Source organism: Variovorax sp. IB41 (genome assembly GCF_016405905.1).
Classification (GTDB): domain Bacteria; phylum Pseudomonadota; class Gammaproteobacteria; order Burkholderiales; family Burkholderiaceae_C; genus Variovorax.
Genome location: NZ_JAEFCB010000004.1, coordinates 165916 through 220943, shown reverse-complemented (window position 1 = coordinate 220943; position 55028 = coordinate 165916). Strand labels below are relative to the sequence as shown.

The following is a 55028-nucleotide window of genomic DNA, read 5'->3' as shown; positions in this document are numbered from 1 at the left end:
CGCTGCCCGAGACGCCGGGCCTTGGCTTCGCGCCGAATGCGGATCGCGTGCGCGAACTCGCGAAGTTGCCGACCTCGCACGGCAAGGGCAAGGCCTGAGCTGGCAGCGATTCAAAGAACAACGGAGACACGATGAACACCAGACAAGCGATCCGCCCCGCGCGCCGGCATGCGCTGCGCGCGGCAATGGCCCTGGCCCTGGCCCTGGGCCTTGCGGGCGCGCTCGCCGTGCCCGCGGCCTGGGCGCAGAAATACCCCGACAAACCCATCCGCCTGATCGTTGGCTATTCGGCCGGCGGCGGCGTCGATGCCGTCGCGCGCCTGCTGGGCACGCGCCTGTCCACGGTGCTGGGCCAGCAGGTGCTGGTGGAGAACCGCACGGGCGCCACCAGCCTCATCGCCGCCGACCTCGTTGCCAAGGCCGCGCCAGACGGCTACACGCTGATGATGGGCGACAGCGCGTTGCTCATCGCCAAGCTGCTGCAACCCAAGATCGCGCTCGATCCGCTCACCAGCTTCAAGCCCGTCGCGGGCGCGTTCATCTCGCCGTTGATGATCGTCACGGGCAACGACTTTCCCGCGAAGACGCCGGCCGAGTTGGTCGCGCAGCTCAAGGCGAACCCGGGGCGTTTCTCCTTCGCCACCTCGGGCGTGGGCACGGTGCAGCACCTGGGCTTCGAGATGCTCAAGCAATCCACCGGGACCTTCGTGGTGCATGTGCCGTACCGGGGCGCCGCGCAGATCGTGCCCGACGTGATCGGCGGGCAGGTGCCCATCGGCGTGGTCAGCGCGACGGCCGCGATGGCGCAGGCCAAGGCCGGCAAGCTGCGCGCGGTGGCGTTGATGAACAACGCGAAGCTCGAAGGCGCGGAGAGCGTCGCGCCGTTGGCCGATGCGCTGCCGGGCTTCGATGTGGCGCCGCGCATCTTCGTGCTCGCGCCGGCGGGCACGCCGAACGACATCGTCGACAAGCTCTCGGCCGCGGTGAAGACGGTGCTCGATACGCCGGAGGCTGGCGCCGCGGCGGCTGCGCAGGGCACGCTGCGGGCCTATTCGACGCCAGCGCAGCTGGGCAAGGACATGGCCGATGAAACGGTGCGGTGGAAACGCATCATCACCGAGCAGCGCATCGTTGCGGAGGGGAGTTAGTCGTGGCGTCGCTGCGTTCAGGGCACGATCCCGCCGACGGGGTACCTTGCTCCGCGAATGTCCCCCGGCCTGCGGCCTCCTCCTTGATTTCGCTGCGCAAGGCACCCCATCGGCGTGCTCGTCATGAACAGCGGTCGTTGATCGGCCGCACACCAACAGCGTGCCCCTGTGCGCAGGGCATCGGGTGCTCCCCGCAGCGAAATCAAGGAGGAGGCGAAGCCGGGGGACATTCGCGGAGGGGAGTACCCGGTGGCCTGTGCACTCGCCCTGAACACAACGCCAAAGTGGAGGCACTGAATTGACGCAACCGCATCTCGGCCTGATCGTCCCGCCCGCAGCCGGCGCAGTACCCGTTGACGGCCCGCTTCTATACGGCAACCGCATCCGCTTCAGCGCAAGAGGCCTTGGCCTCGGCGAAATCTCCACGCGCGGCTACACCGAGGTCATCGATTCAGTGATCGGAAAGGCGCTCGAACTCAAGGCCGATGGCGTGAGCGCCGTGTCGCTCATGGGCACGTCGCTGAGCTTCTTTCGCGGCGTCGCATTCAACCGGCAACTCGAAGTGGAGATGGCGCGCGCCACGGGACTTCCCTGCACCACCATGAGCAACGCGATCGTCGCCGGGCTGCGCAGCCTGAACGTTCGGCGCGTGGCGGTGGCCACGGCGTACATCGACGAGGTCAATGTGCATTTGCGGCGCTACCTGGAGCAGAACGACTTCGAGCCGCTGGCCCTCGAAGGCCTGTCGATCTCCGATGTGCAGGAGGTCGGCACCGTGCCGACCCAAGTGCTGGTGGACCTGAGCCGGAAGGTGTTCGAGGCGCAGCCCGGCGCGGACGGCGTCCTGATTTCCTGCGGCGGCCTCGTCACGCTCGATGCGGTGCGGGAGGTCGAGACGCTGCTGAAGGTGCCCGTGGTCTCCAGCTCGCCCGCGGGCTTCTGGGACCTCGTGCGCAAGGCCGGGCTCGATGCGCGCTCGCCCGGCCACGGGCGCCTGTTCGCCTGAACCCGTTCAGCCGAGCAGGCGGCCGACCTTCGGCGCATCGGCCAGCTGCCAGATGCGCTGGCACATCGCCTTGGCCTCGTCGGCCGTGGCGCCTTCGCCGTAGTGCGCGAGGCGCTGCATCTTGTCCTCGATTTCCGCGCGGCTCAGGCTGTTGCCCGGATCGCCCTTGGGCTCGTCCACGCGGCCCTGCAGCGTGCGGCCATCGGCGGTTTCCACGCTGACCTTGCCGATCCAGCGCGCGGGGTAGGCGGTGTCGACTTCGGTGTCCAGTTGCATCGCCACCTTGTCGCGAAAGCCCGCGACTTCGGGCGCGAGAAAGTCGCGGTCGAATTCGCCCAGGCCAGCGCGGCCGTGAACCGCGATCAGGCCGAGCACGGTGCCCATCGAGAACTTGCCTTGGTGCACTGTCGCGGGCACGGTCACGCGGCCCAGCACGTCGATGGCGCCCTGGTGCACATGCGTGGTCACGCGCGCCACGTCGCCGTGCTTGAGCTTGTTCTGCGTCATGACCTGCAGCAGCGCATCGGCGGCGGGGTGCGTGTGGCGGCAGGAAGCGTGGTACTTGAACGAGGTCTCGGCGAGCGCCCAGCGGGTGCCGAGACCGTCCGTGAGCTTCGCGGGATCGGCATCGCTCGACATGCCGACGCCCAGGCCCTGCGCGCCTTCGAGGATCTTCGCGGCGCCGGTGAAGCCATCCTGCGCAAGGTACGCCGACATCAAGCCGCTCGCCGCCGCATGCGCGCAATGCAGTTGCTTGGAATCGGCCGCGTCGCGCAGAAATTCCCAGACGCCACCCGATTGCGTTCCGGCCGAGCCGAAGGCATGCAGCATCTGCTGCGGCGTGAGGTCGAGCAGGCGACCCACTGCCGCGGCGGCGGCGATGGTGCCGGCCGTCGCCGTGGTGTGGAAGATCTTGTAGTGCGAGCGCCCGAGAAATTCGCCGACGCGGATGCCGACTTCGTAGCCCGCGACGACGGCAGTCAGCAGTTGCGCACCGCTCGCGCCGATGCTCTGCGCCACCGCGAGCGCGGGCGCGATGACCACGGCCGCGGGGTGGAACACCGAGCCGTTGTGCACGTCGTCCTGCTCCACGAAGTGCGAAGCCGCGGCGTTGACGAGCGCGGCGAACACCGGCGAGCTGGTGCGGCGCGACGTCAGTATTTCGCTCGGTCCATCGGCGGGCCCCATCGTCTGCGCGAAGCGCTCGATGCTGCGTATCGGCCGCGCGGTGCGCGCCGCGAGCACGGAGCCGAGCCAGTCGAGCATCAGGTCTTCGGTACGGCGCAACACGGGCGCGGGAATGTCCGCGAACTTCAGTTCGGCGGCGAAGGTGGCGAGCACCTTGCTGGGGTGGGTTGAATCGGTCATGGGTGCGGTCCCTTCAGAACGAGCGGGGCAGGCCGAGCATGTGTTCGGCGACGTAGCTCAGGATGAGGTTGGTCGAGATCGGCGCCACCTGGTACAGCCGCGTCTCGCGGAACTTGCGTTCGATGTCGTATTCGCACGCGAAGCCGAAGCCGCCGTGGAATTGCAGGCACGCGTTGGCCGCTTCCCAGCTCGCCTTGGCCGCGAGGTACTTCGCCATGTTGGCCTGCGCGCCGCAGGGCTCGTGCGCATCGAACAGGCGGCATGCTTCGTAGCGCATGAGGTTCGCCGCTTCGATCTCGATGAACGCCTCGGCAATCGGAAACTGCACGCCCTGGTTCTGGCCGATGGGGCGGCCGAAGACGACGCGCTCGTTCGTGTACGCCGTCACCTTGTCGATGAACCAGTAGCCGTCGCCGATGCATTCGGCCGCGATCAGCGTGCGCTCGGCGTTGAGGCCGTCCAGGATGTACTTGAAGCCCTGGCCTTCCACGCCGATGAGGTTCTCAGCCGGGATCTCCAGGTTCTCGAAGAACAGCTCGTTGGTCTCGTGGTTGACCATGTTGAGGATCGGCCGCACCGTCATGCCCTTGGCCGTAGCTTCGCGCAGGTCGACGATGAAGATCGACATGCCCTCGGATTTCTTCTTCACGTCCGCGAGCGGCGTGGTGCGCGCCAGAAGGATCATCAGGTCCGAGTGCTGGATGCGCGAGATCCACACCTTCTGCCCGTTGATGACGTAGCGGTCGCCCTTCTTCACCGCGGTGGTCTTGATCTTGGTGGTGTCGGTGCCGGTACTGGGCTCGGTCACGCCCATCGACTGCAGGCGCAGTTCGCCCGTCGCGATGCGCGGCAGGTACTCGCGCTTCTGCGCCTCGCTGCCATGGCGCAGCAGCGTGCCCATGTTGTACATCTGGCCGTGGCAGGCGCCGGAGTTGCCGCCGCAGCGGTTGATTTCTTCCATGATCACCGAGGCTTCGGTGAGGCCGAGGCCCGAGCCGCCGTATTCCTGCGGAATCAGCGCGGCCATCCAGCCGGCCTGGGTGAGCGCATCGACGAATTCGGCGGGGTAGCCGCGGGCTTCGTCGATCTTGCGGAAGTATTCGTTCGGGAACTGCGCGCACAGGTCGCGCACCGCGTCGCGGATGTCGGGGTAGTTCTTGTCGTTGGCGTTGTTCATCGGTCGTTGCTTTTTCAGTCCTGGCGGGGGCCGCCGGCTTCCTTCTCCACGCGCTGCCAGATCTCGATGGCCATCGGGTCGTCGATCTCCTCCAGGATGTGGCCCACGAGACCAATGGCGCGCGCCATCACGCCGAGGCCGCGAATGATCTTCCAGGGGAATCCGAACTCCGCCGCGATCGCGCCGACGGCACCCGTGGCATTGATCGGCAGCGACTTGCCCGAGACGCGTTCGGCCTCTTCCTGCACCGCCTGCATCAGCGCGACGTAGTGGGTCGAGAGACCGTTCTCCGTCGCGATCTGGAACAGCCGTGGCGTGCGCGGGTCGATGGGCTTGTGCAGCGGATGGCCCAGGCCCGGCACGATCTGCTTGCGTGCGCGGAAATCGGCCACGATGTCTTTCGCCATGTCGGCCAGCGGGCGGGTCGGCTTCTCGCCGAAGGGGATGGCTTCGTACAGCATCTTCGCGGCGCCTTCGGTGCTGCCGACGAACACGCTGCCGAGGCCGCAGAGCCCCGCGGCGACCGCGGCCTGCAGCGCTTCGGGGGCGCCCGCATAAGTGAGGCGCGCGGCCAGCGCGCTCGGCGTCACGCCGTGCTCGACCAGCGTGACGACGATGGCGTTGAAGGTGACGGACTCCTGCGGCGTCGGAATGCGCCCCGTGAGCTCCAGGAAGGCCATGTCGCCCAGGTTCAGGTGGCCGAGGATTTCCGAGGGCAGGTCGCGCCCGCGCACGGTGATCCTGTCGGGGGTGCTGTGGCCCAGCTCGGTGTGCAGGGATTTCTTGATCTTGGTGGTCATGCGCCGAATCTAGTCCCGTCTCGCGCGAGGCGGCTCCGTGATTGCGAAACCCTCCCTTCGGCAAATGCAAATGCCCTCCGAGGGCCTCTTCTGCCACGCTGCGGCCATGGACTTCGAATCACTCTCGGCAATGCGCGAAGCGGCGCTCGACTACTTCGTGCGCAGCCGTGCCACGCAAAGACGGCGCGCGCTGATGGCGCAGCCCGACGCCGGCGAAGCGCAGGGCTGGAGCGCGATCGCGGCGCTGGGCTGGACGGGCATGCTCGCGTCCGAGTCCGCGGGCGGCCTGGGGCTGGAACTCGACGGCGCCGCAGAAATCCTGCGCGCCGCCGGCGAGCACGCGGCGCCCGAGCCGCTGCTGGCGGTGGCCGGCCTCAGCGCGCTGCTGCTCGCGCGGCTGGACACACCCGCCGCCCGTGCATTGCTCCGCGACTTGATTGCGGGCCGCAGCCTGCCCGCGCTGGCATGGCAGGAGAGCGCGGGCGACCTGAGCGCGGTGCCCCTCGCCTGCGGTTGCGAGCGGCGCGCCGGCAGCGTGCTGCTGCAGGGCGAAAAGCTCATGGTGCTGCCCGGCGCCGCCGCCAGCGGCTGGCTCGTGTCGGCGCGCGGCGACGACGATGCGGTCATCCTCTGGGTGCCACGCGGCACCGAAGGCGTGAGCGAAACCGTGGTGCCGCTGGTCGATGGCGGGCAGGCGTCAAGCTTGCGCTTCGAGCAGGTCGCGCTGCCGTCCGATGCGGTGCTGGCCGAAGGCCCCGCCGCGCAGGAGGCACTGCGCCACGCGCTCGTGGCCGGCCAGATCCTGCAGGCGGCCGAGCTTCTCGGCGCGGGGCGGGCGATGCTCGCGCAGACGCTCGCCTACCTGCGCACGCGCTCGCAGTTCGGCAAGCCCATCGGCAGCTTCCAGGCCCTGCAGCACCGCTGCGTCGACATGTTCATCCACCTCGAAGTGGCGCAGGCCACGCTGAACGAGGTGCTGGCGCTGGCGAACACCGGGCTGCCGGTGGACCGGCTCGAAGCCGAGGCGAGCCGCGCCAACGCGCGCTGCACTGCCGCCGCGCTGCAGGCTTCGCGCACGTCGGTGCAGTTGCATGGCGCCATCGGCTACACGCAGGAGTGCGACCTGAGCCTGTTCTACAAGCGCGTGCTGTGCCTCTCGGCGTGGCTGGGCAATGTCACCGCGCACCAGCATCGGCATGGCCTGCTCGCAGGCGAGAGCGAAGCAACGACAGCCACCATCGCATGGACCGGCGAGTTCCCCCGCACCGCCGACTGGGCCGCGATGCCCGAGGCCGAATTCCGCCGCATGGTGCGCGGCTTCTTGCAGCAGCGCTATCCGCGGCAGCTGCGCTATCTCTCGCACCGCGCGCGATGGAGCGAGATGCGCGAGTGGTACCTCACGCTCTCCGCGCAGGGCTGGATTGCCCCGGCGTGGCCCGAGGCGCACGGCGGCATGGGCCTGCCGGCCGACAAGCTCATCGCGTGGATCGAGGAGCTGGAGCAATACGGCGTGGCGCGCGCGCCCGACCAGGGCATCGTGATGATCGGGCCGCTGCTCATCCAGCACGGCACGCCCGCGCAGCAGCAGCGCTTCCTGCCGCGCATCCTGAGCGGCGAGCACGTCTGGTGCCAGGGCTATTCGGAGCCCAATGCGGGCTCCGACCTCGCGGGCCTGCGCACCGAGGCGATCGCGGGCCGCGATGGAGAGGGCGAGCATTTCATCGTCAACGGCCAGAAGATCTGGACCACGCTGGCGCAGGACGCCAACCACATCTTCATGCTCGTGCGCACCGACAAGGCGGCCAGGAAGCAAGAGGGCATCAGCTTTCTCCTGTGCGACCTGCGCACGCCGGGCATCACGGTGCGGCCGATCCACACGCTGGCGGGCGAGCCGGAGTTCTGCGAGGTGTTCTTCGACAACGTGCGCGTGCCGGCGGAGAACCTCGTGGGCCAACTGCATGGCGGCTGGACGATCGCGAAGGCGCTGCTGGGTTTCGAGCGCATCTTTCTCGGCAGCCCCAAGCAGTCGCAGTACGCGCTCGGCCAGCTCGCGCGGCTCGCAGAGGCGCGGCGGCTCTTCGCGGACCCGGTGTTCGCGCAGCGTTTCGCGGCGCTGCGGCTCGACGTGGCCGACCTCACGGCCGCCTACACGAGCTTTGCGAACATCGTGCGCGCGGGCAAGCCGCTGCCCGCGTCGGTGTCGCTCCTGAAGATCTGGGCGAGCGAGACCTACCACCGCATCGGCGCCTTGCTGGTCGAGGCCGGCGAAGAGCAGGGCGCGGTCGCCGGGGACCAGGTGCTCGACGGGCAGACCTTCAACGTGCTCTCGCCGCTCATCGGCGCGACCGCCGCAATGATCTACGGCGGCACCAACGAGATCCAGCGCAACATCCTCGCGCGGCAGGTCCTGGACCTGCCGGCCTGAGCGGTGCGAGCGCCGAAGAAGTAAACAACAGGAGACAACGCTCATGGAATCCCTCGACCTCTCCCGGCGCCACGCCGTGGCCGCGCTGGCGGGCAGCGCATTGCTGTCCATGCTGCCCGCGCGCGTCTTTGCGCAACAACAACAGCAGCCGCTGCCATCGCTCATCAAGCTCGTCGTCGGCTACTCCGCGGGCGGGCCGGTCGATGGCGCCGCGCGCCTGCTCGCACCGGCGCTGGGCCAGGAGCTCGGCACGCAGGTGATCGTGGACAACCGCCCTGGCGCCGCCGGCTCGCTCGGCGGCAACGCGGTCGCCAAGGCGCCGCCCGATGGCGCCATGCTGTTCTTCGGCGCGAGCCCGACCATCACCATCAACCCGAACGTGCAGCGCAGCATGCCGTTCGACCCGATGAAAGACCTCGCGCCCATCGCGCCGCTGGTGGACTACACCAACGTGCTCGTGGTCAACAAGGACCTGCCGGTGCGCAACGTGGCCGAGCTGCTGGCCTATGCGAAGGCCAAGCCCGGCAAGCTCTTCTACGGCTCGGCGGGCGTGGGCGCTTCCAACCACCTGAGCGGCGCGCTGCTGGAGAAGATGGCCGGCGTGCAGCTCACGCACGTGCCCTACAAGGGCAGCGCGCCCGCGCTCGCCGACGTGATGGCGGGCACGGTGCCGATGATGTTCGACATCATCGCGACCTCGCGGCCCTTCATCCAGTCGGGGCGGCTGCGCGCGCTGGCCGTCACCTCGCGCCAGCGCAACCGCATGCTGCCGGACGTGCCGACGATGATCGAGTCGGGCGTGGCCGACTACGACGTGGGCGGCTGGTTCGGCCTCTACGGGCCGGCGCGCATGGACCCTGCGCTGGTCGCGCGCATCAACGCCGCCGCGCACAGGATGCTCGCGCGCGAAGACATCGCGAACCGGCTGCGGGAGCAAGGCTACGACGTGTGGTCGGGCGGCGCCGAGGTGCTCGCGACCAAGGGGCAGTCGGACCGCAAGCTCTGGGCGACCGCGTCCAAGGGCATCGAGGCGGAGTAGCCGATGCAGCACCGCATTCACGACCTGCTGCATGAGCGCGCCGTCCGCACGCCGGAAGCCGTCTTCCTTTTCGAGCCTGGCGGCACCACCACCTATGCGGCGCTGCAAGCCATGGCCGACACGGCCACGCAAGACCTGCTGGACGCCGGCGTGCGCCCGACCGACCGCGTGGTGCTGGTCGCCGAGAACTGCGCCGCGCACATCGCGCTGCTGATGGCGTGCAGCCGCGTCGGCGCGTGGTCGTGCGGCGTGAATGCGCGCATGTCGCCGGGCGAGATCGCGGCCGTCGTCGAGCGTGCGGATGCGCGCCTGTGCTGCTTCACGACCGGCGCGTCGGTGGCCGCGCGGCTGCACGCGGAGCGCGCAACATCGGTCACGTCAGCAACGGCCAGGCTGCCGGGCGTCATGTACTCCGCCGTGCGCGCAGAAGCGCGACCCGAGCCCGATGCGGCACTCGCCGATACGGCCGCGATCATCTTCACGTCGGGCACTTCGGGCACGCCCAAGGGCGTGATGGTGTCGCACCGCGGCCTGCTGCATTTCGGGCGCGTGTCGGCGGCCGTGCGTTCGCTCGACGCGCGCGACCGGGTCTACGCGTTCTTGCCGATGACGCACATCTTCGGCATCGGCACGGTGCTGATGGCCGCGCTCACCGGTGGCGCGTCGCTGGTGCTGCGCGGCAGCTTCTCGCCGGCAGACATGCTGCAGGCGTTGGCGCACGAGGAGGTGTCGAACCTGCTCGGGCCGCCGACGATGTATGCGCGGCTGCTCGCGCACATCGAGGCCGAGCGCGCGGTGCCGCGCTTTCCGAGGCTGCGCTATGTGTACACCGGCTCCGCACCGCTCGACCTCGGGCTCAAGCAGCGCGTGGAGCGCCTGTTCGGCCAGCCGCTGCACTACGGCTACGGCCTCTCGGAGTACGCGGGCTCGGTGTTTCTCACGCGCACCGAGGCGCCGCGCGACGACACCGCTGCAGGTCATGCGGTCGAGGGCGGCGAAGCGCGCATCGTGGGCATCGACGGCCAGGATGTGCCGGCGGGTGACACCGGCGAAATCTGGCTGCGTGGCCCCGGCCTGATGCTCGGCTACTTCCGCGACGCGGCCGCCACCGCGCAGGTGCTGCGCCCCGGCGGCTGGTATGCCACCGGCGACCTCGGGCGCTTCGGCGACGACGGCGCGCTGTTCGTGGTCGGGCGGCTGAAGGAAATGATCATCCGCTCGGGCTTCAACGTGTACCCGGCGGAAATCGAGGCGGTGATCGGCCGCTTCGAGGGCGTGCACCTATGCGCGGTGGTCGGCGTGCCGGAGGCCGATGGCAATGAGCAGGTCGTCGCCTTTGCCGAGCTGAAACCTGGCGCATCGCTCGACGAGGCCGCGCTGCGCGCGCACCTGGCCGAGCACCTCTCGCCCTACAAGCGACCGGCGCGCATCGAGGTGATCGACGCGATGCCCATCACCGCCAACGGCAAGCTGCTCAAGCGGGAACTGCAGGCGCGGGCCCGGGCGTCCTCGTCCTGAATCCGCGGGGCATCGCCAGCCCAACCTCTAACCCGTTCCTCGGACTTATCCTGCACGCGGGTGCGCTGCCGTCCGCCAGCGCATCGCCCGCGCACGCCGCATCGTGGTGGCCTTCAACAAGGAATCCACACCATGGCCGATGACCTGAGCAAGCGCGGACCGCAGGATGCAGCCCGCATCAACGTCAATGAATCCCACGAAGTGCGCTACTGGACGCAGACGCTGGGTGTGACCGAGGCGCAGTTGCGCTCGGCCGTCGCCGCCGCCGGCGTCGAGGTGAAGGACATCCGCACCTACCTCGGGAAACCCTGAGCCCCCGGGCCTTGGGTTCCTGGACGGAGGCATCGAGGGCGTAGGCACGCTCCTACACCTGGCCGGTGAGGCGGGCACGATACTTGTTGCCCTCTCCCCGTTTCAGGAAATTTCCCGTGACCGTGTCCCCCGCCGCCCCCCGCCGCACGGGCCGCACCCCGACCTGGGCTGCAGCGCAATGAAATCGTCGCCCGGAGCGCGCAGCTGGATCGCTGCCGGCGTGCGCCACGAACTGCTCACCCGCGCCTTGCCCGCCCTGCGCCACGACATGGCGGCGCCCGTCTCGGTGGTGCGCATGGCGCTCCTGATGCTCAAGCGCCAGGTGGCCGCCACCCCCATCGATGCCGCCGCCTGCGAAGAGCGCGTGGCCCTCATCGACAACCAGGTGTCGGAACTGGTGCAAGCCATCCGGTCGTTGCGCGACTGGGAACTGGCCACCACCGACGACGGCATCACCCGCAGTGCGCTGGTGGCGCAGTGCGTGAACCTGATGCGCTCGGCCTTCGACCTGCATGGCGTGATGCTCGATGCCGACCCTTCGCTCGATGTGCCGCTCGATGCGCAAGAGGGCGAGCCGCGCCGGCCCGCAGGGGCCGCGTTGCGCTACCTCTTCCTGGGCGTCCTGGGCTATCTGCACGACGGCGCGGCCGAGGCCGGCGCGATCCGGGTCGAGGCCGACGGCCCCGACGGGCTACGCTTCATCGCCTTGCCACGCGAAGCCGGCGCGGTGAACCCCGTGCTCGATGCGCACCGCGCGCCGCGCGCGCTGGCCATCGACGCGATCGCGCTGCAGAACCTCGCCGAGGACATGGGCTACGCCATCGCGGTGGACGGCGACAGCGTGCGTTTCTCGCTCGCGACCGGCTGAGGCTTGCGCCGCCCGCCGGCGCCAGGTTTGCCGGCGCGCCGTTCACGCACCTGCGCCTGCCGGTGCGTCCGCAAGAACGCCAGCAGCCGCCGCTCCGCCGCATACAGCCCGCGCGAAGGCCTGGCCGTGTCGCGCCCGGCGATCTTCTCGAACAACGCGGTGGCCGCGTCCTCGTCGTCGTTCGCGAGCGCGCTGCCCAGCGCCAGCACGGCCGGGTGCACATAGGCCTTCTTGCAGACCGCAGGCGTGTTGCCCAGTTGCTTGGCCACCGCCGCGAGGATGTCCTTGGCGCTGTAGCGGCTGCCGTCCGCGGCGACGCGGCCCGGCTCGCAGGCCAGGCGCGTGAGCTCCAGCGCCTGCACCGTGCCGTGCCAGGTGCGGAAGTCCTTGGCGGTGAAGCGGTCGCCCTGCGAGGCTTCGGCAATTCCTGCGGCCTCGGCGATGTAGTCGTTGACGTCGGTGGACGAGACGCCGCGCAGCTCGCCGTCTTCGTCCGCGTACTGGAAGAGTGCCTGCCCCGGCAACTGCTGGCACTGGCGCACCACCTTCGCCACGCGCGGGTCTTCGAGCTTCGCCTCGTGCATCACGCCGCTCTTGCCCTTGAAGTGCAGCCGCAGCGCCGTGCCCTGCACGGCCGCATGGCGGTCGCGCAGCGTGGTGAGTCCGAAGGAGCCGTTGGTGCTCGCGTACTCCTCGTTGCCCACGCGCAGCAGCGTGGTGTCCAGGAGGCGCACGAGCGCGGCGAGCACCTGGCTGCGCCCGGGCACCTTCTGGCCTTTCACCGGCTGCAGGTCGCGCGCGACGCGGGCGCGGATGCGCGGCAGCGCGAGCGCGAAGGCTTCGAGCCGCTCGAACTTGGTCTCGTCCTTCATCACGCGCCAGTCGGCGTGGTAGCGGTATTGCTTGCGGCCGCGCGCGTCGATGCCGGTGGCCTGCAGGTGGCCGTTGGGCAGGGGGCAGATCCACACCTGCGTGTAGGCCGGCGGAATGGCCAGCATGCGGATGCGGGAGATCTCGTCCACGTCGCGCAGCCACCGGCCCTTGGCGTCGCGGTAGCGGAAGCGCTCGCCGTGCTTCAGGCGCTGGATGCCGGGCATGTCGGGAGTGACGTAGACCAGGCCGTTCGCGATGGGCGTGGGCTTGGAGGGCGCCTTGGCAGGCGGTTTGACGATCGGCTTGGAGGTGGGCGAGGTGGAGGCCGGCATGAGGTTTGCGTCTGGAGATGCATCCGCTTGTGCCAGCACCGACAATCGCCCGGTGTAGGACGCCGCAAGCTGTTGGTGCCTCTCTTCCACTTATCTCCGCCCGCAAAAATCATGCTTCCTCGTTGGACCTCCCTCTGCGCCCGCTGGTCGGCGCTGTGTGCCGCGGCGCTGCTCGCCACGGCCTGTGCCTCCACCTCGCCTGCGCCAAATGCACCGGCTGCATCGGCCGCGCCCGTCAAGGTCAAGGTGTTCGTCGCCGCCATGTTCGAGATCGGGCAGAACACCGGCGACCGCGCCGGCGAGTTCCAGCATTGGTACGAGCGCTACTGGAAGGGCGCCAGGCCCATGGCCGTGCCCGGCGCGCTGCAGCCCGTGTACTGCAACGCCGACGGCGTCTGCGGCGCGGTGCTCGGCATGGGCAAGGTCAACTCGTCGTCGTCGATGCAGGCGATCCTGCTGAATCCGCAGTTCGATTTCTCCGAGGCCTACTACGTGATCTCGGGCGTGGCCGGCACGCCCCCTTCGCGCGGCACCATCGGCGAGGTGAGCTGGGCCACCTGGCTCGTGGACTACGACCTCGGCCACCGCTGGGCACCCGAGGAAAACAAGGCGGGCGAGCCCACCTTCATGCCGCGCAAGGGCTACGAGGACTACCGCCGCTTCAAGCTCAACCCCGACCTCGTCGGCTGGGCCATGAAGCTCTCGGCCGACACGCCGCTGAAGGATTCGGACGCCGCCCGCACATACCGCCTGCGCTACCCCGACGCCGCGGCGCGGCGCGCGCCCTTCGTCGGCACCGGCACCCACATGACCGGCGACACCTTCTTCCACGGCCCGGGCATGTCGAAGCAGGCGCAGTACATCGCCAAGCTCTACGGCGCCGACGACTACGTGATCACCGAAATGGAGGCCGCCGCCATCACCCTCGTGATCAAGCGCACCCACGGCACCGACCGTGTGATGAGCCTGCGGGGCGCGGTCAACTTCGACCAGGGCAACCCGAAGGAAAGCACGCTGCAGCACCTGGACCCGGCGCCGGGCGAGACGGCCGGCGGCTTTGCCGAGACGGTGGAGAACATCGCGCTGGTCGGCACGCGCGTGGTGGATCACATCGTGAAGAACTGGCCGCAGTGGCAGGCGGGCGTGCCGAAGCCTTGAGCGGCCTCAGGGTTGCGTGGGCTGAAGGTGCCAGGTCACGTTGAAGTCGAAGGGCGTCCAGCGGCTCACTGTGACGCCCGCGCTGCGCAGGCCGCGGCCGGTCCAGGTGTTGCAGGTCTCGAAGAGGTTGTAGCCGCCTTCGGCTTCGTAGAAGGCGTCCTGGTTGTCGTAGTGCGCGCCCGCGATCGGCGTCGCGCGACCTGACGGCAGCGCGGCGCGCACGTAGTCCACGAGCTGCGCGTACTGCGCTTGCGAGAGCGGCAGCTTGTAGGCGCCGCGCCGCATCTGGCCCCGCTGCAGGTACGTCACATGCATCAACGCCCGGTTGCCGCCCGCGAGCGCGCCGAACGCGCGCGAGGCCGTCAGGTCGGCCCAGGTGGGCGTGTGCAGATAGAACTCGCGATCGCCCCAGCCGATGGCGATGAACTCGGCATCGGGCGGCACGGCCCTGAAGTCGGCGAGCGGAAAGAGCTGGTGCCAGTCGATGGCGGCCGAGCGGGCCGGGAACACCAGATCGGTGTGCACGCCGTTGCTCAGCACCCAGGCTTCCAAGGCCGGGGCTTCGGCGGGCAGCTTCGGCTTCGCATGGGCCGGCCAGAGCACCAGCGCGCAGGCCACGAGCACATAGAGCCCCACCGCCAGCACGAACCCCAGCAGCGTGAAGGCGAGGCGCAGGAGCCAGCGTTTGATGATCATCATGGTTTCAGAAGAGCGATGCCGTGGTCGAGGCGGGTTCCGCCGAGGCGCGCGACGTGCCCGCAGCGGCCGGTGCCAGCGCCTCGGGGCTGCCGGCCTTCGCCAGCGCCCCCACGCGCACGCCCAGGAGGCGCAGCGGCCGCTCCAGCGGCACGCGCTTCAGGCACTGCCCGCCGACCTGCCGGATGGTCTTGCCGTCGGCGGTGAAGCGGTCGATGGTCTGGTCGCGCGTGGCGATCTTGAAATCGTCGTAGCGCAGCTTGATGCCGATGGTCTTGCCCACATAGCCCTTGCGCTGCAGGTCTTCGGCGACCTTCTCGCACAGGTGCGTGAAGATCGCGCCCAGCTCGGCGCGGTCGCGCACCGCGTGCAGGTCGCGGTCGAACGTGGTCTCGCGGCTCATCGAGACGGGCTCGCTCTCGGTCACCACCGGCCGGTCGTCGCGGCCCCAGGCCACCTCGTGCATCCATGCGCCGGTGGCCTTGCCGAAGTTCTGCACGAGCCAGTCGCGCTCGCGCGCCGCGAGCTGGCCGACGGTCTCGATGCCGAAGCGCTTCAGCTTCTCGTCGGCCTTGGGCCCGATGCCGTTCACCTTGCGGCAGGGCAGGGGCCAGATGCGGCTCTCCAGGTCACCTTCGTAGACCACCGAGATGCCGTTGGGCTTGTTGAATTCGCTCGCCATCTTGGCGATGAGCTTGTTGGGCGCCACGCCGATCGAGCAGGTCAGGCCCGTGGCGTCGAGGATCGATTTCTGGATCAGCCGCGCCAGAGAGCGCCCGCCGTCGCGCTGGCCGCCGGGCACGTCGGTGAAGTCGATGTACACCTCGTCCACGCCGCGGTCTTCCATGAGCGGCGCGATGTCCAGGATCACCTGCTTGAAGGCGCGCGAGAAGCGACGGTATTCGTCGAAATCGACCGGCAGGATCAGCGCCTGCGGGCACAGCTTGGCCGCCTTCATGAGTCCCATGGCCGAGCCGATGCCGAACTGCCGCGCGGGGTAGGTGGCGGTGGTGATGACGCCGCGGCCCGCGTAGTCCTTCAGCCGCGGAAAGGCCTCCACCGGAATGTCGGCCAGCGTGCCGCCCGCGGGCAGGTTGCGGATCGCCTCGTCGACGTTGCGCCGCCCGCCGCCGATCACCATGGGCAGGCCCTTGAGCTGCGGATAGCGCAACAGCTCGACCGACGCGTAGAAGGCGTCCATGTCGAGGTGGGCGATGCGGCGGATCGGGCCTGTCGGGAGGGGCGAGGGGGGCGGGGAACTCACGGAAACGATTGTCTCGCGGCTGGAGGAGTTTCGCCCGCCGAGGGCCGCGGAGGTCAGCGTGTTTCGACGGTCACGAGCAACGGCGAATCGAACATTGCCACGGGTGAGATCACTGGTTCGTCCATCGGCACCCTGTCGCCGTAGCGCTCGCGCATCTTGGCGCGCACGGCCGGGTCGGCGAGGTTGAATTCGCGGATCTTCTGCAGCTCGCCGATGCGCACGCCCAGCGCGCGCTGGTAGAGCTTCCACACGAGTTCGGAGCAGTAGATGCGCCCGTCCGACCACTCGAAGGTCAGGTCGTAGGGCCGGCCTGCGAAGTCCGACGTGCGCGCGTGCAGGCGGGCCACGGCGCCGGGTGTCAGCAGCGTGTCGGCATCGCGCAGGCGCTTGGCCACGTAGTGCCCGCCGTTGCCGCGCGCGGTCCATTGCGCGAGCGGCGTGTAGCGCACGGTCGAGACGGCCTCGAACACGAAGGGCTTGCCGTCCCGCAGCAGCACGATGCCCATGTGGCTGTAGCGCGAGCCCGTGGCACGCTGCACCGCCACGCTCTGGGCCGAGCGCGAGGTGTGGAAGACGATGTCGCCGTCTTTCAGCGCGGCTGCATGCGCGGCGCCGCCTGCCAGCAGGGAGAGGAGAGGGGCGAGCAGCGCCGTGAAAAGGGCCTTCATCATGCGGGGCATTTTGCGCGATGGCGCTTGCGCCCTGCAGCATGCCGGTGCCATCATCCGCGCCATGCAAACCGTCGCCTCCATTCTCTGGCGCAAGCTCGATGCCCCGGGCCACGACGCCTGCCGGCTCGAGCGCAATGCCTCGGCCTGGCAGCTCGACGGCGCCGCGGTGTTCCGCCAGGAGGACGGCCGCATCGCCCAGCTGCACTACCGCGTGCGCTGCGACCTGCACTGGCACACGCAGTGGGGCATGGTGCGCGGCTGGCTCGGCGACGCGGCCGTGGAGCTGTCGATCGCGCGCGATGCGCATGGCCACTGGAAGCTCAACGACGAGGCCGTGCCCGACCTGTCGCATTGCGTGGACCTCGATTTGGGGTTCACGCCCGCCACCAACCTGCTGCAACTGCGGCGGCTCAATCTCTCGGTGGGAGAGTCGGCCGATGCGCCGGCCGCGTGGGTCGATCTCGATGGCGGCGGCGTGCTCAGCGAGCTGATGCAAAGCTACGAGCGGCGCGGCGAGAGCGAGTACGCGTATGTGGCGAAACGCTTCGACTACGAGGCGGTGCTCGGTGTGACCGGGGACGGCTTCGTGAGTGACTATCCGCGGCTTTGGGGCGCTGAAACCTAGTCCCTAGTCGAACTGCGCCCGATCCCCCGCCACCAACGCCCGATTGCGCCGCCGATCCACGGCGATCTCATGCGCGAAGTCCTCGATGCTTCCCCCGGCCGGCAGGTTGTACGCCCCCCGCAGCCGCGCCCTCACCGCATCGCTGCGCAGCACGCGATTGATCTCCGCATTCAGCCGCTGCACCACCGCCGCAGGCGTGCGCGCCGGCGCGAAGATGCCGAAGAGCGAATCGCGGTTCGCGCGCTCGTACCCCAGCTCCGCGAGCGTCGGCACCGCGGGCAGCGCCTCGATGCGCGCGGGCGCGCCCACCGCCAGCGCCTGGAACCGTCCGCCCTCGATGTACTGCAGCTGCTGCGCGGCGACGTTGGTCGAGAGCACCTCGAATTGCCCGCTCAGCGCATCGTTGAGCTGCGGGCCGCCGCCCGCGTAGGGGATGTGCGTGATGTCGGTGCGGCTTTGCATGCGTACCTGCGCGAGCACCAGGTGCCCGATGGTGGCCACGCCCGAGGTGGCCCAGCGCACCGCGCCGGGCTGGCTGCGTGCGCGCGCAATCAGGTCGGCGAAGCCGTGGCCCGTGAAGGCCGGCGTGCCGACCACCAGCACCGGCGTGCGCATCACGCTGGCCACCGGCGCGAAGGCGCGCAGCGGGTCGTAGGGAACGCGCGCGATCAGCGGGTGCAGCGTGAGCGGGCTGATGGCCGAGAAGGCGAGGGTGCAGCCGTCGGGCGTGGCGCGCGCGAGCGCATCCATGCCGATGCTGCCGCCCGCGCCCGCGCGGTTCTCGATGAGCACCGGCACGCCCAGCGCCTGCGAGAGCGGATCGGCCAGCACGCGCGCCATGCCGTCGCTCACGCCGCCCGGCGGATAGACCACGATCAGGCGCACGGGGCGGTTCGGCCAGGGCGATGACGTCGTGGCGGCGCGCAGCCATTGCGGCATGCCGCACGCAGCAGCCAGCAGGGCGCCGGTGCTGCGCACGAAATGGCGACGGCGCAGCCAGACGTTGCTCATGACCCCGGGTTCTCGCTCGCGTGCCTGCGCAGCAGCGCGGCGAAGTGCTGCGCGGGCAGGTTGTCTTCTTCCAGGCGCGACACCAGCGTGAGCGGTGCGTCGAGCTGGCCGCCGTCGGCCAGGCGCGCGTAGGCGATGGCATGCGCGTGCACACCGGTCATCGAGGCCGGCACCACCGACAGCCCCACGCCCGCGGCCACGAGATTCAGGTTGGTCATCATGCGGTCCACCTCGGCCACCACGCGCGGGCGCAGGCCCTTGGCGTGGCACAGCGCCAGCAGCTCGGCATAGAGGCCCGGCGCGCCCGGACGGCGCACGAGGATGATGCCTTCCTCGCACAGCCGCGCGAGCGGCAGCGGGCGCGAGGCCTTTTCCATGTTCTTTCGCGCGAGGGCAAAGGGGTGGTCGCTCGGCATCGCGACCAGCACCGGCTCGCGCAGCAGCGTCTCGAACAGCAGGCCCTCGGGCCGCGCGACCGGCACGCGCAGCAAGCCGCAGTGCAGGCGGCCGGCGGCCAGCGCCTCGGTCAGCTCGGCCGCGTTGTTCTCGCGCAGTTGCAGCTCCACGCCGGGGTGCTCGCGGCGAAAGGCGCGCAGCGCCTCGGGCACGAAGCGGTGCGCCGCGGCCGAGCTGGTGAAGCCGACCGCCAGCGTGCCGACCTCGCCGTTGGCCACGCGCGCCATGCGCTGCTTCATGGCCTCCATGTCCTGCAGCATGCGCAGCGCTTCGACCTGGAACAGGCGCCCCGCATCGGTGAGCGCCACGCCGCGCGGATGGCGGCGAAACAGCAGCACGCCCAGCTCGCGTTCGAGCGCCTTGATCGTCTGGCTCAGCGGCGGCTGCTGGATGCCCAGCTGCTCGGCGGCGCGCGTCATGTGGCCGGTCTCGGCGACGGCCACGAAGTACCGCAGCGGTCTTATCTCCACGCTAGCTCCACGTTGACTCCATATTTTTTTCGTATCGGATGTGTACTTTTATTTTATTTGACCCAAGGTCACTCGTACACCTATCGTCCGGCCGCCCATTCAAAAAAGAGCGGCCCACCGAGGCCGCATGCCGGAGACAAGACCATGCGCCCACCGCGCCCCCGCCCGATTCTTTCGATGATCGACGCCGCCCGTCGCGCCCGCCGTTCGCTCGGCCCCGCGCTCGGCCCCGCGATCGGCATTTCGCTGGTTTCCCTGGTCCTGGCCGCCTGCGGAGGCGGCGGGGGAGGCGGCGGCGGTGCCGGCTTCTTCCCCATCGTGCCGAACAACCCGCCCTCGAGCGGCGGACAGCCCGACACCGATCCGCCCGGCAACCCGCCCGAGAATCCGCCGCCGGTGGTGCCCGTGGTCGCCTGCGCGGACCTCGCGGGCAAGAGCCTGCCCGCTTCGCTCATCAGCCTGCCCACGGGCGGCGCGACCGTCGTCAGCGCCACGCCCGTGGCCGCGACCGACGCGGGCAACCAGCTGGGCGACTACTGCCGCGTGCGCGGCACCATCCAGCCGGTGGACCCGGCGTCGCAGCTCATCAACTTCGCGGTCAACCTGCCCGAGAAGTGGAACCAGAAGACGATCCACTTCGGCGGCGGCGGCTTCGACGGCGTCTTGATCGACGGCACCGAGGTCATCCGCTTCGGCCCCGCCGGCAAGCCCGCGCCGCTCGCGCTCGGCTATGCCACCTACGGCGACGACTCGGGCCACCAGTCGAGCAGCATCACCGACGGCAAGTTCGCGGCCAACGACGAGCAGCTGGCCAACTACGGCGGCCTGTCGCTCAAGAAGACGCGCGACGTGGCGCAGGCGCTGGTGCTCGCGCGCTATGCCGTCAAGCCCAAACACGCCTACTTCCTCGGCACCTCGACCGGGGGGCGCGACGCGCTCAGCTACATCCAGCGCTGGCCGCTGGACTACGACGGTGTGATCGCCAACGAGCCGGCGCTCAACTACACCGGTACGCGGTTGTCGAACGTGGCGGTGGGGCGTGCGCTCTACAACAACGGCGGCGCGGGCTGGATGAACGTGGCCAAGACGCTGCTGGTGCAGAAGGCCGCGATGCAGGCCTGCGACAAGCTGGACGGCGCGGCCGACAACATCGTGAGCAACGTGGAAAGCTGCCGGCTGCTGAACACGCAGATCCTCGCCTCGCTGCGCTGCTCCGGCGGCGCGGACACGGGCAACACGTGCCTCTCGGACGCGCAGCTGGCCACCGTGCGCACCATCGAATCGCCGCTCGACTTCACGACCTACTCGCTCGGCAATGGCGTCAAGCGCGCGGGCGGCTACAACATCCTGGAAGGCGCGCTCGTCGCCGGCCCGTACACCACGCGCGACCTCGGCACGCGTCCGGTGCCGGCCAACCCGGCCACCTCGGCCGACGCCAACATGTACGTCACCGGCGACCAGTGGGTGAAGTTCTTCGTCACGCGCATCGCGGGCTTCGACTCGCTGACCTTCGACCCGCTGGACCCGGGCAGCTATGCCGCGCGGGTGACCGAGGTCTCCAACCTCACCGATGCGACCAACCCGAACCTTGCGCCCTTCTTCGCGCACGGCGGCCGGCTCATCATGCTGCACGGCCTGGCCGACGAGGTGATCAGCCCGAACTCGACCATCGACTACTACAAGCAACTCATCGCCACGGTCGGCCAGGCAACGGTCGACCAGAACGTGCGCTTCTACACCGTGCCCGGCATGGGTCACGGCACCGGCAGCTTCATTCCCAACTGGGACTCGCTCGCCGCGCTCGAAGGCTGGGTCGAGGGCGGCCTCGCGCCCGCCACCGGCGTGGCGGTGGATGCGGTGGCTGGCAGCTACGGCCGCACGCGTCCGCTGTGCCTGTTCCCGTCGTGGCCCAAGTACCGCGGCGCCGGCAGCCTGGACGCGGCCGTCAACTACAGCTGCGTGACCGAGGTCGGCGACCCGCTGGCTTGCCCCAACCTGCCCGCAACCGCCACCACCTACAAGGGCGGCAACAGCTTCGGCGAAGAACTGCGCGTGCAGATCGATCCGGCCACCATGGCCTACACGGTGACCATCGATGCCAGCCTGCAGCGCACCGCCGGCACGGTGCGCACCGGCTCGCTGGTGGCGCAGGGCAGTTGCAGCTACACGAGCAACGAGAGCGGCGCGGTCTTCAGCTTCGCGCCCGGCGGCGTGCTGCTGGGCGGCGTGAACCCGCCGAGCGGCGGCGGCTTCTCGCCCCTGGTGGCGTTCCAGAACACCTTCGAGAACACGGCCTCGCCCGCAGTCTTCAATCCGGTGGCGAACATCTTCAACACGGTGGGCGTGCAGCAGGGCACCGGCACCGCCTCGGCCTACGCCGGCGCGGTGCGCCTTCGCAACGCGGGCACCTTCCAGTACTGCCGCAGCGCGGCGGGCAGCGCCGGCAGCTTCATGATCTACGACGCCAACTGCACCGAGACCGAGAAGGGCTACATCACCTACAACACCACGCATGGCGCCTTCGACGTGCGCACCACCGCGCCGACCGGCGGCGCCGTCACCACCGGCGGCACGCTCAGCGGCTCGATGGTGATCGGGCTGGTCAATGGCACCGCGGTGCCGCTGCACCTGGTGCGCGATGCGGCCGCCACCGCGGGCCTGCGCATCTTCGGCCTGCAGCAAAGCCTGATGGCGGGCGCGGCCGACGGCAGCTACGCCATGGCCAGCGTGAAGGGCGAGAGCCGCGAGGCGACGGTCGCGGGCAGCAACTTCAACCTCGGCGGCGCTGCGGCATCATTGGGCTACGACACGCCGGTGCCCGGCGTGGTGCAGGCCGACGCGGGCCGGCCGGGCAATTTCATCTTCAACAGCGGCGTCCTGGGCTTCGTCACCACCGATGGAACGAACGCGGCGCTGGAACTCGGAGTACGCCATTGAAAAAACAACTGTCGCAACTTGCCGCCTTCGCACTGCTCGGCACGGCCCCGCTGCTGTCCGCGCACGCGGCCCCGGCAACTGCACCCAAGCCCGCCACCTGCCCGTCCCCCGTCCCCGAAGCCGCGCGCTGCTACACCGGTGAAGACGGCACCGGCGCGCTCTACTGGATCGCCATCCCGAAGGACTGGACGAAGGACGCGAACCGCGTGCTCGTGATGCACGCCCACGGCGGCCCCGAGACCGGCCCGCCCAAGCTCGAGCGCAGCGAGGAAGACTTGAAGCGCTGGGCCGTCACCGTGAAGGCCGGCTACGCCTGGGCCGGCTCCACCTACCGGCGCGGCGGCTACGGCGTGACGATGGCGGCCGAAGACACCGAGCGCCTGCGCCAGATCTTCGTGCGCCACTTCGGCCAGCCCAAGCGCACGCTGCTGCACGGGCAGAGCTACGGCGCGGGCGTGGCGGCGAAGGCGGCCGAACTCTATGCGCCGCTGGGTGACGCAGCAATGGCGAAGAGTCCTTACGACGGCCTGCTGCTCACGAGCGGCGTGCTCGGCGGCGGCAACAGCGCCTACGACTTCCGGCTCGACCTGCGCGTGGTCTACCAGTACGTCTGCCGCAACCATCCGCGTCCCGACGAGCCGCAGTACCCGCTGTGGATGGGCCTGCCGATCGCGTCGAAACTCACCCGCGCCGAACTCGCCGCGCGCGTGAAGGAATGCACCGGCGTCGGCATGCCCGCCGCGCAGCGCACGCCCGAGCAGGCGGCGCGCCTGAAGACCATCCTCTCTGTCGTGAAGATCCAGGAGCGCTCGCTCGTCGGCCACCTGAACTGGGCGACGTGGCTCTTCCAGGACCTGGTGCAGAAGCGCCTGAACGGCCGCAACCCCTTCGGCAACATCGGCGTGGTCTACAGCGGCTCGGCCGACGACGCGGCGCTCAACGCGGGCGTTGTGCGCTATGCCGCCGACCCGCAGGCCAAGGGCGCGCTCGCGGCCGACAGCCAGCCGACGGGCCGCACCTCGCTGCCCACGGTGGGGCTGCATGCCATCGACGATCCGACCGCGTTCGTGGAGCTCGAGAACGCCTACCGCCGCATCCGCGACGCAGCCGGCACCGGCGGCAACCTGGTGCAGAGCTTCAGCGCCGAGCGCGAGCACAGTTATCTCAGCGATTCGGAATACCCCGCGCTCTTCGGCGCGCTGATGGACTGGATCGACAAGGGCGAGAAGCCCACGCCCCAGAGCCTGGCGCAACGCTGCGCATCGCTCGCGCCGCGCTACGACACCGACGGCAAGAACGGCTGCCACATCAAGCCCGAGTGGCAACCGCCCACGCTGGAGAGCCGCGTGCCTTCGCGCGCACCCTGATTTTTCTTTTTGACCTTGACGGAGACTTCCATGAAAAAAATGTTCGCCCTCGCGGCGGTTGCGCTGGCCACCCTGGGCCTGACCATTGGCGCCCACGCGCAGGACTTCCCCGCGGGCAAGCCCGTGACCATCGTCGTGCCCTTCGCCGCGGGCGGCCCGACCGACCGCGTGGCGCGCGACCTGGCCGAAGCGCTGCGCAAGCCCCTGGGCGGCGCGAGCGTCATCATAGACAACGTGCCCGGCGCGGGCAGCTCGATCGGCGCGGCCAAGGTGGCGCGCGCCAACCCCGATGGCTACACGCTGCTCTTGAACCACATCGCGATGGCGACCGTGCCGACGCTGGTGCGCAACGTGCCGTTCAAGGTCGAGAGCGATTTCGAGTACCTGGGCATCGTCAACGACGTGCCGATGACGCTGATCTCCAAGCCGAGCCTTCCGGCCAACAACTACAAGGAACTGACGGCCTGGATCGCGGCCAACAAGGGCAAGATCAACATCGGCAACGCGGGCGTGGGCTCGGCCTCGCACCTGTGCGGTCTCCTGTTCCAGAGCGCGACCAAGACCGAGATGACGCCCGTGCCCTACAAGGGCACGGCACCGGCCATCACCGACCTGATCGGCGGCCAGATCGACTTGCTGTGCGACCAGAGCACCAACACCTCGCCGCAGATCGAGGCCAAGAAGGTCAAGGCCTATGCCGTGACCACGCCCCACCGCCTGACCACGCCGCTCCTGAAGGACCTGCCCACGCTCGACGAAGCGGGCCTGAAGAATTTCGAGGTCACGATCTGGCACGGCCTGTATGCGCCCAAGGGCACGCCCGCGCCGGTGCTCAAGAAGCTCAACGATGCGCTGAAGGTGGCGTTGAAAGACCCGGACTTCATCAAGCGCGAAGAGCTGCTGGGCGCCGTGGTCGCGACCGATGGCCGCATCGAGCCCGCGGGCCACAAGAAGTTCGTGATCGGCGAGATCGCGAAGTGGACGCCCGTCATCAAGGCGGCCGGCGTCTACGCCGATTGAGCGGCGTTCGCCAACAGCGACAGATCGCGCGCAGCCTGCAGCATCAGCTCGCGCGCGCGGTCCAGCGACGGAATCGCGTGGCGGTCGATGCGCCGGATGTACGGCGTGGTGAGCACCGCCAGCGCATGGCCGTACGGCCCGAGGATCGGGCACGAGATGTCGATCACGCCGAAGTACTGCAGGCTCTCGCGCTGCCGATAGCCTGTGGCGCGCACGGCCTCGAGCATGTGCTCGAGTTCGTCGGGCGGTATCAGCACCTCGCCGTCGAGCGCGACGTGTTCGGCCAGCATCTGCTTGCGCCGCGCGTCCGACTCGCAGGCCAGCAGCACCTGGCCTGAGCCGGTGTCCAGCAGGTTCACGCGCGTGCCCGGCCGCACCGTCATGCTGATGGCCGAGGGATTGTTGACCTGCGCCACGATCTGCACGTTGCCCCGGTCGTACACGCCCAGGTGGCAGGCCTGCTCGGCCTCCTTCGCATAGCGGTCCATCACCGGCAGCGCCTGCGCCACCAGCCGGTGCGTGGGCGGGTAGCGGTGGGCCAGGTCGAACATCTTCAGGCTCATGCTGTAGCGGTCGCCCGCGGGCGAGCGCAGCACGTAGCGCCGCGCCACCAGCCGCTCGAGCATGCGGTAGATCTCGCTCGGGCCGCGGTCCAGCGCCTTGACGATCTCGCCGCGCGTCAGGCCGTCGGGCTGGTCGGCCAGCAGTTCGAGGATGTCCAGTCCCTTGTCCAGGGCGGGGGCGCGATAGCGTTCGGGGTCGTCGGTGGGCTTGTCCAAGATGGCGGACTTCAGGGGTTTGTTCACAGATGAATTTCACCAGCAGCATTGGCCTTTGGCAAGTTTTCGTCTTACGGGTAAGCCCCGACCCTGAGCTCTTGACGATGAAAGTTCGTATGTAAATACTCTGTTCGTATATGGACTGAAGGGGCAAGGCGTCCGCGCAGCACCGCGGCCGGCGTCAAGTCATGACACAGCGCATCGACTCGCATCAGCATTTCTGGCGACCCGCGCGCGGCGACTATGCGTGGCTGCGCGCCGATGTGTCGGCGCTGGCGCCGCTCATGCGCAACTTTCTTCCCGAGCATCTCGCGCCTCTGCTGCAAGCGCACGGCGTGGCGCGGACGGTGCTGGTGCAGGCCGCCGGGTCGGAGGCCGAGACCGACTTCATGCTCGAGCTGGCCAGCGCGCACAAGGCGATCGGCGGCGTGGTCGGCTGGGTCGACCTGAGCCGCCGCGATGCCGCGGCCTCGCTGGAGCGCATGGCACGCCACCCCAAGTTCAAGGGCGTGCGGCCGATGCTGCAGGACTTGCCCGACGACGACTGGATCGCGCACGCGCCGCACCCCGATGCGATCCGCGCGATGGTGCGCCTGGGCCTGCGCTTCGACGCGCTGGTGAAGCCGCGCCAGCTGCCCGCGCTGCTGCGCTTCGTCAAGGCGTGGCCGCAACTGCCCGTGGTGATCGACCATGCAGCGAAGCCCGCGGTGGGCGACGCGGAAGACGGCGAGGCCTTCGCCGCATGGCGCCGCCACATGACCGAGCTGGCCGCGCTGCCGCAGGTCTGCTGCAAGTTCTCGGGCCTCTGGACCGAAGCGCCGCCCGCGATGCACGGCGATGTCGATGCACTGGTGCGCGCCATCCGCCCGGTCTGGGGCGTGCTGCTGCGCTGCTTCGGCCCCGGCCGCCTGATGTGGGGCAGCGACTGGCCCGTGCTCACGCTGGCCGGCGACTACGCGGGCTGGATCGCGGCGAGCGAGGCGCTCATCGGCAGCCTGCCGCCGCACGGGCAGGCGCAGGTCTGGCGCCGCACCGCGCAGCACTTCTACGGCATCTCGTCCACGGACTGAAGAACGAACGCACGAACGCACGAACGCACGAACTCATGCAACCCATCGTCACCATCCGCGACCTCTGCAAATCCTTTGCCGGCGTGCGTGCCCTCGACAAGGCGCAGTTCGACCTGCTGCCCGGCGAGGTGCATGCGCTCATGGGCGAGAACGGCGCGGGCAAGTCCACGCTCATGAAGGTGCTGGCCGGCGTCTACGGCAAGGATTCGGGCGAGGTGCGCATCGACGGCCAGCCCGTGGACATCGCGAGCCCGCGCGCCGCGCAGGCGCTGGGCATCGGCATCATCCATCAGGAGCTCAACCTGATGAACCACCTGAGCGCCGCGCAGAACATCTTCATCGGCCGCGAGCCGCGCGGGCGCCTGGGTCTTTTCATCGACGAGGAGGCGATGCGCGTGGAGGCCGAGCGCATCTTCGCGCGCATGAACCTCAGGCTCGATCCGCACACGCCGGTGGGCGAACTCACGGTGGCCAGGCAGCAGATGGTGGAGATCGCCAAGGCGCTCTCGTTCGACTCGCGCGTGCTCATCATGGACGAGCCCACCGCCGCGCTCAACAACGAGGAGGTGGCCGACCTGTTCCGCATCATCGGTCAGCTCAAGTCGCAGGGCGTGGCCATCGTCTACATCTCGCACAAGATGGACGAGTTGAAGCGCATTGCCGACCGCGTGACCGTGATGCGCGACGGCCAGTACATCGCCACGGTGCCGATGGCCGAGACGCCGATGGACACGCTCATCGCCATGATGGTCGGGCGCCAGCTCACCGAGGTGGCGAACGATTTCCCCGACACCTCGGGCAACGAGATCGTGCTGGAGGCCCGCGGCATCACGCGCGGCGCGATGGTGCGCGATGCGAGCTTCGTCTTGCGCCGGGGCGAGATCCTGGGCTTCGCGGGGCTCATGGGCGCGGGCCGCACCGAACTCGCGCGCGCGGTGTTCGGCGCCGACCGCGTCGATGCGGGCGAGGTCTTCGTGCGCGGCAGGAAGGTGTCGATCCGGTCGCCCGAGGACGCGGTGTCGCACGGCATCGGCTACCTCTCCGAAGACCGCAAGCACTTCGGCCTGGCGACCGGCATGGACGTGGAAACCAACATCGCGCTGCCGAGCATGAAGAAGTTCCTGTCGATGGGCATCTTCATCGACCAGGCGGCCATCGAGGCGGCGGGCGAGCGCTATGTGAAGCAGCTCAACATCAAGACGCCCTCGGTGCGCCAGCAGGTGCGGCTGCTCTCGGGCGGCAACCAGCAGAAGATCGTGATCGCCAAGTGGCTGCTGCGCGACTGCAGCGTGCTCTTCTTCGACGAGCCCACGCGCGGCATCGACGTGGGCGCCAAGGCCGAGATCTACCGCCTCCTGAACGAGCTGGCCTCCGAGGGCAAGGCCATCGTGATCATCTCTTCGGAGCTGCCCGAGATATTGCGCGTGAGCCACCGCGTGCTGGTGATGTGCGAAGGCCGCATCACCGGTGAGCTCGCGGGGCGCGACGCCTCGCAGGAAAAGATCATGCAGCTCGCCACCCGGCGCGAAGCTGCAGCCACCGCATGACGACTGGAGACAACCCCTTGACCATCCCCGCCGCTACCACCGCTACCACCGCCGCGACCACTGCAGATACGCCCGGCTTCTCGCTGAAGGCGCGGCTCTTTCGCCCCGCCACGCGGCAAAAGCTCCTGGCCTTCGCGAGCCTCATCGCGCTGATGGTGTTCTTCAGCTTCGCCTCGCCGCAGTTCCTGCAGACCGACAACCTCGTGAGCATCCTGCAATCGACCGCGGTGAACGGCGTGCTGGCCATCGCCTGCACCTTCGTCATCATCACCGCGGGCATCGATCTTTCGGTGGGCACGCTCATGACCTTCTGCGCCGTCATGGCCGGCGTGGTGCTCACCTACATGGGCATGCCGCTCGCGCTGGGCATCGCGGCGGCGATCTTCTTCGGCGCGCTGGCCGGGTTCGTCTCGGGCGTGCTGATCGCCAAGCTCAAGATCCCGCCCTTCATCGCGACGCTGGGGATGATGATGCTGCTCAAAGGCCTGTCGCTGGTGATCTCGGGCACCAAGCCGATCTACTTCAACGACACGCCGGACTTTCCGGCGATCTCGCAGGACTCGCTGATCGGCTACTTCATTCCGTCGCTGCCGATTCCGAACGCGGTGCTGATCCTGTTCGTGGTCGCCGTCGTCGCGAGCATCCTGCTCAACAAGACCATCTTCGGCCGCTACACCTTCGCGCTCGGCAGCAACGAGGAGGCGGTGCGCCTGTCGGGCGTGAACACCGATTTCTGGAAGGTCCTGGTCTACACGGTGAGCGGCGGCATCTGCGGAATCGCGGGCCTCCTGATCGCCTCGCGCCTGAACTCCGCGCAGCCGGCGCTGGGGCAGGGCTACGAGCTCGATGCGATCGCGGCGGTGGTCATCGGCGGCACGTCGCTCAGCGGCGGCACCGGCACCATCGTCGGCACGATCATCGGCGCCTTCATCATGAGCGTGCTGACAAACGGGCTGCGCATCCTGTCGGTCGCGCAGGAGTGGCAGACGGTGATCACGGGCGTGATCATCATCCTGGCCGTGTATGCGGACATCCTGCGCCGGCGCGGCAGCAACAAGCACTGACCCGATTTTTCGATTTGCGATTTCCAATTTCTACAACCACAGGAGACCTTTGCATGATTCAACGAAGAGCAGTCACCACCGCGCTGGGCGCGGCCCTCATCGGCCTGGCGGGCTTCGCGCACGCGCAGCAGGCGCAAGAGATCTACATCCCGCTCGTCTCCAAGGGCTTCCAGCACCAGTTCTGGCAGGCCGTGAAATCGGGTGCCGAGCAGGCCGCGAAAGACCTGAAGGTCAAGGTCACCTTCGAGGGCCCCGAGACCGAGGCGATGGTCGACAAGCAGATCGACATGCTCTCGGCCGCGCTCGCCAAGAAGCCGCAGGCCATCGGCTTCGCCGCGCTCGACAGCCAGGCCGCCATTCCGCTCTTGAAGAAGGCGCAGGCCGCGAAGATTCCGGTGGTCGCGTTCGACTCGGGCGTGGACAGCGACATTCCCGTGACCACCACCACGACCGACAACAAGGCCGCCGCCGCGCTGGCCGCCGACAAGATGGCCGAGATGATCGGCAAGTCGGGCGAGGTCGCACTCGTGGTGCACGACCAGACCAGCCGCACCGGCGTGGACCGGCGCGACGGGTTCGTCAACCGCATCAAGTCGACCTACCCGAACATCAAGATCGTGAGCGTGCAGTACGGCGGCGGCGACCAGCTGAAATCGACCGAGATCACCAAGTCGATCCTGCAGGCCTCGCCGAACCTGAAGGGCATCTTCGGCGCCAACGAGGGCTCGGCCATCGGCGTGGTCAACGGCGTCAAGGAGATGAAGCGCAACGGCAAGGTCGTGGTCATCGGCTACGACTCCGGCAAGCAGCAGAAGAACGCGATCATCGACGGCAGCATGGCCGGCGCGATCACGCAGAACCCCGTGGGCATGGGCTACAAGACCGTGGAGATGGCGGTGAAGGCGATCAAGGGCGAGAAGCTGCCCAAGGTTGTGGACACGGGCTTCTTCTGGTACGACAAGACGAACATCGCGGACCCCAAGATCGCGGCCGTTCTGTACGACTGATCCCTCTCTCTCCGTCTCTCTCCGAAGACCCCGTTCATGACCATCGTTCGATCCATGCGCGTACTGGACGTGCGCTTTCCCACTTCGCAGCAACTCGACGGCTCCGACGCGATGAACCCCGACCCGGACTACTCCGCGGCGTACGTCGTGCTGGAGACCGACCGGCCGGGGCTCGAAGGCCATGGCCTGACCTTCACCATCGGCCGCGGCAACGAGATCTGCTGCGCGGCCATCGAGGCGATGCGTCACCTGGTCGTCGGGCTCGACCTGCAGTGGGTAGCCCAGGACATGGGCCGCTTCTGGCGGCACATCACCTCCGACAGCCAGCTGCGCTGGATCGGCCCCGACAAGGGCGCGATCCACCTGGCGACCGGCGCGGTGGTCAATGCGATATGGGACTTGTGGGCCAAGTCCGAAGGCAAGCCGGTGTGGCAACTCGTGGCGGACATGCGCCCCGAGGACCTGGTGCGCTGCATCGACTTTCGCTACATCACCGACTGCATCACGCCCGACGAAGCGCTGGTGCTGCTGCGCGATGCGGCCGTGGGAAAGGCCGAACGCATCGAGACGCTGAAGGCCGAGGGCTATCCCTGCTACACCACGTCGGCCGGCTGGCTCGGCTACTCCGACGAGAAGCTGCGGCGGCTTGCGCAGGAGGCGGTCGATGCGGGCTTCAACCACGTCAAGCTCAAGGTGGGGCGCGACCTGCAGGACGACATCCGCCGGCTCACGGTGGCGCGCGAAGTGCTCGGGCCCGATCGCCATCTGATGATCGATGCCAACCAGGTGTGGGAGGTCGACCAGGCCATCGACTGGGTGAAGCAGTTGGCGTTCGCCAAGCCCTGGTTCATCGAGGAGCCGACGAGCCCCGACGACGTCGAAGGCCATCGCAAGATCCGCGAAGGCATCGCGCCGGCGGTGAAGGTGGCCACGGGCGAGATGTGCCAGAACCGCATCATGTTCAAGCAGTTCATCATGCGCGGCGCCATCGATGTGGTGCAGCTCGATGCGTGCCGCCTCGGCGGCGTGAACGAGATCCTCGCGGTGATGCTGATGGCCGCGAAGTACAAGCTGCCCGTGTGTCCGCACGCGGGCGGGGTGGGGCTGTGCGAGTACGTGCAGCACCTCTCGATGATCGATTACCTCTGCATCTCGGGCACGCGCGAAGGGCGGGTGATCGAGTATGTGGACCACCTGCACGAGCACTTCGTCGAGCCCTGCGTGGTCCGCAATGCGGCGTACATGCCGCCGACGGGCGCGGGCTTCTCGATCACGATGAAGCCCGAGTCGCTCGAGCGTTATCGCTTTCGCGGGTAAGTGAACAACAGGAAGGGCGTCGCGCAGTCATGGACTTGAATCTGAAAGACAAGGTGGTGCTGGTCACCGGTGGCGGCAGCGGCATCGGCGCGGCTATTTCGCTCACGCTCGCGCGCGAAGGGGCGGTGCCGGTGATCTGCGGAAAGAACCCGCTGGACGCGGCGTTCGAGGAAGAACTGCGCGGGCTGCAGCCGCGGGCGCGGTTCCTTCAATTCGAGCTGATGGAAGAGGCGGCTTGCAGCCAGGCGATCGCCAGCGCTGTCGCGGAGTTCGGGCGCATCGATGGGCTGGTCAACAACGCGGGCGTGAACGACAGCGTGGGCCTCGAAGCGGGGCGCGAGGCTTTCGTCGCGTCGCTGGACCGGAACCTCGTCCACTACTACGTGATGGCGCATTTCTGCCTGCCGCACCTGAAGACAAGCCGCGGGGCCATCGTGAACATGTCGTCGAAGACGGCGCTGACGGGGCAGGGCAACACCAGCGGCTACACCGCGGCCAAGGGCGCGCAGCTGTCGCTGACGCGCGAGTGGGCTGCGTCGTTGCTGGAAGAGGGCGTGCGCGTCAACGCGGTGATTCCCGCCGAGGTGATGACGCCGCTGTACCAGCGCTGGATCTCCGCCTTCGACGAGCCCGACCGCAAGCTCGCGACCATCACCGAGAAGATTCCCCTGGGGCGCCGGATGACCACGTCGCAGGAGATTGCGAACACCGTGGTGTTTCTGCTGTCGGACACGGCGTCTTCGCACACGACGGGGCAGTGGGTGTTCGTGGATGGCGGGTATACGCATCTGGACCGGGCGTTGACCTGAGCGCTCGCTTTTTCATTTTTTCTCTCACCGACCAACGGATCGAACGAACCATGCGCCACTGCCTTGCCCTCGACCTGAAAGACGATGCGGCGCTGATCGCGCAATACGAAGCGCATCACCGCAACATCTGGCCCGAGGTGCGCGCGCATCTGCATGCGCATGGCGTGACGGGGATGGAGATCTACTGGCTCGGCACGCGGATGGTGATGGTGATGGAGACGGACGATGCGCGGTATGACGCGGAGGCGATGGCAAGTGCTACGCGCAGCGATCCGAAGATTCGCGAGTGGGAAGAACTGATGTGGAAGTTTCAGGCGCCTACGCCCTGGACGCCTGAAGGGGAGAAGTGGATCGCCATGGATCGGATCTTCGCGCTGTAACGAAAAACGGACCCCAAAGGGTCCGTTGTTCTAAAGACTGTTCAACGCCTTACTTGGGCGCATAGGTCATCTTCGTCACGAGCCAGGACGATTTCGTATCGCCGCCCTTGAGCAGTTGGCCTTGGTAAGGGCCTTCTGCCGCCAGCCAGAACTCCCGGGTGGCGTCCGTCGAGATCACCGAAGCACCGACCGTGATCTTCAGCGAGAGCTTGCAGGTGTCGAACGTGCCCAGCGCCGTTGTCAGTTTCTCGCGGCCGACATAGGTCAATTCGCCGGTTGCCGCGAAGGAGGTTGCCGGATCGCTGCGGCCATCGACGACCTTGGTCTTGGTGACCGTCGATTTCTGGCTCGCGACCTGACCGGGCTTCATGTCCACCGGGAACGTAAACGGCGGCTCATACGCCTGCGAAACAAAAATGAGCTTGTCCGTAGGGAAGCCCGGGGGAAGCGTTGCTGCGAAGTCCGGATCGATCGTCTGCGTGTATGTCGTGGACTTGCCGTAAAGCAGGATATTTCCGCCGACCAGATCCTTGTATTCTTTTTTGACGGTGCTCTGCAGGGCCCGCATGATCCTTACGGTGCTCGATTCCACATTGGCTGAAATCGGATTGGCGCCGGCAAACGCTTCCCGTTTTTCGGTCACGCTCTTTCTATGGAAAGGCTCGGCTGCCGCATCCGCTCCGACCTTCGCCGCTTCGAATTCGACCGATGTTCCTTCGCGGAAATCGGCTTCATTGAAGCAGGGAGCCGAGTTGTCCGCCGCGGGCTCCGAGGGCGGCGCGGGTGCTGGTGCGGGCGCAATTGGCAAGATGGGAAATCCGCCTCCCCCTCCGCCGCCACCACCGCCACATGCAGAAATCGCTGCAGCAGCGGCTGCAATGGCGAGAAGCCGCGCGCGCGGCATGTTGTTGAGAACTGTGTTCTTCAAAATTCCTCCTCTTTGATATTGGAGGCCGATTATTGGTTGTAATTTTTTGTTCGCTGATGACAAATTGGTCCCATCAGGATCAGCTTCTGGCTGGCGTGCAATAAGTCACGAAAGCCCACCGAGGTCCCGAGATGCGCTTTCAATAAGTGGCCGGGCCAAGCATTCATTGCGTAGCAATAAGCGTTACTTTTTTGCGCGCAATATCTGAATCGTTAGGTCGGCCGTTTTTATTCGCTGCCGTAATTTCTTATTGGAAGCGCCTTATCCCAACCGCATCGACAACTCCACGTCGTCGGCAAACGGCACGGACAGATATCCGCTATCGGGCGAGCGCACGCGCGCCAGGTACTCCGGGCTGTAGTCCGCGTTGTCCGCCACGATCAGCGCACCCGGCCGCAGACGGGGTTCGATCAGCGCCAGCACATCGTTGTAGAGCGACTTCGCACCATCGAGCAGCAGCAGGTCGATGGACTCGGGAAGATCGACGGCCAGCGTCTTCAGCGCATCGCCTTCGCGAATCTCGACCAGGTCACTCACGCCCCCTTCGGCCAGATGCTCGCGCGCCCTGGCGATCTTCGAAGGCTCGAACTCGCTGCTGATCAGCCGGCCACCGCCGTTGTCGCGCAGCGCCGCGGCCATGTACAGGGTCGAGAGGCCGAAGGAGGTGCCGAACTCCACGATGTGCCGCGCGTTCGTGCTGCGCGCCAGCTGGTACAGCAGCACGCCGGTCTCGCGCGACACCGGCAGCCACAGGTCCTTCAGGCGGCTGTAGAAGTCGAGGTATTCGGTCTTGCTGTGCATCAGCCGTTGGCGCTCCTCCGGGCTGATGCCGGCAACGGCGGGGCTGGTTGCAGCGCCGGCCTCCTGGAACAGGCGGTCCAGCAAAGGGGCGAGGGGGGTAGTTGTCAGGGTCGTCGTCACAGGCTTCTTTCGGTTGAAAAGCAGATGCGAAATAATATGAAGAACCCTTCATGTTTTCCATTCGCGTTCCGCAGCACCGCCATGACCGACCGCCGAAGCACCCCGATCTCCTCTCGCAGACAGCCCAAGCAGGCGCGCTCGGCCGACCTCCTTGGGGCCATTCTTCAGGCAGCTATTCAGGTTTTGGCGAAGGAGGGGGTGCACCGCTTCACGACGACGCGCGTCGCCGAGCGGGCCGGCGTGAGCGTCGGGTCGGTGTACCAATATTTCCCGAACAAGGCGTCGATCCTGTTTCGCCTGCAGAGCGACGAATGGCGGCAGACGACGGAGATGATGCGCGGCATCCTCGGCGATGCGCAGCGGCCCGCGCTGGAGCGCCTGCGCCTGCTCACGCATGCGTTCATTCGCTCGGAGTGCGAAGAAGCGGAAGTGCGAACGGCGCTAGGCGATGCGGCGCCGTTCTATCGGGACGCACCCGAGGCGCAGGAGGTGCGCGCCGCGGGCGACGAGATCGTCCGCGTGTTCATGGCCGAGGCACTGCCGGCGGCTTCAGGCGCCACGCGCGCCATGGCGGGCGACCTGATCATTGCGACGCTCAGCGCGGTGGGCAAAGACTTTTCGGAGAGCCCCCGAACCTACGCCCAGATCGCGGCCTGGGCGGATTCGATGGCCGACATGTTCTGCGTCTACATGGAGAGCCTCCAGAGACGCCCCGCCGATCAATGATCGTGATGCAGGTAGCTCGCCTGCTTCGGCAGCCGCAGGCTCACCAGGAACGCGATCACCATCATCCCGCTCACGTACCAGAAGAACGCCGATTCGTGCCCCAGTGACTTGAGCCCCAGCGCCACGTACTCCGCCGATCCGCCGAAGATCGCGTTGGCCACGGCATAGGCCAGGCCCACGCCGAGCGCCCGCACTTCGGGCGGGAACATCTCGGCCTTCACGATGCCGCTGATCGAGGTGTAGAAGCTCACGATCGCCAGCGCCGCGATGATCAGCACGAAGGCCAGCACCGGGCTCGTCGTGTACTGCAGCGCCGTGAGGATCGGCACGGTCGCGAGCGCACCGAGGCCACCGAACAGCAGCATGTTGGTCCGCCGCCCGATGCGGTCCGACAGCGCGCCGAACACCGGCTGCATGCACATGTAGACGAACAACGCACCGGTCATCACATAGCTCGCCGTCTTGATTGGCAGGTGCACCGTGTTCACCAGGTACTTCTGCATGTAGGTGGTGAAGGTGTAGAAGATCAGCGAACCGCCGGCCGTGTAGCCCAGCACCGTGAGGAACGCGGGCGTGTGGTGCTTGAAGAGCCCGGCCATGCTGCCGGCCTCCTTGTTGGCCTTGGCTTCGGCGCTCTGCGTTTCATGCAGCGTGCGGCGCAGCAGCAGCGCGACGACCGCGGCGATGGCGCCGATCACGAACGGAATGCGCCAGCCCCACGACTTGAGTTCGGCCTCGGTGAGCAACTGCTCGAGCACCACGATCACGAGCACCGCGAGGAGTTGTCCGCCGATGAGCGTCACGTACTGGAACGACGAGAAGAAACCGCGCTGGCCGCGAAGCGCCACCTCGCTCATGTAGGTCGCCGTGGTGCCGTATTCGCCGCCGACCGAGAGGCCCTGGAACAGGCGGCACACCAAGAGGAGGAAGGGCGCCCACGCGCCGATCTGCGCATACGTCGGCAGGCACGCGATGACGAGCGAGCCGGCGCACATCATCGTCACCGAGATGAGCATCGAGGTCTTGCGCCCGAGCTTGTCGGCCACGCGGCCGAAGAGCCAGCCGCCGATGGGCCGCATGAGGAAGCCGGCCGCGAACACGCCGGCCGTGTTGAGCAGCTGCGCGGTGGGGTCCGATTTGGGGAAGAAGGCCGGCGCGAAGTAGAGCGCCGAGAACGCATACACGTAGAAGTCGAACCACTCGACCAGGTTGCCCGAGGAGGCCGCCATGATGGCGAAGACGCGGTGCCGTTTTTCTTCGGCCGTGTAGTGCGGGGGATTGGACGAAGAGGCCGCCTGGCCTCCTTGGGTGGGCGTGACTGCGCTCATGATGGCTGTGCCGCCGTGCAGGCCGGCTATGTTGTTGTCGCTGCAACATTTTGCCCCTGCATGGGGCTGGCTCGTGTCAGTAAGAACCGCATCTGCCTACCCCCGAGAGGGCCATGAACGCCCCTGGACCTAGAAGGTACCCGGCAGCAGGATGCTCGAATCGACCGTGTCGATCTGCGTGTGGCCGCAGAAGGCCATGGTGATGTCCAGTTCCTTGTGGATGATCTGCAGCGCGCGCGTCACGCCCTCTTGCCCGTGGGCGCCGAGGCCGTAGAGAAAGCTGCGGCCGATCATCGTGCCGCGGGCGCCGAGCGCGCGGGCCTTGAGCACGTCCTGCCCGCTGCGGATGCCGCCATCCATCCACACCTCGATCTCGCTGCCCACCGCTTCGACGATGGCCGGCAGTGCGGCGATGGAAGAGGGCGCGCCATCGAGCTGGCGGCCGCCGTGGTTCGACACGATGAGCGCATCGGCGCCGCTCGAGGCCGCAAGGCGCGCGTCTTCCACGTCCATGATGCCCTTGAGGATGAGCTTGCCGCCCCAGAGCTTCTTGATCCATTCGACATCGGCCCAGCTCAATGCGGGATCGAACTGCTCGGCGGTCCACGACGAGAGCGACGACAGGTCTTTCACGCCCTTGGCATGCCCCGCGATGTTGCCGAAGGTGCGGCGCTTGGTGCCCAGCATGCCCATGCACCAGGCGGGTTTCGTCGCGAGGTTGATGAGGTTCTTGATCGTGGGCTTGGGCGGCGCGGTGAGGCCGTTCTTGATGTCCTTGTGGCGCTGCCCGAGGATCTGCAGGTCCAGCGTGAGCTGCAGCGCGGTCACGTTGGCGGCCTTGGCGCGTTCGATCAGGCGCTCGATGAAGTCGCGGTCCTTCATCACGTAGAGCTGGAACCAGAAGGGGTGGCGGTCGGTGTTCTCGGCGATGTCTTCCAGCGAGCAGATGCTCATGGTCGAGAGCGTGAACGGAATGCCGAAGGCCTTGGCCGCGCGGGCCCCGAGGATCTCGCCGTCGGCGTGCTGCATGCCCGTGAGGCCCGTGGGCGCGATCGCCACGGGCATGGCCACGTCCTGGCCGATCATGGTGGTGCGGGTGGAGCGGCCCTCCATGTTCACGGCCACGCGCTGGCGCAGCTTGATCTTTTGAAAGTCGCTCTCGTTGGCGCGGTAGGTGCCCTCGGTCCATGCGCCGGAGTCGGCGTAGTCGTAGAACATCTTCGGCACGCGCCGCTTGGCGATCACCCGCAGGTCTTCGATGTTGGTGATCTTGGAAAGGTCGGCCACGGGGGAGTCTCCTGGGTTGCCTCTGTTTGTTCGATCGCGCGAGCGGGCATTATGGGCAGGCTCCGCCGCGGGCCGAGTGTGGCGCCCGAAACGGGCATCGATCTGAAAAATACCGGAGGCGGACCTGAAAAGAATTCAGCCGGCCGCTCGGCCGGTCAGTCCCGCAGGGCCTGCCGCAGCCACTCGACGAAAGTCGCGCACTCCCACCGCTCCATCGCCCCCGGCCGCCAGCACAGGAAGTAGGCGTTGGGCGAGGGCACGCTCTCGGCCGACAGCCGCACGAGGCGCCCGTTCTCCAGCCAGGCGCTGCCCAGCTTCAGGTGCATGAGCACCACGCCGAAGTCTTCGGCCGCCGCATCGAGCGCCAGGCCCAGGTCGTTGAACTGGTGCCCCGTGGCCGGCTCCGGCAGGCCGATGCCGTGCGCCTTGAACCAGGTGCGCCACGATTCGAGCGGCGTGCGCAGCAGCTGCACGCGCGAGACCTCCGCATCGGTCGCAAAGCCCTCGAACGGGCCGTGGCGCTGCAGGTACGCGGGGCTGCACGCGGGCGCCACGTCGTCGGCCAGGAGCTGGCAGAACTCGCGGTCGTGGAAGGGGCCGGTGCCGAAGCGCAGTTCCAGGTCGGCCTCCTCGGCCGTCATGTTGCGCACCGGCATGGTCACCTGCAGCATGAGCTCGATGTTCGGATAGGCATCGCGAAAGCGCGCGAGCCGCGGCAGCAGCATCTGACGGGAAAACGTGGGCGTTACCGCCACGCGCAGCCGCCGCACCTGCGACGCGGGCTCGCGGCCGGGCACTTGCTGCAGCGCCGCAATGGCCTCGCGCACACGGGCCAGGTAGGCCACGCCTTCGGCGCTCAGGCCGAAGTCGTTGCCCGAAAAGAGTTTGAGTTCGAGCTGCGTCTCCAGCTGCCGGATGCGGTGGCTCACCGCGCTGGGCGTCACGCTCAGTTCCTCGGCCGCGAGGTTCACGCTGCGCAGCCGTGCGACGGCCTCGAAGGCCTGCAGGCCCTGGGTCGAGGGGAGTCGCGTCGATGCCATCTGTTGTTGGGTGCCCGGGGGTAGGATGTTAGCGAATCGCTGTCGGTGGCTCGTGGCGTCTTTCTCGTTTGTCTTGTGTTGCCTTCGGCGATTTTTCGGTGCGTCAAGCACACCGTCTCATAACCAAATCCAACAGGAGACAAACCCATGGTCTGGCAACAGGTCTACAACCCGTTCGGCAATATGGTGGTATCGACGGCACTGGCCGCGATACCGGTGGTGGTCATGCTCGTGAGCCTGGGGCTCCTGCATGTGAAGGCGCATTACGCGGCGGGGCTCGGCCTGCTAAGCGCCGTGATCATCGCGGTCTTCGCCTTCGGCATGCCGGCCGACATGGCGGGCAAGGCGGCATTTCTCGGCGGCATCACGGGCTTGCTGCCCATCGGCTGGATCGTGCTGAACATCATCTTCCTGCAGCAGCTCACGCAGCAGAACGGCAGCTTCCAGGTATTGCAGGACTCCATCGCGGGCATCACCGAAGACAGGCGCCTGCAGCTGCTGCTCATCGCCTTTGCCTTCGGCGCCTTCTTCGAGGGCGCGGCGGGCTTCGGCACGCCGGTGGCGGTGACGGCCGCGATCCTCATCGGCCTCGGGTTCTCGCCGCTCGCGGCCTCGGGGCTCTCGCTCATCGCCAACACCGCGCCGGTGGCGTTCGGCGCGCTGGGCACGCCGGTCATCACGCTGGCCAAGGTGCACGGCTACGACTTGATGGCCGTCACCGCGATGATCGGGCGGCAACTGCCGTTCTTCTCGCTCCTGGTCCCGTTCTGGCTCATCTGGGCCTTCGCGGGGCGCAAGGGAATGATGGAGGTGTGGCCGGCCATCCTGGTGACGGGCCTGTCGTTCGCGATCCCGCAGTTCCTGGTGTCGAACTACATCGGGCCGGAGCTGGTGGACATCATCGCGGCCCTCGTCTCGATGGCGTGCCTGGTGCTCTTCTTGCGCGTGTGGAAACCCAAAACGGTGTGGACCTCGGTCTCGCTCAAGGGCCACGAGAAAGACGGCGGCGAAGCCGGTCCGGTCGCTGCGCCCGCGAAGCACTCGGGCGCCGCGGTCATCCGCGCCTGGACGCCGTGGATCATCCTCACCGTGTTCGTGTTCATCTGGGGCCTGCCCACGGTCAAGACCTGGCTCAACGGCATCTTCGCGCCCAACTTCCCCATTGACGGCCTGCACAACATGATCGAGAAGGTGGCGCCGGTGGTGCCCAAGCCGACCAAGGAGGGCGCGGTGTACCAGCTGCTGCTGCTCTCGGCCACGGGCACCGGCATCCTGATGGCCGCCATCGTGGGCGGGCTGGTGATGAAGTACAACCCGGTCCAGCTCGTGGCCGCCTACGGCCGCACGCTGTGGCTGGTGAAGTTCTCGCTGCTCACCATCATGCTGATGCTCGCGCTCGGCACGCTCACGCGCTACTCGGGGCTCGATACGACGCTCGGCCTGGCCTTTGCCAACACCGGCGTGTTCTACCCGTTCTTCGGCACGCTGATGGGGTGGCTCGGCGTGGCGCTCACGGGCTCGGACACCGCATCGAACGTGCTCTTCGGCGGCATGCAGAAGGTGGCGGCCGACCAGCTGGGCCTGAGCCCCAACCTCATGGGCGCGGCCAACAGCTCGGGCGGCGTGATGGGCAAGATGATCGATGCGCAGTCGATCGTGGTGGCCTCCACCGCCACGCGCTGGTTCAACCATGAGGGCGAGATCCTGCGCTACGTGTTCTTCCACTCCATCGCGCTCGCGTGCCTGGTGGGCTTCTACGTGACGCTGCAGGCCTATGTGTGGCCGTTCACGTTGATGGTCGTGAAGTAACTATTTTGCGGAGGCCACCAGCGCCTCCAGCAATCGCCGCAGGTCCTCGACAGCTTCGCGCGCCACGGCGGCGTCGCCCATCTGGGCCTTGATGATCGCGCCGTCGACGCCGATGCCCGCAGCCTGCGCGAGCGCCGTGCGCGCGGGCAGTTGCGAAGGCAACAGGCCCGCGATCACCTCGACCATCTCTCGCTTGTGCTCGCGCGAGCGCTCCAGCGCGCCTTCCACGCTGCCACCCACTTCGGCCGTTGCGTTGATGAAAGCGCAGCCACGGAACACCGGGTCGGCGAACCATTCGGCCATCACGTCGGCCAGCAGCAAGAGGGCGTTGCTGTGGCCCGCGCGCTCGTGCGCGCCGCGCCGGCCGAGCGCATCGACGAACCACGCCATCCAGCGCGTGTGCCGGTAGTCGAGAAACTCGCGCACCAGGTCGTCCTTGGAAGGGAAGTGCCGGTAGAAAGTGACCTTGGTGACGCCCGAGGTGGCGATCACGCGGTCGATGCCGGTGGCGCGGATGCCGTCGCGATAGAAGAGGTCGTGCGAGGTGACCAGGATGCGCTCGCGCGCGGGCAATGCGGAGATGTCCATGTCGCCAATTCTAGGCAGTTCCTAGGCATGTAGACAGACCTGTCTACTTCGTGGCACATTGCGGGCCTCGACAACCCCTCAACCACCGAAAGCCCGCTCATGGAATCCCGCCCGCCGCTGCCGCCCTTCACCCTGGAGACCGCCACCAAGAAGGTCCAGGCCGCCGAAGACGCCTGGAACACCCGCGACCCGGTGCGCGTGAGCCTGGCCTACACACCCGACACCGAGTGGCGCAACCGCGCCGACTTCGTCAACGGCCGCGAAGCGGTGGTCGAGTTCCTCACCCGCAAGTGGGAGCGCGAGACCGACTACCGCCTGAAGAAGACGCTCTGGGCCTTCATGGACAACCGCATCGCGGTGCGCTTCGAGTACGAGTGGCACGACGCCGCGGGCCAGTGGTTCCGCAGCCACGGCAACGAGAACTGGGAGTTCGCCGAGAACGGCCTGATGCAGAAGCGCTACGCGAGCATCAACGACCAGCCGATCGCGGAGTCGGAGCGCAAGTTCCGCTGGGACCGCTGATCCGCATTGCTCCTTCCCCCGCTGGGGGAAGGTTGGGATGGGGGCAGGCCTTCGCACAGGCGCAATGCTTTTTTGAAGGCCGCGTGCCCCCACCCCAGCCCTCCCCCAGAGGGGGAGGGAGCAAGTCAGCTGGGCATGTCTGTTGCTTGTCCTCCCCATCCCTTTCATACCCCAGGAGCCAGGCAGCATGAACCGCAACGACGTCACCGAGAAGATCATCACCGTGAAGGTGTCCAAGGGCATCCAGTGGGCCGACGTGGCCAGGAAGGTCGGCCAGTCGAAGGAATGGACCACCGCCGCGTGCCTCGGCCAGATGACGCTCGACGACAAGCAGGCCAAGGTCATCGGCAAGATCTTCGGCCTCACCGTGGAAGAGCAGAAGTGGCTCCAGGTCGTGCCCTACAAGGGCTCGCTCGCCACACCCGTGCCGACCGATCCGCTCATCTACCGCTGGTACGAAATCGTGAGCGTGTACGGCACCACCATCAAGGAGCTGATCCACGAGGAGTTCGGCGACGGCATCATGAGCGCGATCGACTTCAGCATGGACATCCAGCGCCAGGCCGACCCCAAGGGCGACCGCGTCAACGTGGTGCTGTCGGGCAAGTTCCTGCCGTACAAGACCTACTGACGCGGGCGCTGTTCGCCGAGCTGGCCGAGCCGCCGATCACCAAGCGTGCGCGGCGGGCCTGGCTATCGTGCCGGGCCGCACAGGCATCGTGATGCCGTAGCCCTCGATGGCACCGGCCACCGATCGCGCGACGCTCTCGGCCGGCGTGGCAAGACGCCGCCGCGTGTGCATGCGCTCGAAGCGATAGCTCGCGGCGAGGCGCTCGGCCAGCGGGTCGGCCAGGCCCGTCACGTCGGGGCTCACCACCGTGACGTGCAGGCGCCCTTCGTGCTCCTGCCGAAGCCCCTCGGAGACCGCGTTCACCGCGTACTGCGTGCCGTGGTACACGGCCGCCTCAGGCGTCACGCCCTGCGCGGATACCGGCGTCACGTTGACGATGTGGCCCCAGCCCTGCAACTGCATCGTCGGCAGCACCGCCGCGATGCCCAGCAGCACGCCGCGCAGGTTCACGTCGATCATGAGTTCCCACTCCTCGATCTTGCGGTTCCACAGCGGCGACATCGGCATCACGCCCGCCGCGTTGACCAGCACGTCGATCTGCCCGTGCGTGTCGAAGGCAAATTCGGCGAAGGCCTCCATGCTGGGCCGGTGCGTCACGTCGAGATGCTGGAAGCTCGCCGAGCCGCCCGTGGCGTTGATCTCGGCCGCGAGGGCTTCGAGCTTGTCGGTGCGCCGCGCCCCGAGCACCACGCTGGCCCCACGCCGCGCCAGCAGCCGCGCGGTGGCCTCGCCGATACCGCTGCTCGCACCGGTGATGAGGACGACTTTTTCCTGGATTGCGCTCATACAAAACTCCTCGTGCTGGGTGGTGGGCCATGGCGCGAAGGGCACGCCGGGCATGGAGAGAAGTTTCGTGCGGATGGGGGTTGGAGCGGTATCCGGATCGAACGGGGTTCTTGCCTGATTCTGCGAAACGCGATGCAAGTCAATTTGATGCAGAGACATTGATCGGCCGGAGGTAGCTGAGATTTCGTGCAGTTGTTGGCGCAACATTCGCCTGATGTCCGGGATCGATTGACTCAGGGGCAACGCCACCGCTACATTCCACTCGCCTTGTGACGAACGAGGCCGGGTTTAGCAGCCTAGAACGAACCGCGGTGAAAGCCGCAAACCGCAATGGTCCTGCGGCTTTTTCTATTCCAGCTTTCTTTTTAGGCGGCTCGGATGGGAGGGCTCGCGCCCTGCCGGTTTCGCACGCGGTTCCCGGTCTGCTAACCCGTTCGAGCCGCCGCCTTTACTTGCAGTACGGGCGGCGGTTGTAGCAACAGCTGAATCGACAGGGAGAGAGCCAAAAATGGCCGAGTCATCAATCAACGCGCACGACAGTGCGCAGTTCAAACCCTTTGTGTGGAATCCCGTTCAGGGGCTCGACCACAAAGAACGGCGATACGCCTTGTTCCTCAACGACGCGCGCGACGTGGTACAGGGCGCGTACACGTTGATGGAATTGCTTGCGTGGGATGAAGATCGACGCGACGAAGCGCATCCATCGAACGGCCCTGCACCACTGCTCAGCGCGGCCGATCGCGCATCGCTTCAACGGTTGGCCATCGCCTCACTTGGCATGCTGCACGCCGAGATCGAAGGCCAGTGCGAAGAGGTAGGCAAGGCGCATTGATACACAGGGTCGCCCCCGGCGACCCTGAGGCATGATTCATCGCCAACTTGAGGACAAGCAATGCTTCCGTGGTTCTTGATGATTGCCTCAGCGCTGTTCGCATACCTTGCCTATGACGCCGCGCGTCTTTCGACGCCGGCCGATTCGGTGCCGTACTCGCAGACGGCCAAAGGGCTGGGTCAAGATGTGGCTCACATCCCCTTGAGTGAGCAACATCAACTCAAGCGCTGGAATTCGGCCTTCGGCTTGGGCGACCTCGCCGGCACCGTATGGCTTTTCGGCATCCTCTCGGTCGGTGCGTTGGCGGGTGCGGTGTTGGTCTTCTTTCATTGAGGCGCGGTGCTGCTTCACCGCAGTCACCTCGCAGCCCCGGCCGCAATTGGTCAGCCCAGAAGACTCTTCAGCTCACCGCCATCGATGAGCTTCTGCAAATCCGAAGCACCCCCAACCAGCGTGCCCTTCACGAACACCATCGGAAACGTCGGCCAGCCGGTCCACATCTTGAGCGCGTTGCGGTCGCGCCATTGGCTCAGGTAGTTGCCGTATTCGAGGTACTTGTACGGCTGCCCGATTGCATCGAGCGCCTTGCGCGCCTCCTTCGGATGCGGGTTGATGCCCATCCCCACCACGACCACGTCGTTGGTCGAGACCGCGGCCATGACCTCGCGCACGATGGTCTGGCGGCTCTCGGCCACCTTGGTGCGAATGGCGGGGTGGATGCGGGCTTCTTCGAGGACGGGACGGGGCATGCGGATCTTTCAGTGGTTCGCGTGACTGTAAGGGGCCTTTGCGACGTCAGCGTTCTTGCCTGTTCCTCGCGATGCCGGTTCGCTGGCGCGCCGATCGAAAGCTGGTGAAGAATGGGCACTGGCGAAGGCACCGATCCGGTCGGGCCATCGCTGTCGTCCGATCCCCTTCGAGAGCGTTGCGTTGAACCCTGGCCCCAAGCCCCTGTCCCTGCTGGCACGCGTGCTGCTGCACTGCTTCGCGGTGCTGTGCCTCGTCCTCGGGCTCATCGGCGTGGTGCTGCCGGGCATGCCGACGACCGTGTTCATCCTGATGGCCGCATGGGCCGCCGCGCGCAGCTCGCCGCGGCTGCATGCGTGGCTGCGAAATCACCGCATCTTCGGCCCGCTGCTGCGCAACTGGGAGAACGGCCGCACCGTGAGCCGCCGCGCCAAGTGGAGCGCGACCCTCACGATGGCCGCCTGCGCCGTCATCGTGTCGTTCACGGCCCATCGCGCGTGGATGGCCGTGCTCGCCATCGGGTGCATGGCGGTGGTGCTTGCGTGGTTGTGGTCGCGTCCGCTGCCGCCTCCGCCGCAGCAGTGATGCGCCGGGATGCAGTTCTTCGTCGCATATTGAGCTGAGGCCAAAAATCGACGAAGCTGTCGCCATGGACGAGCCCACCGACACCCCGACGCGCCCCCGGATCTATCTCGCGGGCCCGGACGTTTTTCGCCCGGATGCGAGGGCCCATTTCGTGCGGCTCAAGGTGGCGTGCGATGCGCTGGGCCTGGCGGCGCTGCTGCCCGCCGATGGTGAAGAAGAGCCATCGCCCGACGCGCTGGAAAGGCGCATCTACGAAGCCAACATGCAGCGCCTTCGCAGCGCCGACGGCGTGGTGGCGAACCTCTCGTCCTTCAGGGGAACGGAGCCGGATTCGGGCACGGTGTTCGAGGTCGGCGCTGCCGTGGCGCTGGGCATTCCGGTCGTGGCCTATGGCGTGCCTGAGGGCAGCTATGCGGACCGTGCGCGTGCGACGTTGCCATGCGCGCACGACGCGAACGGCGTGCTGCGCGAGAGCGCGACCGGCATCGCGGTCGAAGACTTCGGCCAGCCGTTGAACCTGATGCTGGCGTGCTCGATCTGCATCGAGGCAACGCCCGAAGCGGCGCTGCAGAAGATGGTCGAAGTGCTCGCGGCCCTGCGTCAGACCCGGCGTCAGTAAGGCGGCGCCTTCAGCGCCCGTTGCGCGCGCGCCGCTTCGGTCCACCAAGCCAGGTCATCGGCGAACCGAGGGAAGGCGCGCTCCAGCGCTTCGCCCGCCTTGCCCGTCGGTCGGCCGGCTTCATCCAGCGTCTGCGAAATCGGCCCCACCGCGAGCGTGCTCGACACCACCACCATCCCCATCTCCGACAGGATGGAGTGCCACACCGTCCCCGAGCGCACGCCCGAGAAGCGCCCGGCCGAATAGCTCGCGACCGCGGCGGGCCGCCAGAACCACTCTTCGAGGAAGTGGTCCGTCAGGTTCTTCAGGCCGGGCTGCGGGCCCCAGTTGTACTCGCCGGTCACGAAGATGAAGGCATCCGCCGTGCGGATCTTTTCCGCCAGCGCTTCCATGGCCTCGGGCGCCGTGCCCTTGGGGTACTCCTTGTACATGCGGTCGAGCATCGGCAGGTCGACCGCCTTGGCGTCGATGAACTCCGCATCGGCGCCTCGTGCGCGCAGGCCCGCCATGATGAAGTCCGCGAGCCGCACGCCCATGCGGTCCGAGCGGTACGAGCCATAGAACACCAGCACCTTGTCAGCCATCGTTGCTCCTTTTGAGTTTGTTGCCCAGCGCCAGCAGCACCCAGCCGCCGACGAAGAAGGTCAGCGCGATGCCCGCGGCATACACGGCCACGCCGCCGTAGCCGCCCACGTTCGCGGGGTTGAGAAAGGGGTAGGGGTACCAGCCGGCGGCGCTGCCGCGCGCCAGCACGTAGACGAGGTACGCGATCGGAAAGATCTGGATCGCCAGCAGTTGCCTGCCGCCCAGCCGCGTGCGCGGTGGCTGCAGCAGCCAGTCAAGCACGACGGCGCAGGGCATCACGTAGTGCAGCCAGGTGTTGATCCACGGCAGCAGCGCGCCGAGGTCCACGTTGCGCAGTAGCAGCGCGAAGACGATGCCGACCACCGCCATGTTGACGGTCGAAACGGCGCGCAGCCGGTCCATCGAGGCGGACGACGCACGGCCCGACAAGAAGTGCACTCCCGTCAGCAGCAGCACGAACGCGGCGAACAAGTTCGACAGGTTGGTGAAGTAGCTGAAGAAGTTGACGACATCGAAGCCCATGCGCACATGGATCGACAACTGCCAGCCGACGGCCACCAGCGTGACGAGGCCGAAGAACAACCGCGGCAGGGAGAGCAGGAAGGGGTTCATCGTCTTCTTCGCGCCGCGCCCCTGTGTGCCTGCGCTCAGCGTTTGCAGGTGCCGCCGACGGACACCGTGCCGTCCTTGCATTCGGTCAGGATGTCGCTGTCTTCGGGCGTGCTGGGCGGTGTCGTTGCCGGGACTGCGGCGCCGGGCGCCGACCCCACATCGCGCTGATAGACGATCTTCTTGGTGCCCAGTTCGCAGCTGCCCACCACCTGCCCGGCCGCGGGCGTGTCGGCATCGAGGGTGAGCACCGCGAAGCGCGTGACGCCCGCCGCGCTGATCTTCGATTCGATTTGTGCGCGCAAGGTCTCGCAGCTCTCGGCCGCGTGGGTGGCACCGGCCGCTGCGATGCACGCGATGGAAATCAACCAGAGTTTCATGAATGGCCTGCCTTTCGCAGCGTGGTTGACGGGCGAACAGTCTAGCCCCGTGCGGCGCGGGGCCGCTCCATCGCGAGCGTCGAGGGCGCGAAGCCCAGCCTGGCGAAGAAAGCCGGCGCGCCGTCCCTGCCTGCGCGCAGGACCCAGGTGACGTTCTCCTCGGCGCCCACGATGTGCTCGACCAACCCTCGGCCGATGCCGCGTCCGCGAAACGGCGCCGCGACCACCACCATCGACAGGTAGCCGTTCGAGAGCCCGTCGGTGAGGGCGCGTGCGAAGCCGGCGATGGCTCCATCGACCACGGCGACCCATGCGTGCTGCGACGCCGCTACCAGCCTGCCGAGGTACGCCTCGTCAGGAATCCGGTGCGCCCATCCGTTGGCAGCGAGCAGGCGGTAGACGGCTTCGAGGTCCGAAGCGGCGATTTCGCGGATTTGCATTGCGTCTCCTCGGTCGGGATTCACGGGGCATCGGTGATGGGCCCCACAAATGACAACGACCTGTCGCTTGCGCGGCAGGCCGTCATAGAGGCAAGCATCCGGCTTCAGCAATGAAGCGCGAACGCCGCCCGTTTCCTCATCAGGCCTGCGCCGATGCCAGCACCGAGTTCAGCGTCGCGCTCGGGCGCATCACGGTCTCGAACTTTTCCTTGTCGGCCAGGTAGTAGCCGCCGATGTCCACCGGCTTGCCCTGCACGGCCGCGAGTTCGTCGACGATCTTCTTCTCGTTGGCGCTCAGCGTTTCGGCCAGCTTCTTGAACTTGGATTGCAGCGCCGTATCTTCGGTCTGCGCGGCCAGTTCCTGCGCCCAGTACATCGCCAGGTAGAACTGGCTGCCGCGGTTGTCCAGCTGGCCGGTCTTGGGCGAGGGGTTCTTGTTGTTGTCCAGCAGCTTGCCGGTGGCGGCGTCGAGCGTCTTGGCCAGGATCTTGGCCTGCGCGTTGCCGGTCTTCAGCCCCAAGTCTTCCAGGCTCACGGCCAGCGCGAGGAATTCGCCCAGCGAATCCCAGCGCAGGTGGTTCTCTTCGACCAGTTGCTGCACGTGCTTGGGGGCCGAGCCGCCCGCGCCGGTTTCGTAGAGGCCGCCGCCGGCCATCAGCGGCACGATCGACAGCATCTTGGCCGAGGTGCCCAGCTCCATGATGGGGAACAGGTCGGTGAGGTAGTCACGCAGGATGTTGCCGGTGGCGCTGATGGTGTCCAGGCCGCGCACGACGCGCTCCAGCGTGTAACGCATGGCGCGCACCTGGCTCATGATCTGGATGTCCAGGCCCGAGGTGTTGTGCTCGTGCAGGTACATCTTGACCTTGGTGATCAGCTGCGCCTCGTGCGGGCGGTAGGCGTCCAGCCAGAACACCACCGGCATGCCGGAGTTGCGCGCGCGCGTGACGGCCAGCTTCACCCAGTCGCGGATCGCCGCGTCCTTGACCTGGCACATGCGCCAGATGTCGCCTTGCTCCACGTCTTCGCTCATCAGCACTTCGCCGGTGTCCAGGTCGGTGATGTTGGCCACGCCGTCTTCGGGGATCTCGAAGGTCTTGTCGTGCGAGCCGTATTCCTCGGCCTTCTGGGCCATGAGGCCGACGTTGGGCACGGTGCCCATCGTCTTGGGGTCGAAGGCGCCGTGCCACTTGCAGAAGTTGATGATCTCCTGGTAGATGCGGGCGAAGGTCGATTCGGGCATCACGGCCTTCACGTCCTTCAGGCGGCCATCGGCGCCCCACATCTTGCCGCCGTTGCGGATCATCGCGGGCATCGATGCGTCCACGATCACGTCGTTGGGCGAATGGAAGTTGGTGATGCCCTTGGCCGAGTCGACCATCGCCAGTTCGGGGCGGTGCTCGTGGCAGGCGTGCAGGTCGCGCTTGATCTCGTCCTGCGTGCTCTGGGGCAGCGCGGCGATCTTGTTGTAGAGATCGACCATGCCGTTGTTGACGTTGATGCCCAGCTCGTCGAACAGCTTGCCGTGTTTCTCGAAGGCTTCCTTGTAGAAGATCTTCACGCAGTGGCCGAACACGATGGGGTGCGAGACCTTCATCATCGTGGCCTTGACGTGCAGCGAGAACATGACGCCGGTCTTGTGCGCGTCCTCGATCTCCTTTTCATAGAAGGCCAGCAGGGCCTTCTTGCTCATGAACATGGAGTCGATGACCTCGCGGTCCAGCAGCGCCACCTTGGACTTGAGCACGACGGTCTTGCCGCTCTTGGTGATCAGCTCCATCTTCACGTTGCGCGCGCGGTCCAGCGTCATGGACTTTTCGCCGTGATAGAAGTCGCCGCCGTGCATGTGCGAGACATGCGAGCGCGAGGCCTGGCTCCAGTCGGCCATGCTGTGCGGGTTCTTGCGTGCGTACTCTTTCACCGCATTGGGCGCGCGGCGGTCGGAGTTGCCTTCGCGCAGCACCGGGTTCACCGCGCTGCCGGTGCACTTGTTGTAGCGCGCGCGGATGTCCTTGTCCTCGTCGGAGGTCGGGTTCTCGGGGTAGTCGGGGATCTTGTAGCCCTTGCCCTGCAGCTCCTTGATGGCCGACTTGAGCTGCGATACCGAGGCGCTGATGTTGGGCAGCTTGATGATGTTGGCTTCGGGCTTGAGCGTGAGCTTGCCCAGTTCGGCCAGGTTGTCGGGCACCTTCTGCGCGTCGCTGAGGAATTCGGGGAATTCGCCCAGGATGCGGGCGGCCACCGAGATGTCGCTGGTGGTGACGTCGATGCCGGCCGGGGCCGTGAAGGCGCGCACGATGGGCAGGAACGCGTAGGTCGCCAGGAGGGGCGCCTCGTCGGTGAGGGTGTAGACGATGGTGGGTTGCTTCGTGCTCATGCGCTTGCTTCCGTAAAGCTGAGGGGGTCGGGTGGCTGGAACTCCCGACGGGATCGGACCGCCGGAATCCGCGATTGTCGCCGGGCGGCGACCCGCCCGGACAGCCGCCGGGGTTATCTCCCCGCGCGAGGCTCTGTCAATCGAGGGGCAATTCGATGGTGGCGGCCAGCGGCACCTCGTCGATCCGCGCGGCGCTGGCGACGATGACGGCCCGTCCGGGCTGCTCTGCCAGGTCGGCCAGGGCGCCCCACAGGGCGCGGACCGAGCCGGCGTCCAGCGCGGCCGTCGGCTCGTCCAGCAGCACCAGCGGGCGCCCCGAGGCGAGGGCGGCGGCCAGCCAGACCTTGCGCCTGGACCCCGTGGAGAGCATGTACATCGGCTTGTCGATGTGCGGGGGGAGGGAAAAGCCTTCGATCAGCGTCTGCCAGAGGGCTTCGTCGAAGTGCGCGTTGCCTTCGCGGAGGGTGGCGGTGCAAGCCCGCGCCGTGACCTGGTCGAACTTGTCCGTGGCCGGGTCGACGAAGAAGACGTTGCGGCGGTAGGCCTCGGGCGACGCATCGAGACTGGTGCCCGCGACGGTCAGCCGGCCCTTCGTGGCGGGCAGAACGCCGGCGATCACCTGGAGTAGCGCCGATTTGCCGGCGCCGGTGTCGCCGTAGAGCAGCGTGATGCCGGGGCCGATGGCGGCGTTCCAGCCGTTGGCGATGGGGGTCTGGTCGGGGTAGGCGAAGCGCAGTGCCTCGATCTGGAGGAGGGGAGGAGGGGCGGAATTCATGGGCTGCCCCGACTTTACGTGGCTACCATCGTGGCCCATGAAAAAGCTGCTCATCACCGGTGCCGGCGCCTTGCTGCTCGCCCTGTCGTCCGCCGGCCCCGCGCTGGCCGCCGCGCCCTCGGCGCAGGTCTTCGATGCGGTCAAGAAACCCGACGCGCTCGACGCCCAATGGCGCACGCGCCTGTGCGCCCTGTTGCCGCAGCCCTGCGACGTGCAGGAGCTGACCTTGCACCGCCCGCGCGGCGCGGCACCCGCCGAGTACGTGGTCCTCTCGGGCGAGCCGTTGGCCATGGCGCGCGTCAGGCGCAGCGCGGATGCGGCGGGCTGGCAGCTGGATCGCCTGCACGATTTCTCGGCCTATGCGGCATCGACGAAGAAAGAGAACCCCGAGCGCGCCGACGTGCGCCTGTCGCTCGCGCCCGCGCTCTATCCATTGGCCGAAGGCAAATGGGCGGTGGCCGTGCTGCAGACGGTGTCCGAGGGCTACTCGGGCGGCGGCGCGTCGTTCGACACCGCCGATTTCGTGCCGCTGGAGGGCGGCAAGGCGGTGCACGAAGGCATTCCGTTCTCGTGTTCGAAGATGGTCCGCGCCTGCTTCAGCGAGAAGGAATACAAGACGTCCAAGCACTGCCACGACGAGAGCTTCGGGAGCCTGCGCATCGCCTACGACGAGCCTGCAAAGCCCGGTGCACCCTACGGCTGGCAATACACCTGGCTGCAGAGCGAGTGGCCGCAGAACGAGCCGCGCAGCGCGACGACCACCACGCGCATCCACTTCACCGCGAAGACGACGGAGCGCGCGGGCTTCTGCGGCGGGCCGCAATAAATCGTTGAAAAGGCCCGGCCTCAGTGCTTGGGCACGGTCACCGCGCCCACGTACAGCGTGCGCCCGGCGCCCAGCCCGGCGATCACCAGCGCGATGCCCAGCCCGACGAAGAGCCACGCCGAGGCGCGGAAGCTGCCGGTCCATCCGTGCAGCAGCCCGGCCAGGAGCGGCCCGCAGGCGGCCACCATGTAGCCGACGCCCTGCGCCATGCCCGAGAGGTGCGCGGCGATGTGCGAATCGCGCGAGCGCAGAACGATCATGGTGAGCGCGAGCGCGAAGGTGCCGCCCTGCGCGATGCCCAGCATCACGGCCCAGAGCCAGACACCGCCCAACGGTGCGAACAGCATCGCCAGCATCGCGCACACCGTGAGCAGCGACAGCACCACGCCCAGGCCGCGCTGGTTGCGCAGCTTCACCGCCAGCGCCGGCACCACGAGGCAGGTCACCACCTGCGTCATGACCGACAGCGACACCACATAGCCGGCCGTCTCGCTGCCCAGGCCCCGCTCGCGCAGGATCGGCGCGAGCCAGCCCATCACGATGTAGGCGAGGGCGGACTGCAGCCCCATGAAGAGCGTGACCTGCCACGCGAGCCGGTCGCGCCAGAGGCCCTGCACGGTGAAGCCCGATTCGCTCGCCACCGGCTTGAGCGGCAGCGCCTGCGGCGCCCAGATCAGCGTGACCAGGAGCGCCGGGATCGCCCACATGGCCAGCGCATAGGTCCACCCGCCGCCCAGCGCATGTTCGAGCGGCACCGTGAGGCCCGCGGCGCTCGCCGCGCCGCCGCACACCGCCATCGTGTAGAGGCCCATCATCAGCGCCGCCTGCTTGGCGAAGTCGCGCTTCACCAGGCCCGACAGCAGCACGTTCGACACCGCGATGCCGCTGCCCGCGATGGCCGATGCCACGAACAGCAGCGGGATGTTGCCCGTGCCGCGCAGCACCGTGCCCACGAGGATCAGCACCATGCAGCCCAGCAGCGTGCGCTCGGTGCCGAAGCGCCGGCCGAGCCAGGGCGCGAGCGGCGCGAAGACGCCCAGGCACAGGATCGGCAGCGTGGTCAAGAGGCTTGCGGCCGTGGCCGAGAGGCCGGTGGCCTGGATGATCTCGGGCAGCACGACCGAGAGGCTCGCGAACACCGGCCGCAGGTTGAACGCGATCAGCACCACGCTCGCGCCGAGCAGGATACGGCGCGCGAGGCTGGGCGTGGGGGTCGGGCGCGGCGCAGGCACGCTGTCGGCCTCGGCGTCGATCAGCAGTTCTTCGGTGGTGGTGTTGGCTGCGGGCGGGTTGCGGTGCATGGCGCCGGCTTGCAAAGGAATCGCGCTCATTGAAGTACCTTCGTGCTGCGCACTGCGGTGCGAGCTTGCTTGGGGCGGCCCGGCGCGGCGCTCATGCCGTCCCCAGCGCCAGCATGTTGAGCATCGGCGCCATGAAATTGCGCACGGCGGTCGCGGCGCGCTCGGGGTCGCGGCTCGCGATGGCTTCGACGATGGCGCGGTGCGCGGCTTCGTCGGGCTCGGGCAGGCTGGTGCCCATGCTGCTTGCGATCGTTTCCTTGATGTAGCCGGTGATGAAGCGGCAGGTCTCGGCCAGCGCGAGGTTGCCCGAGATGTCGACGATGGCCAGGTGGAAGGCGAGGTCGCGCTCGATGAAGCCCGCGCCGTCGTCGCCCGGTTCCGGCACGCCGCGTTTGTCGAGCAGGGTGTGCAGGCGGCGCAGGTCGCGCGCGGTGTGGCGCACCGCGGCGAGCCGGGCGGCCTCGACCTCGAGCGCGCGGCGCACCTCGAACTGGTCGCGCAGGCTGGCCAGGCGCATCTTCTGCAGGCTGGCCGAGGGGTCGTAGCCCGAGCGCACGTAGGTGCCCGAGCCCTGCCGCACTTCGAGGAGGCCACGCGAGACCAGCGTTTTCACCGCCTCGCGCACCGTGCCGCGGCTCACGCCCAGCAGTTGCGCGAGCTGCGGCTCGATGGGAATGCGCGTGCCGATGGCCCAGCGGCCCGCGGAGATTTCGTTGCGAATGCTGTCGGCGGCGGTGTCCGCCAGGGAGGTTCGGGGGGCGTGTGCCAGCATGTCTCGGAGCGCCTATTCATTGAATCATTGGATGAATTCTGACATTCACGCAAAGTCGCAGTCGGCCTCATGGGCTCTTGCGCTTGGCTCTTTGCGCGCGGGCCGTGCGGCTTCCGGGCCCGGTCAGCGGTTCTCGATGCTGGAGGGTTTCGACCTCTGCAGCGTCTGCCGCGGCTCGTCCAATTGCGCCATCAGTTCGGCGACCGCGCCCGCCACGCGGTCCTGCTGTTCGGAGACGGCGTCTGCATAGACGTCGATCTGGTTGTCGATGTTCAACTCGCGCCGGATCGCCACCATGATCGGCTGCATCTTCGTGTTGATGGCCTGCAGCCCCAGCATCAGGCTTTTGACGAACTCGCCGTGCAGCGCATGCCGCTCCACGTGCAGCGCCTGGCGCGTCTCGCTGTGGTCGCGCAGGAACTTGGTCTGGGTGTCCAGCGCGAGGTCGAGCATCTTGCGTTTTGTCTCGTCGCCCTCGACGTTGCCTGACGCAACGAACTGGTCGATGGCCGTGAGCGCGCGCTTCTGCTCGGCCAGTGCGCCTTCGCAGAGCGTCGTGTAGAAGTCGATCTCGCTGAGCACCTGCTGGATCGGCTGGGCCGCGCCGATGAGCTTGAAATGCAGCGCGCTGAAGGTGCCGATGAGATCGGACACCAGCGCCGAGGTCTTGGCCTCCGACACCATCTGCAGCTTGGCCGCTGCCGCGAAGAAGCCCTGCAGCGGCTGCGCCGCGTCGGCCTTGTTCAGGTCCGCGGTCGGCAGCGAGCTCAGGTAGGAGCTCGCGTGCACGAACTGGTCGATCGCGTGCAGGTACACATCACGGCGCAGGTCCGCCAGGCGCTGGGCGGCCTTCTCGTCCTTGTCGTGCCGCAGCTGCCGCATGAAGTGCCGGGCGTTGTCGCGGTTGGCCACCTTCACGCCCCACAGGGCCAGCGCCGCCGCGATGAGCGCGGCCCAGAAGACATCGGGCACTTTCCGCAGGATGCCGAAGATGACGCCCGCGAAGACGAGGAAGTCACCCCAGAGTGCGGTCAATGAATCCATGAGGAGGCCGAGGGAGTGGGAGGCGGCGCCATCCTAAGCCAGTCGCGGCGCGGTGG

Annotated in this window: 56 protein-coding genes (1 of these 56 running past the window's edge); 29 read left to right on the top strand and 27 right to left on the bottom strand. The window is 67.6% G+C overall.

The features are described 5' to 3' along the window. The 3 genes from JC881_RS11310 to JC881_RS11300 form a co-directional block, all read left to right on the top strand. Positions 1–98, top strand: partial view of a mandelate racemase/muconate lactonizing enzyme family protein gene (locus JC881_RS11310; RefSeq protein ID WP_198785807.1) — the final stretch only. The gene continues 1057 nt to the left of window position 1, outside the view; only the last 98 of its 1155 coding nucleotides appear in the window; the start codon falls outside the window, past its left edge; the stop codon is at positions 96–98. A 33-nt stretch (positions 99–131) separates the two neighbouring features. Beyond that, positions 132–1148 (top strand): Bug family tripartite tricarboxylate transporter substrate binding protein, encoded by a 1017-nt coding sequence (locus JC881_RS11305; protein ID WP_198785806.1) that lies wholly within the window; start codon positions 132–134, stop codon positions 1146–1148. A gap of 298 nt (positions 1149–1446) precedes the next feature. Then, entirely contained in the window at positions 1447–2154 is a 708-nt protein-coding gene (locus JC881_RS11300; protein WP_198785805.1) for an arylmalonate decarboxylase, read from the top strand. A 6-nt stretch (positions 2155–2160) separates the two neighbouring features. Here JC881_RS11300 and JC881_RS11295 read toward each other — a convergent pair whose 3' ends face one another. Genes JC881_RS11295 through JC881_RS11285 form a run of 3 tightly spaced genes read right to left on the bottom strand, consistent with a single transcriptional unit; the run spans position 2161 to position 5499 of the window. After that, positions 2161–3522 carry an MmgE/PrpD family protein gene (locus JC881_RS11295; protein ID WP_198785804.1) on the bottom strand — a complete coding sequence of 454 codons (1362 nt, stop codon included), beginning with the start codon at positions 3520–3522 and terminating at the stop codon, positions 2161–2163. A gap of 13 nt (positions 3523–3535) precedes the next feature. Further along, positions 3536–4699, bottom strand: coding sequence for an acyl-CoA dehydrogenase family protein (locus JC881_RS11290; protein WP_198785803.1), 1164 nt, complete (start codon positions 4697–4699; stop codon positions 3536–3538). Between the two features lie 14 nt (positions 4700–4713). After that, entirely contained in the window at positions 4714–5499 is a 786-nt protein-coding gene (locus JC881_RS11285; RefSeq protein WP_198785802.1) for a citryl-CoA lyase, read from the bottom strand. 106 nt (positions 5500–5605) lie between these two features. On the opposite strand from JC881_RS11285, the gene JC881_RS11280 reads away from it, so the two are divergent. The 5 genes from JC881_RS11280 to JC881_RS11260 all read left to right on the top strand — a co-directional run bounded on the left by JC881_RS11280 (position 5606) and on the right by JC881_RS11260 (position 11661). After that, on the top strand, positions 5606–7924 hold the full coding sequence (locus JC881_RS11280; protein WP_198785801.1) for an acyl-CoA dehydrogenase: 2319 nt from the start codon (positions 5606–5608) through the stop codon (positions 7922–7924). A gap of 43 nt (positions 7925–7967) precedes the next feature. Next, entirely contained in the window at positions 7968–8963 is a 996-nt protein-coding gene (locus JC881_RS11275) for a Bug family tripartite tricarboxylate transporter substrate binding protein (RefSeq protein WP_198785800.1), read from the top strand. A gap of 3 nt (positions 8964–8966) precedes the next feature. Then, complete coding sequence (locus JC881_RS11270) at positions 8967–10481, top strand: class I adenylate-forming enzyme family protein (protein WP_198785799.1); 1515 nt, start codon at positions 8967–8969, stop codon at positions 10479–10481. Positions 10482–10613: 132 nt separating this feature from the next. Beyond that, complete coding sequence (locus JC881_RS11265) at positions 10614–10793, top strand: DUF3606 domain-containing protein (RefSeq protein ID WP_042578428.1); 180 nt, start codon at positions 10614–10616, stop codon at positions 10791–10793. A 178-nt stretch (positions 10794–10971) separates the two neighbouring features. Then, a complete protein-coding gene (locus JC881_RS11260; protein ID WP_198785798.1) occupies positions 10972–11661 on the top strand; it encodes a hypothetical protein in 690 nt (229 codons plus the stop codon). Here the strand turns inward: JC881_RS11260 and JC881_RS11255 are convergent. Then, positions 11607–12866 (bottom strand): DNA topoisomerase IB, encoded by a 1260-nt coding sequence (locus JC881_RS11255; RefSeq protein ID WP_198785797.1) that lies wholly within the window; start codon positions 12864–12866, stop codon positions 11607–11609. The genes JC881_RS11260 and JC881_RS11255 overlap by 55 nt on opposite strands. A gap of 111 nt (positions 12867–12977) precedes the next feature. Between JC881_RS11255 and JC881_RS11250 the strand changes: the two genes are divergently transcribed. Then, on the top strand, positions 12978–14024 hold the full coding sequence (locus JC881_RS11250) for a purine-nucleoside phosphorylase (protein ID WP_198785796.1): 1047 nt from the start codon (positions 12978–12980) through the stop codon (positions 14022–14024). Positions 14025–14030: 6 nt separating this feature from the next. On the opposite strand, the gene JC881_RS11245 is transcribed toward JC881_RS11250, so the two are convergent. The 3 genes from JC881_RS11245 to JC881_RS11235 all read right to left on the bottom strand — a co-directional run bounded on the left by JC881_RS11245 (position 14031) and on the right by JC881_RS11235 (position 16655). After that, positions 14031–14723 (bottom strand): TIGR02117 family protein, encoded by a 693-nt coding sequence (locus tag JC881_RS11245; RefSeq protein ID WP_233101708.1) that lies wholly within the window; start codon positions 14721–14723, stop codon positions 14031–14033. A gap of 4 nt (positions 14724–14727) precedes the next feature. Continuing rightward, positions 14728–15921, bottom strand: coding sequence for a Y-family DNA polymerase (locus JC881_RS11240; RefSeq protein ID WP_233101724.1), 1194 nt, complete (start codon positions 15919–15921; stop codon positions 14728–14730). A 116-nt stretch (positions 15922–16037) separates the two neighbouring features. Further along, positions 16038–16655 (bottom strand): YiiX family permuted papain-like enzyme, encoded by a 618-nt coding sequence (locus tag JC881_RS11235; protein ID WP_233101707.1) that lies wholly within the window; start codon positions 16653–16655, stop codon positions 16038–16040. 61 nt (positions 16656–16716) lie between these two features. Here JC881_RS11235 and JC881_RS11230 point away from each other — a divergent pair, with 61 nt between their 5' ends. Continuing rightward, the gene (locus tag JC881_RS11230) at positions 16717–17280 is read left to right on the top strand and encodes a putative glycolipid-binding domain-containing protein (RefSeq protein ID WP_198785793.1); all 564 of its coding nucleotides are present in this window, start codon (positions 16717–16719) and stop codon (positions 17278–17280) included. A 3-nt stretch (positions 17281–17283) separates the two neighbouring features. Here the strand turns inward: JC881_RS11230 and JC881_RS11225 are convergent, their stop codons facing one another. Beyond that, the gene (locus tag JC881_RS11225) at positions 17284–18291 is read right to left on the bottom strand and encodes a Bug family tripartite tricarboxylate transporter substrate binding protein (protein WP_198785792.1); all 1008 of its coding nucleotides are present in this window, start codon (positions 18289–18291) and stop codon (positions 17284–17286) included. Next, positions 18288–19217 (bottom strand): LysR substrate-binding domain-containing protein, encoded by a 930-nt coding sequence (locus tag JC881_RS11220; protein WP_198785791.1) that lies wholly within the window; start codon positions 19215–19217, stop codon positions 18288–18290. Before JC881_RS11220 ends, JC881_RS11225 begins: the two co-directional genes overlap by 4 nt. Before the next feature lie 144 nt (positions 19218–19361). Between JC881_RS11220 and JC881_RS11215 the strand changes: the two genes are divergently transcribed. Genes JC881_RS11215 through JC881_RS11205 form a run of 3 tightly spaced genes read left to right on the top strand, consistent with a single transcriptional unit; the run spans position 19362 to position 24541 of the window. Next, complete coding sequence (locus tag JC881_RS11215) at positions 19362–22154, top strand: tannase/feruloyl esterase family alpha/beta hydrolase (RefSeq protein WP_198785790.1); 2793 nt, start codon at positions 19362–19364, stop codon at positions 22152–22154. Next, positions 22151–23521, top strand: coding sequence for an alpha/beta hydrolase family protein (locus JC881_RS11210; protein ID WP_198785789.1), 1371 nt, complete (start codon positions 22151–22153; stop codon positions 23519–23521). The genes JC881_RS11215 and JC881_RS11210 overlap by 4 nt, the downstream gene beginning before the upstream one ends. A 30-nt stretch (positions 23522–23551) precedes the next feature. Continuing rightward, positions 23552–24541, top strand: a complete 990-nt coding sequence (locus tag JC881_RS11205; RefSeq protein ID WP_198785788.1) for a tripartite tricarboxylate transporter substrate-binding protein — start codon at positions 23552–23554, stop codon at positions 24539–24541. On the opposite strand, the gene JC881_RS11200 is transcribed toward JC881_RS11205, so the two are convergent. Then, positions 24529–25320: an IclR family transcriptional regulator gene (locus tag JC881_RS11200; RefSeq protein WP_198785787.1), complete on the bottom strand. Its 792-nt coding sequence runs from the start codon at positions 25318–25320 to the stop codon at positions 24529–24531. The two genes, JC881_RS11205 and JC881_RS11200, sit on opposite strands and share 13 nt — an antisense overlap. A gap of 188 nt (positions 25321–25508) precedes the next feature. Here JC881_RS11200 and JC881_RS11195 point away from each other — a divergent pair, with 188 nt between their 5' ends. From JC881_RS11195 to JC881_RS11165, 7 genes are read left to right on the top strand one after another with little or no spacing between them, the layout of a single operon-like run. Continuing rightward, complete coding sequence (locus tag JC881_RS11195) at positions 25509–26390, top strand: amidohydrolase family protein (RefSeq protein ID WP_198785786.1); 882 nt, start codon at positions 25509–25511, stop codon at positions 26388–26390. A 35-nt stretch (positions 26391–26425) separates the two neighbouring features. Next, positions 26426–27937: a sugar ABC transporter ATP-binding protein gene (locus tag JC881_RS11190; protein ID WP_198785785.1), complete on the top strand. Its 1512-nt coding sequence runs from the start codon at positions 26426–26428 to the stop codon at positions 27935–27937. Continuing rightward, the gene (locus tag JC881_RS11185) at positions 27934–29001 is read left to right on the top strand and encodes an ABC transporter permease (RefSeq protein ID WP_198785784.1); all 1068 of its coding nucleotides are present in this window, start codon (positions 27934–27936) and stop codon (positions 28999–29001) included. The genes JC881_RS11190 and JC881_RS11185 overlap by 4 nt, the downstream gene beginning before the upstream one ends. Before the next feature lie 53 nt (positions 29002–29054). After that, positions 29055–30008: an ABC transporter substrate-binding protein gene (locus JC881_RS11180; RefSeq protein ID WP_198785783.1), complete on the top strand. Its 954-nt coding sequence runs from the start codon at positions 29055–29057 to the stop codon at positions 30006–30008. A gap of 36 nt (positions 30009–30044) precedes the next feature. After that, positions 30045–31325 (top strand): L-fuconate dehydratase, encoded by a 1281-nt coding sequence (locus JC881_RS11175; RefSeq protein WP_198785782.1) that lies wholly within the window; start codon positions 30045–30047, stop codon positions 31323–31325. A 29-nt stretch (positions 31326–31354) separates the two neighbouring features. Then, on the top strand, positions 31355–32134 hold the full coding sequence (locus JC881_RS11170) for an SDR family oxidoreductase (RefSeq protein ID WP_198785781.1): 780 nt from the start codon (positions 31355–31357) through the stop codon (positions 32132–32134). Positions 32135–32184: 50 nt separating this feature from the next. Continuing rightward, positions 32185–32514 (top strand): L-rhamnose mutarotase, encoded by a 330-nt coding sequence (locus JC881_RS11165; protein WP_198785780.1) that lies wholly within the window; start codon positions 32185–32187, stop codon positions 32512–32514. 49 nt (positions 32515–32563) lie between these two features. Here the strand turns inward: JC881_RS11165 and JC881_RS11160 are convergent, their stop codons facing one another. Beyond that, on the bottom strand, positions 32564–33442 hold the full coding sequence (locus tag JC881_RS11160; protein WP_198785909.1) for a hypothetical protein: 879 nt from the start codon (positions 33440–33442) through the stop codon (positions 32564–32566). A gap of 261 nt (positions 33443–33703) precedes the next feature. After that, positions 33704–34363 (bottom strand): O-methyltransferase, encoded by a 660-nt coding sequence (locus JC881_RS11155; protein WP_198785779.1) that lies wholly within the window; start codon positions 34361–34363, stop codon positions 33704–33706. A gap of 81 nt (positions 34364–34444) precedes the next feature. Here JC881_RS11155 and JC881_RS11150 point away from each other — a divergent pair, with 81 nt between their 5' ends. After that, positions 34445–35089, top strand: a complete 645-nt coding sequence (locus JC881_RS11150; protein WP_198785778.1) for a TetR family transcriptional regulator — start codon at positions 34445–34447, stop codon at positions 35087–35089. Here the strand turns inward: JC881_RS11150 and JC881_RS11145 are convergent. From JC881_RS11145 to JC881_RS11135, 3 genes are all read right to left on the bottom strand, one after another. Continuing rightward, a complete protein-coding gene (locus JC881_RS11145; protein ID WP_198785777.1) occupies positions 35083–36417 on the bottom strand; it encodes an MFS family transporter in 1335 nt (444 codons plus the stop codon). The genes JC881_RS11150 and JC881_RS11145 overlap by 7 nt on opposite strands. A 129-nt stretch (positions 36418–36546) precedes the next feature. Further along, positions 36547–37704, bottom strand: a complete 1158-nt coding sequence (locus tag JC881_RS11140) for an alpha-hydroxy acid oxidase (protein WP_198785776.1) — start codon at positions 37702–37704, stop codon at positions 36547–36549. Positions 37705–37859: 155 nt separating this feature from the next. After that, the gene (locus JC881_RS11135; RefSeq protein ID WP_198785775.1) at positions 37860–38744 is read right to left on the bottom strand and encodes a LysR substrate-binding domain-containing protein; all 885 of its coding nucleotides are present in this window, start codon (positions 38742–38744) and stop codon (positions 37860–37862) included. A gap of 147 nt (positions 38745–38891) precedes the next feature. On the opposite strand from JC881_RS11135, the gene JC881_RS11130 reads away from it, so the two are divergent. Then, positions 38892–40553: an L-lactate permease gene (locus JC881_RS11130; RefSeq protein WP_198785774.1), complete on the top strand. Its 1662-nt coding sequence runs from the start codon at positions 38892–38894 to the stop codon at positions 40551–40553. On the opposite strand, the gene JC881_RS11125 is transcribed toward JC881_RS11130, so the two are convergent. Further along, positions 40554–41141 (bottom strand): TetR/AcrR family transcriptional regulator, encoded by a 588-nt coding sequence (locus tag JC881_RS11125; RefSeq protein WP_198785773.1) that lies wholly within the window; start codon positions 41139–41141, stop codon positions 40554–40556. A gap of 99 nt (positions 41142–41240) precedes the next feature. Between JC881_RS11125 and JC881_RS11120 the strand changes: the two genes are divergently transcribed. Together JC881_RS11120 and cynS are read left to right on the top strand one after the other, a co-directional pair. Beyond that, positions 41241–41663 (top strand): nuclear transport factor 2 family protein, encoded by a 423-nt coding sequence (locus tag JC881_RS11120; protein WP_198785772.1) that lies wholly within the window; start codon positions 41241–41243, stop codon positions 41661–41663. Positions 41664–41850: 187 nt separating this feature from the next. After that, complete coding sequence (gene cynS / locus JC881_RS11115; protein ID WP_198785771.1) at positions 41851–42294, top strand: cyanase; 444 nt, start codon at positions 41851–41853, stop codon at positions 42292–42294. Between the two features lie 36 nt (positions 42295–42330). On the opposite strand, the gene JC881_RS11110 is transcribed toward cynS, so the two are convergent. Further along, complete coding sequence (locus JC881_RS11110; RefSeq protein ID WP_198785770.1) at positions 42331–43080, bottom strand: SDR family oxidoreductase; 750 nt, start codon at positions 43078–43080, stop codon at positions 42331–42333. A 508-nt stretch (positions 43081–43588) separates the two neighbouring features. Between JC881_RS11110 and JC881_RS11105 the strand changes: the two genes are divergently transcribed. Both JC881_RS11105 and JC881_RS11100 read left to right on the top strand, forming a co-directional pair. After that, a complete protein-coding gene (locus tag JC881_RS11105) occupies positions 43589–43912 on the top strand; it encodes a hypothetical protein (RefSeq protein ID WP_198785769.1) in 324 nt (107 codons plus the stop codon). A 60-nt stretch (positions 43913–43972) separates the two neighbouring features. Then, a complete protein-coding gene (locus JC881_RS11100; protein ID WP_198785768.1) occupies positions 43973–44245 on the top strand; it encodes a hypothetical protein in 273 nt (90 codons plus the stop codon). Between the two features lie 50 nt (positions 44246–44295). On the opposite strand, the gene JC881_RS11095 is transcribed toward JC881_RS11100, so the two are convergent. Continuing rightward, positions 44296–44661 carry a glutaredoxin domain-containing protein gene (locus JC881_RS11095; RefSeq protein ID WP_198785767.1) on the bottom strand — a complete coding sequence of 122 codons (366 nt, stop codon included), beginning with the start codon at positions 44659–44661 and terminating at the stop codon, positions 44296–44298. Between the two features lie 181 nt (positions 44662–44842). Here JC881_RS11095 and JC881_RS11090 point away from each other — a divergent pair, with 181 nt between their 5' ends. Together JC881_RS11090 and JC881_RS11085 are read left to right on the top strand one after the other, a co-directional pair. Beyond that, entirely contained in the window at positions 44843–45244 is a 402-nt protein-coding gene (locus JC881_RS11090) for a YbaN family protein (RefSeq protein WP_198785766.1), read from the top strand. A gap of 64 nt (positions 45245–45308) precedes the next feature. Further along, complete coding sequence (locus JC881_RS11085) at positions 45309–45863, top strand: nucleoside 2-deoxyribosyltransferase (protein WP_198785765.1); 555 nt, start codon at positions 45309–45311, stop codon at positions 45861–45863. Here the strand turns inward: JC881_RS11085 and JC881_RS11080 are convergent. The 6 genes from JC881_RS11080 to JC881_RS11055 all read right to left on the bottom strand — a co-directional run bounded on the left by JC881_RS11080 (position 45857) and on the right by JC881_RS11055 (position 51029). Continuing rightward, positions 45857–46447, bottom strand: a complete 591-nt coding sequence (locus JC881_RS11080) for an NADPH-dependent FMN reductase (RefSeq protein ID WP_198785764.1) — start codon at positions 46445–46447, stop codon at positions 45857–45859. The genes JC881_RS11085 and JC881_RS11080 overlap by 7 nt on opposite strands. Then, the gene (locus JC881_RS11075) at positions 46440–47060 is read right to left on the bottom strand and encodes a Pr6Pr family membrane protein (protein WP_198785763.1); all 621 of its coding nucleotides are present in this window, start codon (positions 47058–47060) and stop codon (positions 46440–46442) included. The genes JC881_RS11080 and JC881_RS11075 overlap by 8 nt, the downstream gene beginning before the upstream one ends. Positions 47061–47095: 35 nt before the next feature. Then, positions 47096–47437, bottom strand: coding sequence for a DUF1161 domain-containing protein (locus JC881_RS11070; protein WP_198785762.1), 342 nt, complete (start codon positions 47435–47437; stop codon positions 47096–47098). A 41-nt stretch (positions 47438–47478) separates the two neighbouring features. After that, positions 47479–47877 carry a GNAT family N-acetyltransferase gene (locus JC881_RS11065; protein ID WP_198785761.1) on the bottom strand — a complete coding sequence of 133 codons (399 nt, stop codon included), beginning with the start codon at positions 47875–47877 and terminating at the stop codon, positions 47479–47481. 139 nt (positions 47878–48016) lie between these two features. Next, complete coding sequence (locus JC881_RS11060; RefSeq protein WP_198785760.1) at positions 48017–50254, bottom strand: NADP-dependent isocitrate dehydrogenase; 2238 nt, start codon at positions 50252–50254, stop codon at positions 48017–48019. A gap of 136 nt (positions 50255–50390) precedes the next feature. Next, entirely contained in the window at positions 50391–51029 is a 639-nt protein-coding gene (locus JC881_RS11055) for an ABC transporter ATP-binding protein (RefSeq protein WP_198785759.1), read from the bottom strand. 37 nt (positions 51030–51066) lie between these two features. Between JC881_RS11055 and JC881_RS11050 the strand changes: the two genes are divergently transcribed. Further along, on the top strand, positions 51067–51855 hold the full coding sequence (locus JC881_RS11050) for a hypothetical protein (RefSeq protein WP_198785758.1): 789 nt from the start codon (positions 51067–51069) through the stop codon (positions 51853–51855). A gap of 20 nt (positions 51856–51875) precedes the next feature. Here JC881_RS11050 and JC881_RS11045 read toward each other — a convergent pair whose 3' ends face one another. The 3 genes from JC881_RS11045 to JC881_RS11035 all read right to left on the bottom strand — a co-directional run bounded on the left by JC881_RS11045 (position 51876) and on the right by JC881_RS11035 (position 54972). Further along, positions 51876–53156 (bottom strand): CynX/NimT family MFS transporter, encoded by a 1281-nt coding sequence (locus JC881_RS11045; RefSeq protein ID WP_198785901.1) that lies wholly within the window; start codon positions 53154–53156, stop codon positions 51876–51878. Positions 53157–53247: 91 nt separating this feature from the next. Further along, the gene (locus JC881_RS11040) at positions 53248–53928 is read right to left on the bottom strand and encodes a FadR/GntR family transcriptional regulator (protein ID WP_198785757.1); all 681 of its coding nucleotides are present in this window, start codon (positions 53926–53928) and stop codon (positions 53248–53250) included. 123 nt (positions 53929–54051) lie between these two features. Next, positions 54052–54972, bottom strand: a complete 921-nt coding sequence (locus JC881_RS11035; protein ID WP_198785756.1) for a hypothetical protein — start codon at positions 54970–54972, stop codon at positions 54052–54054. Positions 54973–55028: the final 56 nt, after the last annotated feature.

Excerpts from the sequence above, each read along its gene's own strand:
- JC881_RS11165 (WP_198785780.1), top strand. The coding sequence starts at position 32,185 with ATGCGCCACTGCCTTGCCCTCGACCTGAAAGACGATGCGGCGCTGATC.
- JC881_RS11250 (WP_198785796.1), top strand. The coding sequence starts at position 12,978 with ATGCTTCCTCGTTGGACCTCCCTCTGCGCCCGCTGGTCGGCGCTGTGT.
- cynS (WP_198785771.1), top strand. The coding sequence starts at position 41,851 with ATGAACCGCAACGACGTCACCGAGAAGATCATCACCGTGAAGGTGTCC.
- JC881_RS11145 (WP_198785777.1), bottom strand. The coding sequence starts at position 36,417 with ATGAGCGCAGTCACGCCCACCCAAGGAGGCCAGGCGGCCTCTTCGTCC.
- JC881_RS11225 (WP_198785792.1), bottom strand. The coding sequence starts at position 18,291 with ATGAGCAACGTCTGGCTGCGCCGTCGCCATTTCGTGCGCAGCACCGGC.
- JC881_RS11280 (WP_198785801.1), top strand. The coding sequence starts at position 5,606 with ATGGACTTCGAATCACTCTCGGCAATGCGCGAAGCGGCGCTCGACTAC.
- JC881_RS11050 (WP_198785758.1), top strand. The coding sequence starts at position 51,067 with ATGAAAAAGCTGCTCATCACCGGTGCCGGCGCCTTGCTGCTCGCCCTG.
- JC881_RS11275 (WP_198785800.1), top strand. The coding sequence starts at position 7,968 with ATGGAATCCCTCGACCTCTCCCGGCGCCACGCCGTGGCCGCGCTGGCG.
- JC881_RS11045 (WP_198785901.1), bottom strand. The coding sequence starts at position 53,156 with ATGCACCGCAACCCGCCCGCAGCCAACACCACCACCGAAGAACTGCTG.
- JC881_RS11065 (WP_198785761.1), bottom strand. The coding sequence starts at position 47,877 with ATGCAAATCCGCGAAATCGCCGCTTCGGACCTCGAAGCCGTCTACCGC.
- JC881_RS11055 (WP_198785759.1), bottom strand. The coding sequence starts at position 51,029 with ATGAATTCCGCCCCTCCTCCCCTCCTCCAGATCGAGGCACTGCGCTTC.
- JC881_RS11170 (WP_198785781.1), top strand. The coding sequence starts at position 31,355 with ATGGACTTGAATCTGAAAGACAAGGTGGTGCTGGTCACCGGTGGCGGC.
- JC881_RS11270 (WP_198785799.1), top strand. The coding sequence starts at position 8,967 with ATGCAGCACCGCATTCACGACCTGCTGCATGAGCGCGCCGTCCGCACG.
- JC881_RS11185 (WP_198785784.1), top strand. The coding sequence starts at position 27,934 with ATGACGACTGGAGACAACCCCTTGACCATCCCCGCCGCTACCACCGCT.
- JC881_RS11060 (WP_198785760.1), bottom strand. The coding sequence starts at position 50,254 with ATGAGCACGAAGCAACCCACCATCGTCTACACCCTCACCGACGAGGCG.
- JC881_RS11175 (WP_198785782.1), top strand. The coding sequence starts at position 30,045 with ATGACCATCGTTCGATCCATGCGCGTACTGGACGTGCGCTTTCCCACT.
- JC881_RS11035 (WP_198785756.1), bottom strand. The coding sequence starts at position 54,972 with ATGGATTCATTGACCGCACTCTGGGGTGACTTCCTCGTCTTCGCGGGC.
- JC881_RS11245 (WP_233101708.1), bottom strand. The coding sequence starts at position 14,723 with ATGATGATCATCAAACGCTGGCTCCTGCGCCTCGCCTTCACGCTGCTG.
- JC881_RS11095 (WP_198785767.1), bottom strand. The coding sequence starts at position 44,661 with ATGCCCCGTCCCGTCCTCGAAGAAGCCCGCATCCACCCCGCCATTCGC.
- JC881_RS11205 (WP_198785788.1), top strand. The coding sequence starts at position 23,552 with ATGAAAAAAATGTTCGCCCTCGCGGCGGTTGCGCTGGCCACCCTGGGC.
- JC881_RS11285 (WP_198785802.1), bottom strand. The coding sequence starts at position 5,499 with ATGACCACCAAGATCAAGAAATCCCTGCACACCGAGCTGGGCCACAGC.
- JC881_RS11130 (WP_198785774.1), top strand. The coding sequence starts at position 38,892 with ATGGTCTGGCAACAGGTCTACAACCCGTTCGGCAATATGGTGGTATCG.
- JC881_RS11180 (WP_198785783.1), top strand. The coding sequence starts at position 29,055 with ATGATTCAACGAAGAGCAGTCACCACCGCGCTGGGCGCGGCCCTCATC.
- JC881_RS11195 (WP_198785786.1), top strand. The coding sequence starts at position 25,509 with ATGACACAGCGCATCGACTCGCATCAGCATTTCTGGCGACCCGCGCGC.
- JC881_RS11260 (WP_198785798.1), top strand. The coding sequence starts at position 10,972 with ATGAAATCGTCGCCCGGAGCGCGCAGCTGGATCGCTGCCGGCGTGCGC.
- JC881_RS11295 (WP_198785804.1), bottom strand. The coding sequence starts at position 3,522 with ATGACCGATTCAACCCACCCCAGCAAGGTGCTCGCCACCTTCGCCGCC.
- JC881_RS11190 (WP_198785785.1), top strand. The coding sequence starts at position 26,426 with ATGCAACCCATCGTCACCATCCGCGACCTCTGCAAATCCTTTGCCGGC.
- JC881_RS11230 (WP_198785793.1), top strand. The coding sequence starts at position 16,717 with ATGCAAACCGTCGCCTCCATTCTCTGGCGCAAGCTCGATGCCCCGGGC.
- JC881_RS11290 (WP_198785803.1), bottom strand. The coding sequence starts at position 4,699 with ATGAACAACGCCAACGACAAGAACTACCCCGACATCCGCGACGCGGTG.
- JC881_RS11120 (WP_198785772.1), top strand. The coding sequence starts at position 41,241 with ATGGAATCCCGCCCGCCGCTGCCGCCCTTCACCCTGGAGACCGCCACC.
- JC881_RS11040 (WP_198785757.1), bottom strand. The coding sequence starts at position 53,928 with ATGCTGGCACACGCCCCCCGAACCTCCCTGGCGGACACCGCCGCCGAC.
- JC881_RS11305 (WP_198785806.1), top strand. The coding sequence starts at position 132 with ATGAACACCAGACAAGCGATCCGCCCCGCGCGCCGGCATGCGCTGCGC.
- JC881_RS11075 (WP_198785763.1), bottom strand. The coding sequence starts at position 47,060 with ATGAACCCCTTCCTGCTCTCCCTGCCGCGGTTGTTCTTCGGCCTCGTC.
- JC881_RS11215 (WP_198785790.1), top strand. The coding sequence starts at position 19,362 with ATGCGCCCACCGCGCCCCCGCCCGATTCTTTCGATGATCGACGCCGCC.
- JC881_RS11150 (WP_198785778.1), top strand. The coding sequence starts at position 34,445 with ATGACCGACCGCCGAAGCACCCCGATCTCCTCTCGCAGACAGCCCAAG.
- JC881_RS11085 (WP_198785765.1), top strand. The coding sequence starts at position 45,309 with ATGGACGAGCCCACCGACACCCCGACGCGCCCCCGGATCTATCTCGCG.
- JC881_RS11125 (WP_198785773.1), bottom strand. The coding sequence starts at position 41,141 with ATGGACATCTCCGCATTGCCCGCGCGCGAGCGCATCCTGGTCACCTCG.
- JC881_RS11135 (WP_198785775.1), bottom strand. The coding sequence starts at position 38,744 with ATGGCATCGACGCGACTCCCCTCGACCCAGGGCCTGCAGGCCTTCGAG.
- JC881_RS11105 (WP_198785769.1), top strand. The coding sequence starts at position 43,589 with ATGGCCGAGTCATCAATCAACGCGCACGACAGTGCGCAGTTCAAACCC.
- JC881_RS11255 (WP_198785797.1), bottom strand. The coding sequence starts at position 12,866 with ATGCCGGCCTCCACCTCGCCCACCTCCAAGCCGATCGTCAAACCGCCT.
- JC881_RS11240 (WP_233101724.1), bottom strand. The coding sequence starts at position 15,921 with ATGGACGCCTTCTACGCGTCGGTCGAGCTGTTGCGCTATCCGCAGCTC.
- JC881_RS11100 (WP_198785768.1), top strand. The coding sequence starts at position 43,973 with ATGCTTCCGTGGTTCTTGATGATTGCCTCAGCGCTGTTCGCATACCTT.
- JC881_RS11070 (WP_198785762.1), bottom strand. The coding sequence starts at position 47,437 with ATGAAACTCTGGTTGATTTCCATCGCGTGCATCGCAGCGGCCGGTGCC.
- JC881_RS11265 (WP_042578428.1), top strand. The coding sequence starts at position 10,614 with ATGGCCGATGACCTGAGCAAGCGCGGACCGCAGGATGCAGCCCGCATC.
- JC881_RS11080 (WP_198785764.1), bottom strand. The coding sequence starts at position 46,447 with ATGGCTGACAAGGTGCTGGTGTTCTATGGCTCGTACCGCTCGGACCGC.
- JC881_RS11110 (WP_198785770.1), bottom strand. The coding sequence starts at position 43,080 with ATGAGCGCAATCCAGGAAAAAGTCGTCCTCATCACCGGTGCGAGCAGC.
- JC881_RS11235 (WP_233101707.1), bottom strand. The coding sequence starts at position 16,655 with ATGATGAAGGCCCTTTTCACGGCGCTGCTCGCCCCTCTCCTCTCCCTG.